Genomic DNA, 56688 nt, shown 5'->3' on the forward strand with positions numbered 1-56688 from the left:
GATGAACATCTGTAAACACACGGAAATCCACGATGCCGCGATGGCGAACGTCTTCAAGCAACGCTTTAACGCGGCTGAAATCCTCGATCCAGAGCGACACGGGAGAGTGTTCGAAAATGCCCTCGGCGTAAAGGCGATTTTCCTGTTCGGCACGCCGCGCGGTCTCGCGCGCGGTCACGTCCTCGGTGGTGATCAGTACACGCTCCAGCGTCTTCTCATAGCCCGGTAGAACCGAGCCGCGCAACTGGATATCGAGGCGTCGCCCCGAGAGCGCGTAGTTGACGGCGCTGCCGTCGAACTCAAGGTGTCCGTCCCAAAGGGCAGCGAGTTCGTTGACATGGCTTTCCAGCATCTCGTCCCGGAATATGGACGAAAGATTGGCGGTCAGGTGGTCCTGGCTTTCTGCCTCGAAGAGGTCCAGCGTCTTCTGGTTGACCCGCAATATCCGAATCCGCTGCGAGCAGGCCGCCGCGCGGCTCAAATCCTCTTTCAGAAAGCTCCTAATTTCGTTGACCCCTTCCTGCCGCCAGACATCAAACTGCGCCGCAACCCCGCTAAAATCCTCGATCCACATGGCGATCGGCGCCAGATCAAAAATGTCGAGGTCGGAAGCAATGCTTGTCATGGCGGCGGTCTTTCGATGCGATCAGCTTTCAAGCCATCGCACGCCGCGACAGCCCACTCATCCTTAAGGCACAATTCTAAAGCCGAGCTTGACGAGAATGGGGATAATGCAGACGTCGCGCACATTTTCACGTGGGGCTGCCGTCAACGCCACGCTCCGGCATATAAGCAAAAAGAACGGCAGTGCCCCGTTCTTTTCGTATTGGTTCGTTCTCTGGTCAGCCTCAGGCGGACCTAAAGAGCTTCCAACGGGTTGGCCGAAACGCAATGCCGCTGTGGTCAATGGCCCCTGCCGCTGCCGGCGGCAGTTCAAGCTCGATCGGCGGATGGCCCTGTCCGATGTCGATCTCGACGTGACGCGTTCCGGCAACGCGGCGGCTGCTGGTGACGACACCGGCGATGCCTTCGGCGCCATTGCGGATTTCGATATCGTGCGGACGGAAGTAGAGGCTCGCCTCACCGTCAGCCTCGCCCTCGGCGCGGATAACGAGCGAGCGCCCGTCGAACCAGATTTCGCCGTTGGAAATCTTGACCTTCAGACAGTTCGATTGGCCGACGAAGCCGAAGACGAAGGGCGAATTGGGGTGATCGTAGACGTCATCGGGCGTGCCGACCTGCTCGATCGCGCCCTGGCTCATCACCACCACCCGGTCGGCGAGTTCCATCGCCTCGTCCTGGTCGTGGGTGACGAAGATGGTCGTGTGGCCCGTCCGGTCGTGGATCTCGCGCAGCCACTTGCGCAGATCCTTGCGGACCTGTGCATCGAGTGCGCCAAACGGCTCGTCGAGCAGCAAAACGTTCGGTTCCACGGCCATGGCGCGCGCCAGCGCCACGCGCTGCCGCTGGCCGCCGGAGAGCTGCGCGGGATAGCGCTTTTCGAGGCCGGGGAGCTGGACGAGGTCGAGCAGTTCCAGCGCTCTGCGGCGTATTTCGTTCTTCGGAGGGCGGCGCGAGGAATGGCGGACCTTCAAGCCGAAGGCGACATTGTCGAGCACCGTCATGTGGCGGAACAGCGCATAGTGCTGAAACACGAAGCCGATATTGCGCTCCTGAACGCTCTTGCGAGACGCGTCTTCGTCGCCGAAATAGATCAGTCCCTCGGTCGGGCTTTCGAGCCCGGCGATCAGGCGCAAGAGCGTCGTCTTGCCGGAGCCGGACGGACCAAGCAGCGCGATCAGCTCGCCGGAGCGGATATCGAGCGAAACGTCATGCAGAGCCGGAAACCGATCGAATTCCTTGCGTAGGTTTTGAACACGAACTTCCATTCTAATTCCTCAGTGCCGCCGGCTCGCGGCGATTTCATCGCTGTATCGCATTTCCAGCAAGGTCTTCAAAACAAGGGTGACGAGCGCAAGCAGCGCCAGTAGCGTGGCAACGGCGAAAGCCCCGGTGAAATTATACTCGTTGTAGAGGATTTCGACCTGCAGCGGCATGGTGTTGGTCTGAGCGCGGATGTGGCCGGAAACGACCGAGACGGCGCCGAACTCGCCCATGGCACGGGCGTTGCAGAGAAGTACGCCGTAAAGCAGGCCCCATTTGATGTTCGGCAAGGTCACGTGCCAGAAGGTCTGCCAGCCGCTGGCGCCCAGCGAGATCGCAGCCTCTTCGTCACCGGTCCCTTGTTCCTGCATGAGCGGGATAAGCTCGCGGGCGACGAAGGGGAAGGTGACGAACATGGTTGCCAGGATCAATCCTGGAACCGCGAACAGGATCTTGATGCTGTGGGCGCTCAGCCATTGCCCGAGATAGGTGTTGGCGCCGAGCAGCAGCACGAAGACCAGACCTGATATGACCGGCGAGACCGAGAAGGGTAGGTCGATCAGCGTTGTCAGGAAGGCCTTGCCCTTGAACTCGAACTTGGCGATTGCCCAGGCGGCGGCCACGCCGAAGACGACGTTCAACGGCACGCTGATGCCCGCGACGATCAGGGTCAGCCGGATCGCGGAAAAGGTTTCCGCATCCTGCAAGGCCGTGAAGAAGGCGGTCGGCCCCTTCCGCAGTGCTTCGACGAACACGGCTGTCAGCGGCAGGATCAGGATCAGCGTCAGGAACACCAGCGAGGCGACGATCAGCGTCCACCGCGCCCATCGGTGCTCGGTGACGACGGAGCGCACTTTCCTGGCGGGCGAAGCGTGGGTCTCATGCGCCATTGCCATACCTCCGTCTGCTCCAGCTCTGGATGAGGTTGATCACGAGAAGCATGGCGAAGGACAGCACCAGCATGACGGCGGCGATGCCGGTGGCGGCCGCATAGTTATATTCTTCCAGCTTGATGACGATCAGCAGCGGGGCGATCTCCGATTTGAACGGCAGGTTGCCGGCGATGAAGATGACCGATCCGTACTCGCCGACGCCTCGTGCGAAAGCCAGCGCGAAGCCCGTCAGGACAGCCGGAGCGAGGCCGGGCAACAGAACGCGGGTGATCGTCTGCAGACGGTTCGCGCCGAGCGTGGCGGCGGCCTCCTCGACCTCCTTGTCGATCTCCTCCATGACTGGCTGGACCGTGCGCACAACAAAGGGCAGGCCGACGAAGACCAGCGCGACAACGATGCCGACTGGAGTGAAGGCGATTCTGATGCCGAGCGGCGTCAGGAACTGACCAAGCCAGCCGTTGGGCGCGTAGAGCGTCGCAAGCGCGATGCCGGCGACCGCGGTCGGCAGCGCGAAAGGCAGGTCGACCATGGCGTCGATGATGCGCTTGCCGGGAAAGCGGTAGCGCACCAGGACCCAGGCGAGCACGATGCCGAAGACGACGTTGACGCAGGCGGCCGCGAAGGCGGTGCCGAAGCTGATCCGCAGCGCGTTCATCGTACGGGCATCGATCGCGATCGACCAGAATTTCTCCCAGCCGAGCTCGCTCGAACGCCATGCGAGGCCCGAGAGGGGGATGAGGATAAGAAGGGTGAGCCAGATCAAGGTAAAGCCGAGTGCCATTCCAAATCCTGGAATGACACTCGGCCGCCTGAACCGCCACCGCGTGGGGCTATGTGCTCTCATGCGATGTATTATTGTGCCGGCTTGTAGATTTGGTCAAACACGCCGCCATCGCCGAAGAATTTCGGCTGCGCTTCCTTCCAGCCACCGAAATCGTCGATGGTTGCAAGCGTCAGCTTCGGGAAGCGGGCGATATCGGCAGGGTCGGCTGCTTCGGGCTTGATCGGGCGGTAATAGTGCTTGGCCGCGATCTTCTGGCCCTCGTCGGAATAGAGGTAGTTCAGATAGGCTTCGGCGACCTTGCGCGTGCCCTTCTTGTCGACATTGCCGTCGACCACGGCAACCGGCGGGTCGGCACGGATCGAGAAGCTCGGGGTTACGATCTCGAACTGGTCGGGGCCGAGTTCTTCGAGCGAGAGATAGGCTTCGTTTTCCCAGGCAAGGAGCACGTCACCAAGGCCGCGCTGAACGAAGGTGGTCGTTGCGCCGCGTGCGCCGGTGTCGAGAACGGGAACGTGCTGAAGAAGGCTCGTCACATAGGCCTGGGCCTTCGCCTCATCGCCGCCGTTTGCTTGCTTGGCCCAAGCCCAGGCAGCCAGGAAGTTCCAGCGTGCGCCGCCCGATGTCTTCGGGTTCGGCGTAATGACCTGAACGTCGTCCTTCACGAGATCGGCCCAGTCCTTGATGCCCTTGGGGTTGCCCTTGCGCACCAGGAACACGATGGTGGAGGTGTAAGGTGTCGAGTTGTTTGGAAGCTTGCTCTTCCAATCGGCGGGGATCTTGCCGGTTTTTGCAGCGATCGCGTCGATGTCGCCTTCGAGAGCGAGCGTTACGACATCGGCATCGAGACCGTCGATGACCGAGCGCGCCTGAGCGCCGGAGCCACCGTGCGAGGCCTGGATCGCCACCGTCTCGCCGGTGTCCTTCCGCCACTTCTGTGCGAAGGCGGCGTTGAAATCCTTGTAGAGTTCCCGTGTCGGATCGTAGGATACGTTGAGAAGCGTCTGATCGGCAAAAGCTGGTGCGACAGCGCCGATGGCGAAACTGCCGGCGAGAACCGCGGCCGCGAGAAGCCGGGTAATCCGTTGTGCGTGCATAGGGAACCTCCTTCGTTTGTGATCCAAACTCTACCAACTTGGTCGTATAATGAAACGAAGATTGTTCCTGTTACATGCGGCGGTTACGGAATGACGTGCCATTTCGTCCGCCGATTTGAAATGAATGTGCTGCCGCGGGTGGCCGCGATCTGACTCGTCCCGCCCAAGGATGAACAAGCTTTAAGGGCGACCAGTGAGCGGACGCGGGCATTCCATCGCTTCATGAGCAAAAGCTTTGGCGATGGAATTGAAATCCGTCTTGTTCGGCGATTATAGTCCGCCGACGCCGCGCTCGACTCGCGAGCGGGGAGGCAAGGGAAGGAATACGTAAATGACCAAAGTCCGCGCACTGGTGCTGGAGCGCCAGCATGAGCTCGCAATCCGTGAAATCGATCTGCCGATGGAAACCGGTCCGGGCGAGGTCAAGATCAAGATTCACACGGTCGGCGTCTGCGGCTCCGACGTTCACTACTACACGCACGGCAAGATCGGCCCCTTCGTCGTCAACGAGCCGATGGTTCTCGGGCACGAGGCGGCGGGTACCGTCGTCGAGGTCGGCGCCGGTGTCACGCATCTGAAGGTCGGCGATCGCGTCTGCATGGAGCCGGGCATTCCCGATCCGAATTCGAAGGCAAGCCGGCTCGGCATGTACAATGTCGATCCCGCCGTCTCCTTCTGGGCAACACCGCCAGTTCACGGCGTGCTCACGCCCGAAGTCGTTCACCCCGCCAACTACACCTTCAAGCTGCCTGATAATGTGAGCTTCGCCGAAGGCGCCATGGTCGAGCCCTTCGCCGTCGGCATGCAGGCCGCCACCAAGGCGAAGATCGCGCCCGGTGATACCGCCGTCGTGCTCGGCGCCGGTCCTATCGGCACGATGGTCGCCATCGCCGCACTTGCCGGCGGCTGCGCTCGCGCGATCGTGGCCGATCTCGCCCAGCCGAAGCTCGATATCGCCGCCCAGTATCAGGGCGTGATCCCGGTCAATATCCGCGAAATTAACCTCGTCGAGGAAGTATCGCGGCTGACGGACGGTTGGGGCGCCGATGTGATCTTCGAATGCTCCGGTTCGCCGAAGGCCTGGGAAACGATCATGGATCTGGCGCGCCCCGGCGGGGTCATCGTTGCCGTCGGTCTGCCGGTCAACCCGATCGGTTTCGACGTCTCGACTGCTTCGACCAAGGAAATCCGCATCGAAACGGTATTCCGCTACGCGCATCAGTATGAGCGCTCGATTGCGCTTCTCGGCTCCGGACGCGTTGATCTGAAGCCTCTGATTTCAGAGACTTTCGGCTTCGAGGACGCGATCAAGGCTTTCGACCGCGCGGTCGAAGCGCGGCCGAGCGATGTGAAGCTCCAGATCGTGATGGAATAGGCGCCTGTCGGTTAGCTCGCGCTAATCGACGTCTTTCTGAAAGCTCTTCTGAAGACAAGGGCCGCGACAGCCACGATGGCCGCGGCCCCGAGCCCCACAAAGAGGTGATGGTGCAGCGGCAGACGACCGAGGATCTGCTCGATCCCGTGTCCGAAGAGATAGCCGAGCGCCGTGAACAGCTGTCCCCATACAAGTGCCGCGACCGCATTCAGCATCATGAACTTTCCGGTCGAGATTCGCGTCGTGCCGATCACGATCGGGCTGATCGTCCGGAGGCCGACGAGAAAGCGAAACGCCAGGATGAAGCCTGTCGGGTAGCGCTCGAGGAGGGACGTGACCCGCGCCAGCGTCGGCGTCTCCATCAGCCGGCGGACGACGTGCCAGCGGGCCGCATAGCGGCCAGCGAAGAACCACATCTGGTCTCCGGCGAATGAACCCGCCGACGCCATCAGCGAGGCCGACCAATAGGTGAGCAGCCCGCGATGGGAGATGATGCCGCCTAAAAAGGCCGCGGTTTCTCCCTCGAACGCGGTGCCAAGGAAGATCGCGATAATCCCATAGTGTTCGATCAGATGTTCTATGGACACGATTGATCCCTCAGCGTTTCTGGCCTGCCGGGTTGAAGGCTACACGCTCTTGAGGTCGCCAAGCAATGTCGGGATCAATTCGGAGACCGTCGGGTGGATCGGCACGGCCCATTTCAGCTCGGGATAGGTTGTCCCGGCGTTCATCGCGTCGATGAAGCCGTGGATCGCCTCGTCGCCCTCTATGCCGAGAATGGCGGCACCCAGGATCTGCTTGGTTTGCGCGTCGGCGATCACCTTCATGAAGCCCTTCGTCTCGCCCCGCTCCTTGGCGCGGCCGACCTTGGTCATCGGCCGGGTCGAGATCATGATCTCGCGGCCCGATGCGCGCGCCTGTTTTTCCGACATGCCGACGCGGCCGAGCGGCGGGTCGATGTAGAGCGCGTAGGCGAGAATGCGGTCGCTGAGCTTGCGATCCTCGCCGTCGAGCAGGTTCGCGGCCGCGATCTCGAAGTCGTTGTAGGACGTATGCGTGAAGGCGCCGTGGCCATTGCAGTCGCCAAGCGCCCATATGCCCTCGACATTGGTCGCCAGCTTGTCGTCAACGGTGATGTAGCCACGCTTGTCGGTGGCGGCGCCGGCGCGATCGAGGCCGAGATCGTCGGTGTTGGGCACGCGGCCGGTTGCAATCAGCACATGGCTCGCCGTGATCTCGGCTATGCCGTCGGCGACCGTGACCTCTATCCCATTCGCGCCGTTCTTGAACGCGATGCGGTCCGCGCCGGTGTGGACGGCAATTCCCTCGGCGCGCAGAATATCGGCGATCGCGTCCGAGATATCGTCATCCTCGCGCGAGGCGAGCTTGGGGCCGCGCTCGACGACCGTAACCTCGGCGCCGAAGCGGCGATACATCTGCGCGAACTCGAGGCCGATATAGCTTCCGCCAATGATCACCAGATGCCGGGGCAAAGTGCCCAGCGCGATGATCGATGTGCTGGTCAGATAGTCGATTTCGCCGATCCCAGGCATATCGGGAATGGCGGGCCGCGCGCCGACGTTGATAAAGATGCGCGGCGCGGTGAGCAGCTCGCCGTTGACGCTGATTGTGCGCTCGTTTTCGAAACAGGCATGGCCGTAGATCACGGTCACGTTGTCCATGCCCGCGAACCAGGAGATCAGCCCATTGCGGGCCTCCATGGTTACCGTCTCGGCTCGGTTGCGCACGATCGCCATGTCGATGCGGATATCGCCCGGGATCGTCACGCCATAGCCGCCGGCATTACGTGCCACATAGGCCGCGCGGGCGCTGGCGACGAGGGTCTTGGTCGGCATGCAGCCGGTGTTGACGCATGTTCCGCCGAGATACTTGCGCTCGATCAGCGCGACCTTCATGCCCTTCTCCGCCATCCGGGCGGCGAGGAAGGGGCCGGATTGGCCGGCGCCGACAACGATGGCGTCGAAGCCGCGCATCAGACCGACGCCACGATCAGGATCGCGCCGACAATGGCGACCGCGTCCTCGAGAATGGCGGCCGGCGGATCTTTCTGAAACACGCTTGCCAATTTAGCGCGCGCCGCGGCACCGCCGAGTGTGCCCGCGGCCGCGCCGAGAATGCCGGCGATGAGCCCTGGTATCAGCGATCCGCCAGCGGCGCCGATGCTGGCGCCTGACAGCGCGCCCATGATCAGCCTCGCGCCGAACTGCATCGGCGCTTTTCTTGAAGGCGTGGACGGCAATTGATCCGTCACCAGTTCGACCAGCGCCAGCAGTGTGAAAATCCACGGTGCCCAGCGATAGCCCATGAAGGCGAGCGGTGTCTGAGATACGTCGAACCAGCCGAGCGCCGCGCCCCAGGCGACGGCCGCGGGCGCTGTCAGCGCGCGCAGCCCGGCGATGATGCCAATCAGAAATGCGAGAAACAGAAGCATGCGCAATCCCCCATCGCAGCGCAGGGTATCCCCGCGATGGGGGAAAGTTTGCATATTGCCGGGTCTGTTGCAATTTGGCGGCGAAGAATTCTCTCTCAGTTCGAGAAGGCCGCTATCCCCGTTATCGCGCGGCCGAGGATCAGCGCGTGAATGTCGTGCGTGCCCTCATAGGTGTTGACCACCTCGAGGTTGACGAGATGTCGCGCGACGCCGAACTCATCGGATATCCCGTTGCCTCCAAGCATGTCGCGCGCCATTCTGGCGATATCGAGCGCCTTGCCGCAGGAATTGCGCTTCAAAATCGAGGTGAGCTCGACCGGTGGGTGGCCGTCTTCCTTCATGCGCCCGAGGCGCAGGCAGCCCTGCAGCCCCAGCGTGATCTCGGTCGCCATGTCGGCGAGCTTCCGCTGGATCAACTGATTGGCGGCGAGCGGCCGGTCGAACTGCTTTCGGTCGAGGGTGTATTGACGCGCCCGCGCATAGCAATCCTCGGCGGCGCCAAGCGCACCCCATGCGATGCCGAACCGGGCGGAGTTGAGGCAGGTGAATGGGCCCTTTAGGCCGGAGACGTTTGGCAACAGGTTCTCTTCCGGCACGAAGACGCCGTCCATCACCACTTCGCCTGTTATCGAGGCGCGCAGGCCGATCTTGCCGTGAATCGCGGGCGCCGTGAGGCCCTTCCAGCCCTTTTCAAGGATGAAGCCACGGATCACGCCATCCTCGGTCTTCGCCCAGACCACGAAGACGTCGGCGATCGGTGCATTGGAGATCCACGTCTTGGCGCCGGAAAGGCTGTAGCCGCCATCGACCTTTCTTGCGCGCGTCGCCATCGACCCCGGATCGGAACCATGGTTCGGCTCGGTAAGGCCGAAGCAGCCGATCCATTCGCCGGTGGCTAGTTTCGGCAGATATTTCTGCTTTTGCGCTTCGGATCCGAACGCATCGATCGGCACCATCACCAGCGAGGACTGGACGCTCATCATGGAGCGATAGCCGCTATCGACCCGCTCGACCTCGCGGGCGATCAGCCCGTAGGCGACGTATCCGAGGCCCGCGCCACCATGTTCGGGTGATATCGTCGGGCCCAGCAGGCCGAGTTCGCCCATCTCGCGAAAGATGCTGGGATCGGTTTTCTCGTGGCGGAAGGCTTCGAGCACACGCGGCGCAAGCTCTTCCTGCGCATAGGAATGCGCGGTGTCGAGCACCATGCGCTCCTCGTCCGTCAATTGCTCGACGAGCCGGAACGGATCGGACCAGTCGAAACTCTCGCGGGTGTGCTGCATGGTTCATCCTCCTCGATCCATCGGCGTGTCGCGGACCCTATTGGGATACCGCCGGGGCGAGGGAGCGTCAACACGCGGCGGTCCCCGTCGCTCTCGACTGCGCGCGATCATGACATAGCTATCCTTCCATGGGAGCATCTGACGATGGGAGCAGGATATGGCAAAAATCGCGTTTATCGGCCTCGGCAATATGGGTGGGCCGATGGCGGCAAATCTGGTCAAGGCGGGGCACACGGTCACGGGCCTCGATTTGGTGCCGGCGTTGCTGCAGGCCGCGCAAGCGACCGGCGTTCAGCCGGCGAGCGATATCTCGGAGGCCGTGAGTGGTGCCGACGTTGTGGTGACCATGCTCCCGCAGGGTAGGCATGTCCTGACAGCGTGGACGGATATTCTTGGCGCCATTCCCTCGGGAACGCTTGTCATTGATTGCTCGACGATCGACGTCGATAGCGCGCGCAAGGCGCATGATATGGCAAAAGCGGCCGATTGCCCGTCGCTCGATGCACCAGTATCCGGCGGAACGAGCGGGGCAGCGGCCGGGACGCTAACCTTCATGGCGGGAGGAACGCCGGAGAGCTTTGACAGAGCCAAACCTGTACTCGAGGCAATGGGCCGAAAGATCGTGCATTGCGGAGAGGCCGGCGCTGGACAGGCGGCGAAGATCTGCAACAACATGATCCTCGGCATATCGATGATCGGCGTCTGCGAGGCGTTCGCGCTGGGCGAAAAGCTCGGCCTCTCGCACCAGGCGCTGTTCGATGTCGCCTCGACGTCATCGGGCCAATGCTGGTCGATCAATATCTACTGCCCGGTTCCCGGCCCGGTGCCGACATCGCCCGCCAACAACGATTACAAGCCGGGCTTCGCGGCCGCCTTGATGCTCAAGGATCTGCGCCTCTCACAGGAGGCGGCGCTCGCGACAGGCGCCTCGACGCCGCTTGGCGCCGAAGCCGCGCAGCTGTTCGCTCTCTTCGAAAAGCAGGGCAATGGCGGCCGCGACTTCTCGGCGATCATCGAGATGTTGCGCGGCTGACGTCCTGTTACGGCAGGCGCAGGTTCGTGCCGCCGACCCAGGCGGTCGCGATATTGGGTTTCGAGGCCGTGTTGATGATCTTCTGCAGGATCTGCTCGCCGCTATCGAACTCGTCAAACAAGCGCACCGATCCCTTCAGCGCCTTGGTGTCGATGACGATGGCATCGAAGAGATAGCCGGGCTTGAACAGGCCGATCGGCAGATCGAGCGCCACGCCACCGCCTGCCGTCGCGATGTAAAAGGCATCGCGAAAATCGATCTGCGCCGGCCCGTAGCTGGCGCGCGCCACAGCGTTGAGCTTAGGATCCACGCCGCTTTCGAGCGCCCGCGACATCAGGATCGCGCCGCGGCAGTTCTCAAGCATGGAAGCGCTTGGTCCGCCGGAGATATCCGTACCGAGACCGACATGCATACCCTTGTCGAGCGCGGCCTTGAGAGGGAAGACGGCGTTGGCGAAGTATACGTTGGAGAGCGGGCAGTGGGCGACGGCCGCTTCGCGCTCCCGCACCTTCTCCATGTCGCCATCCGTCAGGAAGTTGGCATGTGCCAGAACCGTGCGGCGGCCGAGCAGGCCGAAGCGATCGAGCGCCTCGGTATCGGTCACGCCATGGCGGGACAACACATAGCGATGCGCCCAGTCGCTCTCCGAACAGTGGGTCTGCACGTGGCAGCCGCACTCCATGGCGAGAGCACCCAATCCCTCAAGCGTCGCGTCGGTGCAGGATGGCACGAAGCGCGGCGTGATGACGGGAAGCACTTTCTTTTCAACATTATCAGGATGATTGTTGATGTATTCAATCAGTGCGCGCGTGCCTTCAATGGCTTCTTCGGAAGAGGCGTCACGATAATAGTCCGGACACTCGTCGGCATTGTCCATCGCTACTTTTCCGATCAGGGCGCGCTGGCCTTTCTCCAGACATATGTCCGCGAGCGATCGCGTCGCATCCTGGTGCACGGTCGCGAAATAGAGCGCGGTGGTCGTACCGTTTGCGAGGAGGTCGTCGACGAGCAGGCCATAGCTGCGCTTCGCGAAGGCAAGGTCTTCGTAGCGGGCTTCCAGCGGGAAGGTGTATTTCTGCAGCCACACTTCGAGCGGCACATCGAGCGCGCTGCCAAGCTGGGGATATTGCGGCGCATGGACGTGAAGATCGATGAAACCCGGAAGGAGATAAGAGCCTACGGGCAGCGTGACCAGTTCGCCGCCTTCCTCGCGGGCCTCGCGAATGGTCCGGTAGTTCGGATCGCTCGGGCGATGCATGGCTGCGATCGTGCCATCCGCGCCGATGTCGATCAGCACCTCGTCCAGGATATCGATCTTTCCGCGCTCCGGTGCGTGAAATCCGGAGGCGCAGAGCGTTTTATTCCGCAAGTCCAATGCTGTATTCCAATTCGATCAACGCGTCAGTATCGGCGCACGTATGCACGAATTTAAATCTATAGCGAATGGCGACGGGGTCCATCGCCGGAGCCCTGCGTTTTCGTGGTGGCTGCCGTGCAATGATGGGACGCTTCCAACGCGAGCGAGAATCGCCCGGTCTCAGGCCGCCATGGCCGTCGTGCCGTAGGTGACGCCCTTTTCCTTTAGCCAGCGGCGATAGGCGATTGAGCTCGCGTCGGCGCGGGTCGGGATTTCCGCACGCGGTTCCATGGGCAGAAGCAGCGGGCGCTGGTTTTCCAGAATGATGCGGTCCTGCAGGAAGATCAGCTGCTGGAAGTGAACGAGTTCCGTCGTCGTCGACACGTCGTCGATCAGGAACATCACGGGATGGGCGATACAGCGGTCGGGATCGAGCGGCTGAACGAAGAGGCAGATAACGTCCCAGCGATTGGCCGAATTCGGACAGGTCTTGTAAAGCAGCGTCGTGAACGGCGTCATCACCCGGTAAATATAGTCGGTCATGATTCCGTCGGTCGCCGATAGCGCCGCTTGGGGCTGGAAGAACTGGCAATTGGTGGCCCAGACCTCGTCGACATCCCGGCGGATTTCAGCGTTGTAGTGCATCACCTCGGTGTGTGGCTCGGCGCCCAGAATGTCCGTGTGGACGAACGGAAAGTGCGCCATGTCGAGAAAATTCTCGATGATCCGCAACCCCGATGACCGCACCATGACCGAACCGCAATTGACGACGCGGCGGTCCTCTTCGTCTGCTTCGGGAAGCGCGAAAAGCCCGCCGGCTGGCTCCCCAAGCGTGGTCCAGACTAGGCCGAAGCGGTTGATGATCGGAAGCGGTCGATCGCTGTCATCGGCCATGACCACAAGAGAGCCATCCACGGCGCGATCGATCGTCAACGCTGTTCCCAATAGGCGAGTGTTCGTGCGGCCGAGGGCTATCTCTTTTTTTGTGCCAAGCGGATACCATTGATCGAGGGCCGCTTTGTCGGAGCATCTCATGACGCGCTCTCCTTCATTGCTCGTGGATCTAATTCTTGCAGTTCGGTGGTCCTTCGGCAATGCCGCACGGTCGAGTAGCAGGCCATTGTCATCTGACGTCCCTATAGTAGGGCAGGCCGATTGCGGCAGGCGCCGCCATGATGCGGCGCATGCGCTGCCAGGCGAGAACGGGCACGATGATGAAGGCCATGGTGCCGAGATAGGGCAGCATTGACAGAAACGCCGGCGCGATTGGCCAGCCCCGCGCCTGACCGACGAAGCCGAGCGCCGTGATGAAGCCGAAGAGCAGGCCGGATAGAACCGCTGGAATGGGGCGGTATCCCGCAAAGATCACCAACGCCACGGCGATCCAGCCTCGCCCGGCGACCACACCATCGGACCAGGACGGCACGAAGGTGAGCGTCAGATAGGCTCCGGCGCCCGCGGCGAGCGCGGAGCCTGCCGTCACGTAGGCAAAGCGGATGAGATTAACGGGAATGCCGGCAGCGTCAGCCGCCGCCGGGTTCTCGCCAACCGCCCGCAAGTTCAAGCCATGGCGAGTGCGGAACATGAGATAGCTCAGACCGACCGGCAGGATGATGAAGATCAGATAAAGCAGGATATTCTGCGAGAAGAAGGCCGGGCCAATGAACGGAATCTTGCTCAACAGCGGCACCTCGATCGGCGTAAAGGTTGCGCGGGCCGGCATGCCGGAGTAGGCGCGGCCAATGGTGGATGCGATACCGCTGCCCATGAGGGTCAAAGCTAGACCGCAAAGCACCTGATTGGCGCGCAGGATGACGGTCGCAAACGCAAACAGGGCGCCGAACAAGGCGCCGACCGCGAGAGCGGAGACGAAGCCGATGGTGGGCGAGGGTATCGCTGCCACAGTTGCGATCGCGGCCAGAGCGCCCATCGCCATCAGGCCTTCGACGCCCAGATTGACAACGCCGACGCGCTCGGCGAGCACCTCGCCGAGAGCTGCAAGCGCCAGGACGCCGCCTGCCAGGAAGGCCGTTGTGAAGAGGCCGGTCAAAAGATCCATGTCGCTCTCCTCAAGCCTTGTCGCGCGCGATGCGGTAATGGGCGAGCTCGTCGCCAATTGCCGTCAGAAACAGAATGAGGCCAGTGATGGCCAAAACCGTCGACGTCGTCAGGCCCTGCGTCTGCAGGATGATGCCGGAGTTCAGGATGAAAGCCATCAATGCGGCCGAGAAGATGGCGCCGACGGCGGAGCTTCTGGCGAGGACAGCCACCATGATGCCGAGGTAGCCGTAATTGTTGGAGATGCCGCCCTGTAGACGGTGCACCGTGCCGGCGATCTCGAGCATGCCGGCGAGCCCGGCAATGGCGCCCGATAGAAGCATGACGGTGATCAGATGCCTGCGGACCGGCATTCCGGCATATTTCGCCGCCGCTGGATTGGAGCCGACGAGCCGCACCTCATAGCCCCAGCGGGAATAGGCAAGCAGACCGGCGACCAGAAGCGCGATGAGAATTGCGATCGGCAGCCCCCAATGGATCGAGCCCCAGAGCTCCGGAATTTCAGCGGAAAGCCGCCGCGTCGCCGAATTTGCCATCTTGTCACGCCAGGCATTGGTGGAGACATAGTAGACGAGCAGGATCGCCACGAAGTTCATCAACAGCGTGGTAATCAGTTCGTTGACGCTGGCATAGGCGCGCGCCAACGTCGGCACGAGGATCCAGACGGCACCGCCAACCAGGCCGGCAACGAACATCAGCACAAGAATGAGTGCTGGCGGCCCCGGCACGAAGAGGCCGACGACAGCAGCCGCGAAGGCCCCGGCATAGAACTGCCCCTCCGCGCCGATGTTCCAGGCACCGATCTGCTGCGCGACGGCGACCGACAGGCCGGTCAAAATCAGCGGAATGACGAGAACGCCCAGGTCTTCCATGCCGAAGCTGGAGCCGAAACTGGCGTCCACGACTTCAGAGGCAAGTTCGATCGGATTGGCACCTGTTATCGCCAGAATGATGCCGGCAAAGACGAGCGCGAGAATGATGGCGGCCGCTCGGGCAGCCAGCGCGATCCCGGGCGAGGCGGATGGCAGGCGCTGCAAACGGAAGGAACCTGCCATGCTATGCGACCTCGCGGACCAGGGGCCGGCCGCCCATCAGCATGCCGATTTCGTCGATGTCGGTCTTGTCATTGTCGACGATCCCCATGATCTTCCCTTCATAAAGCACGGCGATGCGGTCGGAGAGGTTGAGCAGCTCCTCGAGTTCCTCGGAAATCAGGATGATGCCTGCGCCGGCGTCGCGCAGCTCGACGATGTAACGCAGCATCGTGTTGATCGCGCCAACGTCGAGGCCACGGCTCGGATAGGCGGCAATCAGAACCTTGTCGGCAATGCGCATTTCGCGCCGGGCAACAAGGCGCTGCTGGTTGCCCCCGGACAAATTGCGGATCGGCATGGCGAAATCAGGAATAGCGACCTCGGCGGCCGAGGCGATCTCCTTGGCGAGCGCGGCTGCCGCGCCCGGCTTGTAGCTTCCGCCAGATGAGACGGGCTGCTTCTTGTATTCGCGCATCACGGCATTGACCGTGATACTTAGCGCCGGTGCGAGGCCGCTGTGCAGGCGATCTTCCGGGATATGACCGATGCCGCTTTCAGCAAAGGCCGCGGCATTGCTCCTGTCGACCGGTCTGCCGGCGATCAGGATTCGGCCGACGCTCACCGGGCGAATGCCGGTCAAGACCTGGCTGAGCTCGCGCTGGCCGTTGCCGGCGACACCCGCGACGCCGACAATCTCGCCGGCCCTGACATCGAGCGAGATGCCGTGCAGTGCTTCGTTGCCGGCGTCGCCGATCGCCGAGACGTTTTCGAGTGACAGCACAGGCTGCGTCGACATCGGGGCCGCGCCTGCCGGGCGCTGGCGCATGTCGGCCAGCACGATGTCGCGGCCAACCATAAGCTTGGCGAGCATGCGCGGATTGCAATCCGCTGTGTTTTCCGTGGCGACCTTGCGCCCGCCGCGAAGGATGCTGATGCGGTCGGAGATCTCTAGCACTTCGTCAAGCTTGTGGCTGATGAAGATGATGGCGTTGCCGGCGGCCACGAACTCGCGCAGCGCCTTGAAGAGTTCGCGCGCTTCGGCGGGCGTCAAGACGGCGGTCGGTTCGTCGAGGATCAGGATGCGGGCTTGCCGCGCCAGAACACGCAGGATCTCGACACGCTGCTGTTCGCCGGTGGATAGCTCGCTCACGCGCGCGCCGGGGCGGGTCTGCAGGTTGAATTTGGACGCCAGCGCGGCGGTACGCTGTTCGAGCACCTGGGCGGATGCGCGGGGCGGCGTCTCGGCCCACCCGAGGTGAATGTTCTCGGCGACAGTGAATGCCTGAACAAGCTTGAAATGCTGGTGCACCATGCCGATGCCTGATGCAATCGCCTGTGCCGGCGTACTAAATTCCTGACGGTTACCATCGATGATGATCTCGCCCGCATCCGGCTGGTAGATGCCGGTCAGAATGTTCATCAGCGTTGATTTGCCGGCCCCGTTTTCACCTAGGAGCGCGTGGATTTCGCCAGGCATCACTTCCAGGTCGACATTTTCGTTGGCGATCACGCCGGGAAAATACTTGGCGATACCCTTCAGCCGCACAAGAGGCGGCGTGCCCGCGGGCGGGGTATGGCGGGTGGCGTGTTCAGTCATCAATGTCACCGAGATGGATGGTTATTGGCCCGGCCTGCACTTGGCGGCCGGCCTCACTTTCTTGGGCATTCTTGGATCAGGCGGACAGGCCGGTGACCCCTTCAACGGACCAATCCCAGTTGTAGAGTTCGACCTCGGTCATCCTCTGGCCGGCGGCGACGCGCACCTTGCCGGTCGCATCCTTCAGCTCGCCGGTGAACGGCGACCAGCCGCTCATGATTTTGTCGCGTACCGCATCGGCTGCCGCGGCAACGTCCGCCGGGACCTTGTCGCCCCACTTGTCGCGATCGACGCCGGCGCCCATCGCAAACAGCTGCTCGCTCGGCGCCCAGGTGCCCGCAAGACGCTTGGCGACCTGATCGACGTAGAACTTGGTGAAGTCGATCAGGATCGACGAGACGTAGGAATTCGGGCCGTAGCGACGGATGTCGGTGTTCCACATGGCTGCCCATACGCCGCGCTTTTCCGCGACCTGCAGATAGCCCGCTTCGTCCATGATGCCGAACAGGAAGTCGCAGCCATTATCGATCAGGGCGGTGCCAGCCTGCGTTGCCGCCTGCGGGTCGAACCAGGAGTTGATAACGATCGTCTGCACCGTTGCGTTCGGGTTGACTGTGCGCGCGCCCATCAGGAAGGCGTTGGTCGAAGCGTAGACCGAGGCAACCGGGAACGAGGCCACGTAGCCAAGCTTGCCGGTCTTTGACAGATGGCCCGCGGCAACGCCGAGCACATAGGTCGGATACCAATGCGCAAGATAATACCAGCCGAGATTGTCCATCGTGACGTGGCCGTTGCATTCCATGAAGGCCACGTCGGTCGCGCGCTTGACGACCTCATGCAGGAAGTCACCGCTGGACGAGGTGTCGAAGATCATGTTCGCGCCTTCGGAGACGAACTGTCGATAGGTGCGCGTCGCGTCGGCCGAGTAGGGGACGTTCTCGACTTCCAGGACCTTCCTCAGCTTGGGATAGGCTTCCTTGACGGCCAGCAGCCCCTGATGGTGTGCCCAGGTCCAGCCCTCATCGGAGATCGGACCAACATGGCCGAAGCCAACGACCGCGTCCTCTTCCTTGATTGCGGGAAACGCCGAAGCGGCGAACGCCTGATGTGCGAAGCCTGATGGCAGCATGGTCGCGGCGGCGCCGGCGGCTGCCATGTTCAGAAATCCGCGGCGGGAGAGTGCGCGCAGGTCGATCATTTAGTCCCCTCACTTGTTTGGCGCGAATGATCGCGCTAGTTCTGCGATTGTCTTGGCCCGAACTCTCTCGACGCAACAATCATGCCAATCCGCCGCCCCGTTGATGTGTGCGCATCGCGCGGCCAACCGGCGATTTTCCGGCGTGCTTTTTCAATGGCGGCAAAGTTCGATACCAACGAACAGAGTTGAGCCGACTTGAATTTCGCGCGCGACAATGGCTAGAATGCACAAAATGAGGGCATGATACGTTATTGTGCATTTCGGTTAATTCTTAAACATGGGTTGCGGTTGTTGCGGGCGATAGGCAAGGAATGTCGGGGGTGATCGAATGCGCACGCTTCATATTTCGGGGGCGGCTCGTTCGCGAGAGCTTCATCGAATTCGCGCTTCACCGCGCCCGTCGCCTGGATCTCGCGATTAATGTCGATACTTGCGACGGAGCGTCCGCGACGCTCTTGGTGAAAGGCCAGGAGGATCTCGTGGATGCCTTCGAAATGGCCTGCAGTCTTGGCCCCTATGATTGCCTCATACTCGATATCGAGCGCGGCGGCGCCAACAGGAGTGGAACATGAAATTGAGTGAAGGATGGGTGCCGGTTGCGCTGTCATCGTCCATCGAGGCGGGCACGTCGGCGGGCGCGATTGTCCAAGGCAGCGAGATCGTCGTCTGGCGCGACAGCAGCGGGAAGGCCCATGTCTGGGAGGATCGCTGTCCGCATCGCGGCATGCGCATGAGCTTCGGATTCGTACGAGGCGATCATATCGCCTGCCTGTACCACGGGTGGCAATACGACGCCGCCGGTCAATGTCGCTATATTCCCGCACACCCGACGCTGGACGTGCCGCAGACGATCAAGGTCCCGACCTATCTCGCCCAGGAGAAATTCGGGATCGTCTGGGCGACGACCGATGAAGCGAGCATGATGCCATGTATGGACGCGTCGGAGGCCACACCCGTTCGCAGTCTCTACGTCGATCGCTCCGTTGAAGACGTCAGGGATGCTTTTGTGCGTGCGGGAATGACCGCGCTGACGGCGGAGACGGGCAGGCTCGTCCTGGGAGACGACGTCTTGCTGATCGGTCTCCAGGAGATACGTGACACCAAGACTGCTGCCCATATCATCATCCTCGGGGCTTCCGCGATCTATCGTGGCGCCAAGCAGAAGCATTATGCGCAATGGGCCGAACGCCTTCGCTACGCGCTCGAGCAATCGCGCAAGGCAGAGGTCGCCTGATGTCCGCGATCACGCTCTACAATTACGAACTGGACGAACAGAGTTACCGCGCGCGCCTGACGCTGTCCGTGTTGGGACTGGAGTGGTCGACGGTCCCGATCGACATGTTTCCGGGCGGGGAGCACCGGAAGCCGCCGATGCTGGCGCTCAATCCGCGGGGCGCGCTACCGGTGATGCGCGATGGGGAGTTCGTCCTCTCCGGTACGACCGCGATCATGCTCTATCTCGCGAAGGCCTACGATCCGGCAAAGCGCTGGCTGCCCGATGATGCCGCCACTTTCGGCGCGCTCAGCCACTGGCTCAGCTTCTTTGAGACGTCGCTGGCAGCCGCCGTCGAGGCGCGGTTACAGGCGCTGTTCGACCTGCCGGGAGACACGGATGCGCTTCACCAATCGGCGCGCGCCGCCTTCCGCATCATGGATGATCACATGACGATCCGCCATTTTGACGGGAAGGAATGGTTCGTGGGCGAGGACGCGACCCTTGCCGATCTTGCCCTGTTCCCGTCTTTCGCGCTCAGCCGTGACTACGGGATCGATCATGACGAGTATCCGGTGCTGCGCCGCTGGATCCGGCGTGTCCGCACGGTGAAGGGCTTCCTGACGATGCCAGGTATCCCCGACTATCACTGAACCGGCCAAGACATGCCGGCCTGTTCACGAGAGGCGGGAGCCTTTCAGGCCGGCATGATGAAGCAACCACGCCCTGACCTTGGCAACGGATTGGACTTGCCTCGGCTTTCGGAGCGAGACGACGTAAAAGTCCGAGTGCGCATGCGTAGTTTCCCTGAAAGCCGGCACCAGACGGCCGGCGGCGATATCCTCGTTGACGAAGACCGCGCTTGCCAGTGCGATGCCCTGGCCGGCAAGCGCGGCCTCGATGGCGTGGGATGTCTGGTTGAATCGAACGCTTTTCGATGTGGCGACAGGGCTTGCGCCCGCGATCGTGGCGATGAATTCCGGCCACTGATTTTGGGTGTCGTGGAGCAACACGAAACGCGCGAGATCGGCGGGGTCGAGGCGACCGGTAGGCGGCATCAGCGCCGGACTGCAAACCGGGACAAGTTCTTGCTCGAGAAGCAGATCGGCCTCCAGCGAGGCCGGAAAGGGCGGTCGCGCCAGCCGGACGGCGATATCAACGTCATCTGACTGGAAGTTGGCGACGCGTTCGCTGGCGAGAATGCGCATATCGAGGTCCGGGTGGGCGGCCAGGAAATCGGGCAGCCTCGGGATCAGCCACTTCGACGCGAAAGTCGGCGTGACGCTGATCGTCAGCCGCAACGGCTCCGGCCGCAAAGTCGCGGTCGCATCGGAGATCAGTTCAAAGGCGCGCCGGATGCTTTCGGCATAGCCCCGTCCGGCCTCGGTCAAGGCAAGCTTGCGGGGGAGGCGCTCGAATAGGGCAAGGTTCAGTTCCTTCTCCAATCCGCGAACCTGCTGCGCCACGGCAGCCTGCGTGACGCCCAGTTCCTCGGCCGCGGCGCGAAAGTTGAGATGGCGGGCGGCGACCTCGAAAGCGCGGAGACCATTCAGCGGCGGAAAGCGAAAAAGCGGATCGTTCATGCGATAGATTTTCTACTGATTGATGCCAATCGAATTGGCTCGAAGCGATGCCTTACCAATGGTATCATGCGGCATCAAAGCTGAAAATATGCGCGATGCGCAAGACAAACGACGAAAGGGTGGATGTCATGACAGTAGAAAAAGTGGCACTGGTGACAGCGGGCGGCAGCGGCATGGGCGCGGATGCCGCCAAGCGTCTGGCGGCCGATGGCTTCAAGCTCGCCATCCTCTCTTCCTCGGGCAAAGGCGAGGCTCTGGCCGAGGAACTCGGTGGCGTCGGCGTCACGGGCTCGAACCAGTCGAATGACGATATCAAACGCCTTGTGGATCTCGCCATGCAGGCCTGGAGCCGCATCGACGTGCTCGTCAACAGCGCCGGCCACGGCCCGCGCGCGCCGATCCTCGATATCACCGACGAGGATTGGCACAAGGGCATGGATGTCTACCTGATGAACGTCATCCGCCCGACCCGGATCGTCACGCCGATCATGCAGGCGCAGAAGTCTGGCGCGATCGTCAATATCTCCACAGCCTGGGCCTTCGAGCCGTCGGCGATGTTCCCGACGTCGGCGGTCTTCCGCGCCGGTCTCGCCTCCTTCACCAAGATCTTCGCCGACACCTATGCGGCAGATAACGTCCGCATGAACAACGTCCTGCCGGGCTGGATCGACAGCCTGCCGGCAACCGAGGAACGCCGCGAGTCGGTGCCGATGAAGCGCTATGGCACGAGCGAAGAGATCGCGGCGACCGTCGCGTTTCTGGCATCGGAAGGTGCCGGATATATCACTGGGCAAAATATCAAGGTGGATGGCGGGCTCGGCCGATCGGTGTGATCGAAACGGTTGACGTCGCGGAATCAAGCGGCTTTTTGACGGCCGCTTGATAAACGTCACGTCGCAGGCCTGCGATAGAGGTTATCTATCGAAATATTTTTCTTTATCTATTTCATTTATCGCCGGCCCCTGTTTATGTTGCGCTGCGAAAGCGGTTTTTCGCTTCGCAGCAATTTTACAGGAGCCTTCATGTCCCTTATCAACACATCCATTAAGCCCTTCAAGGCGCAGGCCTTCAAGCAGGGCAAATTCATTGAAGTGACCGATGCCGACACCAAGGGCAAGTGGGCGGTATTCTTCTTCTATCCTGCTGACTTTACCTTTGTTTGCCCGACGGAACTCGGCGATGTCGCCGATCACTATGCCGAGCTGCAGCGCCTCGATGTCGAGGTCTATTCCGTCTCGACCGACACGCACTTCACCCACAAGGCGTGGCACGACAGCTCCGAGACGATCGGCAAGATCCAGTACACGATGATCGGCGACCCGACCGGAACGATCAGCCGCAACTTCGAGGTCATGCGCGAAGCCGAAGGCCTTGCCGATCGCGGCACCTTCGTCGTCGATCCCGATGGCGTCATCCAGGCGATGGAAGTCACCGCCGAAGGCATTGGCCGCAACGCCGTCGACCTGCTGCGTCGCATCAAGGCTGCTCAGTATGTCCGCGCGCATCCGGGTGAAGTTTGCCCGGCCAAGTGGGAAGAGGGCGAAAAGACGCTCGCTCCGTCGCTGCACCTCGTCGGCAAGATCTGACGTTCAAATGACAAGCCGCCTTCCGGTCCATGCGGAAGGCGGCACCCAATACCATATTCAGCGCCTTAAACGCGGCGCGGCCATCCATTTTTAGCGGAGTGTCCCATGCTCGACGACAATCTGAAATCCCAGTTGAAGGGCTATCTGGAACGGGTCGTTCGCCCGATCGCGATCACCGCTTCGGTCAATGACAGCGCCAAGTCGAAAGAGATGTCGGAGCTTCTGGCCGAACTGGTCGCGCTTTCCGACAAGATCTCGGTCGTGGAAACCCGCGATGACGGCGAGCGCGCACCCTCCTTCGCGCTGACCAGCCCGGGCCACGACATCAACCTGCGTTTCGCCGGCATTCCGATGGGTCACGAGTTTACCTCGCTGGTGCTCGCTCTGCTGCAGGTCGGCGGTCACCCGCCGCGCACGGAGCAGGCAATCATCGATCAGATCAAGGATCTCGACGGCGATTTCCTCTTCGAAACCTATTTCTCGCTCACCTGCCAGAATTGCCCCGACGTCGTGCAGGCGCTAAACCTGATGGCCGTCTTGAACCCGCGCGTGAAGCATGTGGCGATCGATGGCGGCGTGTTCCCCGCAGAAGTTCAAAGCCGCCAGGTTATGTCGGTGCCGACGGTCTATCTCAACGGCCAGCTGTTCGGTCAGGGCCGAATGGAAGTCGAGGAGATCGTCTCCAAGCTCGACACCAACTCGGCTGCGCGCGCTGCGGAAAAGTTGAATGGCCGCGACGCCTATGACGTGCTCGTCATCGGCGGCGGTCCGGCCGGCGCTGCGGCGGCCATTTACGCCGCTCGCAAGGGCATCCGCACCGGCGTTGCCGCCGAGCGCTTCGGCGGTCAGGTTCTTGACACGATGGCGATCGAAAACTTCATCTCCGTGCAGCACACCGAGGGCCCACAGTTCGCGGCCTCGCTGGAAGCGCATGTGAAGCAATACGACGTCGATATCATGAACTTGCAGCGCGCTGAGAAGCTCGTTCCCGGCAAGGACATGATCGCGGTCGAACTCGCCAATGGCGCGACGCTGCGCTCGAAGACGGTTATCCTGTCCACCGGCGCGCGCTGGCGGCAGGTGGGTGTTCCCGGCGAAGACCAGTATCGCAACAAGGGCGTTGCCTATTGCCCGCATTGCGACGGTCCACTGTTCAAGGGCAAGCGCGTTGCCGTCATCGGCGGCGGCAATTCCGGCGTTGAAGCGGCGATTGATCTTGCCAACATCGTCAGCCATGTGACGCTGATCGAGTTCGACAACAAGCTGCGTGCCGACGACGTCTTGCAGCGCAAGCTGCGCAGCCTTCCCAACGTCGATATCCTGCTTTCCGCCAAGACGACGGAAGTCCTGGGCGACGGCCAGAAGGTGACCGGGCTCGTCTACGAAAACCGCGTTGCGGGTCAGCGGCACAGGCTTGATCTCGAAGGTATTTTCGTCCAGATCGGCCTGCTTCCGAACACCGAATGGCTGAAGGGCGCCATCGAACTGTCGCCGCGCGGCGAGATCATCGTCGATCATCACGGCCAGACGTCGGTCCCCGGCGTCTTCGCCGCGGGGGATTGCACCACGGTGCCTTACAAGCAGATCGTGATTGCGCTCGGCGAGGGCGCCAAGGCATCGCTTGCGGCCTTTGATCATCTGATCCGCACGTCTAGCCCGGACGAGGATGCGGTGAAGGCGGCTTGAGGCTGATCGACACGGTCCTGAAATGACGCTTCGCGAGCTGGAGTACCTGATTGCCTTGGCGGACCACCGGCATTTTGGCCGGGCCGCCGAGGCGTGCCTGGTCAGCCAGCCGACGCTGTCGACGCAGATCCGGAAGCTTGAAGAGACGCTAGGCGCTCCCTTGATCGAGCGAACGCCTCGCACGGTCATGCTGACACCGTTCGGCGAGGATACCGTCAAGCGGGCAAGGCGCATCATGCAAGAGGTCGCCGAGATCAAATCATCGGCCTTGCGTAGCCTCAATCCGGAGGTTGGCACCCTGCGTCTCGGCATCTTCCCGACGCTTGCACCCTATTTCCTGCCGCATGCGGTGCCGCGCATCTATAGGCAGTTCCCGCGGCTGGAGACGCTGCTGATCGAAGAAAAGAGCGATGCGCTCCTGGCGCGTCTCAGAAGCGGCAATCTCGATGCAGCCATCCTCGCTCTCCCCGTCAACGACGATCACCTGAAGTCAGAGTTTCTCTTCGAGGAGGACTTCCTGCTCGCCGTTCCCGGCACGCATCCGCTGGCAAAGCGGCGGTCGCTGACGCTCGCGGACCTCGATCGTTACGACCTCATGCTGCTCGAAGAGGGGCACTGCCTGCGCGACCAGGCGCTCGATGTGTGCCGCTTGTCGGGTGCGAGCGAGCGCACCTCGTTTCGCGCCACCAGCCTGGAGACGCTGCGCCAGATGGTCGGCGCCAATGTCGGGATCACGCTTCTGCCGGAGCTCGCCGCGCTGCATCCGGCGTCCGGCGATATCAGGCTGCTGCGTTTCGAGGGCATATCGCCGAACAGGCGGATCGGCATCTGCTGGCGCACGGGTTCAGCGATGGGCGCTTTTCTGGAAACTGTCGCTGGTCTCCTGCGCGACGTTGCCCAGGAACTGCTCGCCGATATCAGGCGCTCACCGGCCGCCTAAGGCGACTTCACTTCCATTCCCACAAGACCGTGGAGGAAAACGGTCGTGTTCCGATCAGGAGCTCGGGCTGCGTGAGCTTGGCCTCGAAGGTCGCGGCATCCGCGTCACCATTCAGTCCGACAAACAGCATCTTCATCGAAGCACCGCGCGGCCGGCCCTTCTTCCGGTAGGCGAACTGGACCGCGCAGGTGGGATATTCCCATCCCGCCGTCAGTGTCTCCGCGAACGCTTCCTCGCCGAGGCCGTTGGCCCGGCCCGTCGACGCCAGGAACTGGCCCAGTCCGAAGAAGCCGGAGAATACCCGGTACGCTGTCTCCTGCGACATTTGCGTACCCTGTCCGCTTGCCGTGTCGCGACGGTAGAACAGGCTGTCCACCTGGCTCTGCTTGCGGCTCATCGCGTAGCTGATCAGATTTTTCTGGGCGAGCAGCTCCATTGTCAGATCGTAAGTCTGATAGGCGCTGGGGTCGGTATGCAGATCGTCGATACGTGCCTTTAGATCGACAACATAGGCACGATAAAATGCGGCGCTCATCGGCGTTTCCTCATGTTTTCCGGCGCGTGGTAGCAGAAAACGCGGAAATTCCAAGGGGCCGGCGATCTGCGCCGCAACGGCCATGTGGCGCAGATCCGCGACAGAAGCTGCGCGTCCCGCGCATAGCGCATAGCTGTTCTGCAGAATTGTGCCTATGATTTGAGCGCGCTTGCTGTATAAACAAATCATCGAAGCGATGCATCTCCTCCCGCAGAGCTTCGAGTTGCAGGTGGCCTTATCCTCCTCCCAAGGGCGCCTGTGGGAATGACAGCACTCCTCCTCCCAGCTGTCATTCGGTTATTTTCGAAAAGCCTGTCGCACCTCCTCCCGCGGCAGGCTTTTTCTATTCTGGCCCACGCGTTCTTCAGCTTTCAGTTTTCCGGATCAAACGGTAGCGCCAGCGCGCAAACCATTCGGCTTGCGCGCCTTTCGTGGTCTTGCGTCAGCTGATGCCGCCGAGGCAGACATATTTGATCTCGGTGAACTCCTCGATGCCGTATCGCGAGCCTTCGCGGCCGAGGCCTGAGAGCTTCACGCCACCGAACGGCGCTTCCGCCGTCGAGATCAGGCCCGTATTCACACCGACCATCCCGTATTCCAGCGCCTCGGCCACGCGGAACACGCGCGCGAGGTCCTTGGCGTAGAAATAGGAAGCGAGGCCGAATTCGGTGTCGTTTGCCTGTTCGATCACATCAGCTTCGTCCTTGAAGCGGAAGAGGGGAGCAAGCGGGCCGAACGTTTCCTCGCGCGCGACCGCCATATCCTTCGTGACGTTTGCGAGAACGGTGGCCTCGTAGAAGGTGCCGCCCAGCGCGTGCGGCTTGCCGCCCTGGATGATGTTGGCGCCTTTCGCGAGCGCATCGGCCACATGCTCCTCGACTTTCTCAAGCGCAGGCTCGTCGATCAGCGGCCCGAGGATCACGCCCTCATCGAAGCCATTGCCGATCTTCAACTTGCCGACGGCTTCGGCGAGCTTCTTGGAGAATGCGTCATAGACGCCATCCTGCACGTAAAGCCTGTTGGCGCAGACGCAGGTCTGGCCGTTGTTGCGGAACTTGGCGATCAGGGCTCCCTCCACGGCGGCGTCGAGATCGGCATCGTCGAAGACGATGAACGGCGCATTGCCGCCGAGCTCGAGCCCGAGCTTCTTGATTGTCGGCGCGCTCTGCTTGTAGAGCTCGGCGCCGATTTCGGTCGATCCGGTGAAGGTGAGTTTGCGCACCGTGGGGTTCGACGTCATCTCCGCGCCGATGGCGGCGGCGGAGCCTGTCAGCACCGAGAAAAGTCCCGCCGGCAGGCCGGCGCGCTCGGCAAGCACCGCGATCGCGATCGCCGAAAACGGCGTCTGCGATGCCGGCTTCAACACCATGGCGCAACCAGCCGCCAGCGCCGGACCGGCCTTGCGGGTGATCATCGCGTTCGGGAAATTCCAGGGCGTGATTGCCGCGACCACACCGATCGGCTGCTTCATCACCATGATGCGCTTGTCTGGCTGGTGGCCCGGTATCAGGTCGCCATAGATGCGCCGTGCCTCTTCCGCGAACCATTCGATGAAGCTCGCGCCGTAGATGATCTCGCCGGTGGCTTCAGCGAGCGGCTTGCCTTGCTCGAGCGTCAGGATGCGCCCAAGGTCGTCCTTGTTCTCGATCATCAGATCGAACCACTTGCGCAGGATGCCGGCACGCTCCTTGGCGGTACGCGCGGCCCAGCCCTTCTGCGCGACGCGCGCGGCCTCGATCGCTGTCTTCGTCTCAGCACCGCCGAGCTTGGGCACGCGGCCGATGATCTCGCCGGTGGCCGGATTATTCACCTCGATCGCATTGGCGGGATCGGCATCGATCCATTCTCCGCCAACAAGAGCGGCCTGGCGAAAAAGGGAGGGGTCTTTCAGCTGCATCGCATTCATCCTGTTTGACACGTTGCCGGCATGGCTGCCGGAACTGATCGGGCCAGCGTCTTTCTTGTGCGGAGGATAAACTGGTGTCCCGTCCGGCAACGTCAAATTGGCCGAATTGCTGTGGACTTGCAACGGGAGCCGGCGACGCCTTTCTCAAAGCCGAAAACGGCGCGACCATGGGCCGCGCCGGTGTTCAGCCAACGGATCGGCAGGTGTCAGACCTTTTTCGCGGGGCGTCCATGCAGCGGCTCGGCGCGGTGCCAGTTTTCCAGGATGCGGCCGTCGGTGTGGTTCTGCTTTGCCCAGCGAATTCCGTTCGAGATGACCTTGTGAATGGTCTTGTCGTGATAGATCGGGTAGCTCTCGTGACCGGGGCTGAAGAAGAAGATGCGTCCCCGGCCGCGCTGGAAGGTGCAGCCGCTGCGAAACACCTCGCCACCCGAATACCAGGAAATGAATACCAGCTCGTCGGGCTGCGGGATGTCGAAGGGCTCGCCGTACATCTCCGATGCATTCACCTCGAAATAGGGCGGCAGTCCCTCGGCGATCGGGTGAGACGGATTAACCACCCAAACGCGCTCGAGGTCGCCCTCCGGCGTTTCGCGCCAGGAGAGGTTGGCATTGGTGCCCATCAGGCGACGGAAGAGCTTGGAGTGGTGCCCGGAATGCAGGACGAGCAACCCCATCCCCTTGAGCACGCGCTGCTGGACGCGGTCGATCAGCCCGTCGCTGACGTCCTCATGGGCCATATGGCCCCACCAGAGCAGGACGTCGGTATCGTTGAGCACTGAATCGGGCAGGCCTTCGTCGGGATCATCGAGCGTGCCTCGGCGAATCTCGAAATCCGGATGTGCGATGCCTGCCGCAATCGCACCGTCGATGCGGTCAGGATAGATCTCCTGAACCTCCTTGTGCAGCTGCTCGTGGCGTCCCTCGTTCCAGATGGTGACCTTGATCGTCATGATGTCCTCGATGTTATCAACGTGATTAGGATGCTTGAGCCGAGCGGATGAGCCGCCCGGTGGTGTCGAACAGATGGCAAGCGGCGCTATCGGCTGTGAGCGAGACGCGGTCTCCCGGCCGCACCGCGATATCGCCTTCGGCGCGCACGACGATCGGCTGCTCCTCGGAGCCGACGGTCATGTAAGTCTCGACGCCAAGGCGCTCGACAACGACGACGTCGGCCGTGAAATTGCCCTGGCCCTCGGGTGCGATCTTGAAGTGTTCGGGGCGGATACCGAGCGTGGCGGCCCCCTCGGGCACCGTTCCAGCGCCATCCGGCAGGTCGAGCGTCAAGCCAATCGGGCTCTGCACGCGCAGCCCGCCGGCCCGTGGCTTGCTGATCGTCACGGGAACGGTGTTCATGCGTGGAGAGCCGATGAAGGTGGCGACGAATTCGTTGTCGGGCTTGTGATAGAGATCCATCGGCGCGCCCTGCTGGGCGACAAGCCCCTTGTTCAAGACGACGATGCGGTCCGCCATGGTCATGGCATCGACCTGGTCGTGGGTGACGTAAACGACGGTCGCCTTCAATTCGCGGTGCAAGCGCTGCAACTCGGCGCGCATCTGTACACGCAGCGCGGAATCGAGGTTGGACAACGGCTCGTCGAACAGGATCAGCGACGGCTTCTTGATGATGGCGCGACCGATCGCGACGCGCTGTCGTTGGCCGCCGGATAGTGCGGCGGGCCGGCGGTCGAGATAGTCAGTTAGCTGCAGGATTTCGGCGACGCCTTCGACCTGCTTGCGGATTTCCGCTTCCGGCACTTTCTTCAGGCTGAGCGAGAAGCCGATGTTCTGCGCAACCGTCATATGCGGATAGAGAGCGTAGGACTGAAACACCATGGCGATGCCGCGCTTGTCCGGCGGCACATCGTTGATGCGCTTGCCGTTCAGGATGAGGTCGCCGTCGTCGATGCCTTCCAGCCCGGCGATCATCCGCAGAAGGGTCGACTTGCCGCAACCGGACGGGCCGACGAACACGGCGAACTCGCCGTCCTCGACGGTGATGTCGACGCCCTTGATGACCTCCAGGGCGCCATAGAACTTGCGAACGTTCTTGAGATTGATCATCTGTGAAACTCTTTCTGGATATCAGCCTTTGACGCCGCCCGCGAAGGTCTGGACGAGGAAGCGCCGGGCGAAGCCGAAGGCGATCACGGCCGGCAGGAGGTAGATAAAGGCGAGGGCGGCGAGCAGGCCGTAATCGATCTCGTTGATGCGCAGGAAAGCGCGAAAGAGGCCGAGGGGAAGCGTTTGCAGCTCCGGTGACGAGAGGAAGATCAACGGCAACAGGAAATCACCCCATGCCGACATGAAAGCGAACAAGCCGGCCGCGGCCAGCCCCGGCAGCGCCAGCGGGATCAATACGCGACGGATGCGCTGCGTCATCGTTGCGCCGTCCATCAGGGCTGCTTCCTCATAATCGCGGGGAAGGCCGTCGAAGAAGGTTTTCATGATCCACAGCGCAAGCGGCAGCTGCATGGTCGCAAGCACCAGGATCAGGCCGAGGTAACCGTCGATGAAGCCAGTCCAGCGCATGATCGGTCGGGCATATTCGCCGAAGATCGGTCGAAGTATCGCGCCCTCGGCATTGTTGAGCGTCAGCAGGAACTTGTAGAGCGGCACCACAAGTGCTGTCGGCGGCAACACGCGGATCAGAAGGATCGCGTAGAGAAACGGCAGTTTCCACCACGCCCGCGTGCGCGACAATGCGTAACCGCCGAGGCCGGCCAGCACCATGACCAGCACCGTCGCCGAGCCGACGACGAAGAGCGAATTGAAGAGCCACTTCGCCCCGTCCTCCTTGGTGAAGACACGCAGATAATTGTCGAGCGTCCATTGCTCCGGCCAGCGGAGGAAGAGCTGGGCATTGCCATCGAGCGAGGCGAGCAGAACCCAGAGGAACGGGATGGCGCAGAAGATCGAGATCAGCGACAGCGTGGCGTAGGCGAGCAGATCGGATCGGGTCTTGTTTGCGTTTTCTGTCGGGGAAAGCACTGCCATGTCAGACCTCCACTTTCATTGCCCGCACGTATGCGATGCCGAGGATCAGCGAGATCACCAGAGTGACGACCGCGACCGCGGCGCCGTAACCGAGCTGGAAGGCAGTGAAGGACTGGTTGTAGATGTAGATGCTGATGACTTCGGTCGCACCACCAGGGCCGCCGCGCGTCAGCGCATAGACGAGACCGAAGACCGCGATCGTCGAGACGGCGGAGATCAGCATGTAGAGAAGGATCGTCGGCATCATCAGGGGAAGCGTGATGCGGCGGAACATCTGTGATGGCGTGGCGCCGTCCATGCGGGCAGCCTCATAGATTTCGCTCGGAATGGTGCTGAGCCCCGCGGTCAAGAGAATCATCGCGGTGGCGATACCGCGCCAGGTGTTGACGACGATGATCATCGTCAGCGGGAAGACCTGAAGCCAATCGGTGGGTGTCACGCCGAAGAAACTCACGATGCGGCTGAGCGTGGCGTTCTCGCCGCCGGCCAGCATCGAAATCCACATGAAACCGGCAACGACCTCGGGTGCCGCGTTGGGCAGCAGGATCATGGAGGAGAAAATCTGGCGGAACATGATTTTCCGACGCAGGGCAATGGCCGAAATCAGCCCTAGAACGAACTGGCCGATCACCGCGGAGCCGACCACGAAGAAGAACGTCACGATGAGCGCGTTCCAGAATTTGGCGTCGTTGAGAAGCCGCATATAGTTGCGAATGCCCACGAAGCGCGGACGAAGGGCCGCGGCGCCGGTGAGGGCTTCGTTGGTGAAGCTCAGATAGACGGAATAAAGTGCGGGATAGATCACGAAAGCCAGAAGCAGGACCAGCGACGGCAGCAGGATCACGAGGAGCTGTCGCTCGACGCGTCGTTCGTGGGAATTGAGGACCATGAAGCTCGCAACCTTGTCTGATGATCGCAGACGCGGCCATTGGGCCGCGCCTGCGGTCTTGGGCGGAAGTCGAAGGGCTTGAGGCTTATTTCACCACGTCGTCGCCGAGCGTTTCCTTGACGTAATCGACAAGGATCTTCTGGGCGCCGGCGGCGTCCGTCTCCTTGCGCAGTAGCGCTTCGGTTGCCCGTGCCACGCCTTCGGCGATGGTGCCGAAGCCGGACGCCTGTTTCAGGAAGACGCCGTTGCCGGCCGCGGCGTGGATCGGAACGAGTTCCGTCAGCTTCTGGAACTCGGCGCTCTTGGCCGCATCCTTGCTTGCCGGAATATTGCCGATGCGCGCGGCGTAGGAGACCTGCGTGTCGACCGAGCCGATCTCAAGCAGCGCCTTCGTCGCCAGTTCCACGTTCGCGGACTTCGCATTGACGGCCCACGGAGCAGCAAGGTTCGCGAGCACGTACTGACCGCCCGTCTGGCCGGGGACCGTCCAGGTGCCGACGATCTTTGTCACCTCCGGGATCGGGTTCTTGCTCTCTCTGCCCCAATCGAAGATGTAGCACCAGGAACCACAAGTGGTCGCGGCAAGCTTGCCCTCAGGGAACATCTGGTACTTGGGAATGACCCACGGCTCTGGACCAAGCAGCGGCTGGGTCGGCATCAGATCCTTGTCGATCAGCTCCTTGTAGACGCCAAAGACATCCTTGATGCCTTCGCCGCTGAGATCGAGCTTTCCGTCGGCATCGACCAGCTGCGGCGTCTTGGAGCCAACGAGGAGATGCTGGAAGCCTTCATCGAAGGCACCGCTGCCCCAGGACACACCGGCCGGGAAGAGCAGGCCATAAGCGCCGGTCTTCGCCTCTACCTCGGCGGCGCGATCCAGCAGTTCCCGCCAGGTCTTCGGCTGTTCGGTCGAAATGCCGGCTTTCTCCAGCACATCCTTGCGGAAGTAGATTTCCTGAATGCCGAGCATGAACGGCATGACGTAGGTCTCCCCATCGGGGCTCACGGCCAGCTGCTTTGCGACGTCATAGAAGTTGGCGTAGCCGTCCCAGGCGGTGATCTCCTTGGTTACAGGGGCGAGGTATCCGGCTTCGACCATATCGGCCACGGCCGCCGTCGACGGGATCGAGAAGAGATCGGGCGCATTGCCGGCGCCAAGCTCGGTGAGCAGCTTCGTCAGGTAGTCCTTGTCGGGCGCCGGGTATTCGACGACCTCGACGGTCACTCCGTATTTCTTTTCGATCGCCTCGACCGTCGACTTCATGGCGTCGATGCCGGCCTGGCCGTGATTTGCAATTCGGATTGTTTCGGCATGTGCCAGCGTCGAGACCGCGCTCAGCAAAATGGCGCACAGGCCACCAATGACCGTCTTCTTCAACGGAAGTCCTCCCTTTTTGATTGGCGGCGCCCTCCAGCACCGTGTGAAAAATGTACACGCATTCCTCAATGAGGCAAGGCGGATCTCTCAAAGAATTTACAGCGACATATAATATATTGATTTTACGTAATAAAATAGAACTTGCGCCAAGTTTTCCGTTTGTGTAATCGTGTACACAATCATCTGGGAGGAGTTTCATGACACGGAAATTGCGGCTTGGCGTTATCGGCGCCGGCCTGAAGGCTGCCGAGTATGCGGCGAGCTGGGCAGCGATGCCGGAGATCGAGTTCGTAGCGCTTGCCGATACGACCGCTTCGTCGCGCCAGCGTCTGATCGACGTCTGCACCGCAACCGGCGCAGCGGCACCGAAGAGCTTCGAGGACTACCGCGAGATGCTCACGAAATGCCGGGATGAGCTAGACATCGTCTACATCTCCACGCCGCACACCTTTCATGGCGAGCAGGCGGCGGCCGTCGTCGAGGCCGGCATCGATCTCTTTCTGGAAAAGCCGATGGTCACGACCGTTGCCGAGGCTGAGACGCTGATCGCGGAACAGAAGAAGAGCGGCGTCACTGTTGTTACTGCTTTCCAGGGCGGCCTCTCGCCGCTGGTGATCGATACGCGCAAACGCGCGCTTGCAGGCGAGTTCGGCGAGCTTATCGCGATATCGGGCATGATCTGGGAAAGCTGGGCCGACAATTATGCCGGTCACTGGAAGCAGGAGCCGGAAATCTCGGGCGGCGGCTTCATGTTCGACACCGGCGCGCACATGATGAATACCGTCTGCTTGCTGGCCAATTCCGACTTCGCCAGCGTATCGGCCTATATGAACAGGCACGGCCGCAAGGTCGATATCGCCACCGCCGTTTCCGCCCGCCTGAAGAACGGCGCCATGGCGACATTGACAGCTGCAGGCGAGGGGCCTCCCGGCTGCGCCTCCTACATCACCTTCTTCTACTCGAAGGCGATCGTTCGGATCGATGCCTGGGGCGGCTGGCGCGAAATCAGCGTCGGGCGGGTCAACGAGCCGCGCGAGGAGGCGGAGATCCTCGGAAACCCGATGAAGAACTTCCTTGCCATTCGCGCCGGTGAGATGGAAAACACCGGCTCCGTTGAAATGGGTCTGCGTTTCGCTAGGCTGTGGGACGCAATCAAGGAATCGGCGGCAGCCGACGGCATGCCCGTCCGGCCCGCCGAATAGTCGTATCGGACAACAGACATGAACAAGCGGCGGATCACCTCGAAGGAACTGGCAAAGCTCGCCGGGGTATCCTCCGCCACCATTTCCCGCGCATTCTCGCCCGATTCCAGGATCGGCAGCGCCACGCGCGATCGAATTCTTTCGGTCGCGCGCGAACACGGCTATCAGCCGAACGCGATTGCCCGCTCGCTGAACAATCAACGCTCAAGGCTGGTCGCCCTCGTCGTCAATGCAATCGGAAACCCTTGCGAGGCCGAGGAGCAGCAATTGCTGGTCCACAGACTGCAGGCGCGCCAGTTGCTTCCAATCATCCTGTGTTGCGCCGATCACGACGACCGGCTGCAACTGATGCGGCTGGCATCCACCTATCAGGTGGATCATGTCGTGGTTTTCTCGGACATGGTGTCGATGCAGGACGCGGTCGATATCTTCCATACGACCAAGCCGATCATCGTCTCGTTCGAACCGCTCGAGAATGAGAACGTCTCCAATATCCGCATCGATGGCTCGGCGGCAGCCGACGAGATCATCGAGAAGATCGTCAATGACGGCAAGAAGCGCTTCGCCTATCTCTCCGGCACCAAATCGAGCTGGATCGACAAGCTTCGACGCAAATGGTTCGCCGATGCGCTCGCCAAGCGCGGATTGACCATCGAGGCCGAGGCCTTTGGCGACTACACCTATGATTCCGGCTTCAAGGAAGCGGTACTTCTGATGCATCGCTCGAAGGTTGATGCCATCATTTGCGGTAACGACGTGATGGCGATCGGCGCGCGAGACGCCGCGCGGCGCATGCTCGGCAAGAACACGCCTGATGACATCGCCATCGTCGGCCAGGATGGCATCGCCATGGCCGCATGGGATTGCAACGATCTTACGACGCTCAGCCTCGATCATGTCGCCTTCATAGACGCGGTTGTCGATCTCATCGAACGCCACGATGCCGATCTGCCGGGGCCGCACAGCATAACACTGACCTGTAATGCTCGCTGGGGATCCACCGCGTGACGCGGTCCACATCGCGCGAACAGACCGCTGTTTTAGCGGTGACTTGACTACGGGCTCCAAACCAAATGGTATGCACGCCTGACATCATCCAATGGCGGCGCCGCCAGCGTGGCGCCGAGAGCAAATGATCGCGATCAGGCGGCGCAGCATCGGTCTATTCGTGTCGTGGGGTTTCCGCCTCTCCCTTTGCATGACGCTGATTGGTTCCGCCAGCGCCGCCGAGCCCACCGAGACCCAGCCGGAGGCAGCCTGCCTCTACACACGCCCGATGACCGGCTCGGCAAAGACACTCTGCATACGCAAGGACAGTTTCAACCGCGATCTCTGCGGCGCGATCGAAAGGACCGCGGCCGAGCACGACCTGCCTCCGGATTTTTTCGCCCGGCTGATCTGGCGCGAGAGCCGGTTCAGGCCGGACGCGCTGAGCTATAAGGGTGCGCAGGGTATCGCGCAGTTCATGCCGGGTACCGCCAAGCTGCGCGGGCTGCAGGATAGTTATGATGTACTGGAGGCCTTGCAGAAGTCGGCCGAATATCTCGACGAATTGCGCGACCGCTTCGGTAACCTCGGCCTCGCGGCCGCGGCCTACAATGCCGGCGAAAACGGGCTGTCCAACTTCCTCAATGGCGGCGGCCTGCCGACGGAGACGCGCAGTTACGTGATGGCGATTACCGCCCATAGCGTCGAGGAGTGGAAATCCTCGGCACCCGACAAGGCTGCTGGCCCGTTGGCCGAAGATCAGCCGTTCATCGAGAGCTGCGTGGCCCTTGCCGATCGCCGCAAGATGACCGAGCCGGTCTGGCGGCCAGAGGGGAATTGGGCGCCGTGGGGCGTGCAGATCGCGGCGAGCGCCAATCCCGATGTCGCCCGTCGCCTCTTCTTCGAGGCTGTCGCGCAGTTTCCGGCGCCGCTTGATCAGGAGCAGCCGCTGATCCTGCGGCAGCGCGACCGCAGCTTCGGCTTCCGGCCGCGCTATGTGACCCGCATCGCGCGGCAGACGAGGGGGGAGGCCAATGATGTCTGCAAACAGATCCGCAAGACCAACCAGATCTGCTTGGTTTTCAAGAACTGAGGCGTCGCGCTGGGTGGCATCCGCGATCTTCCGCGACGCCCCCGGCCCATTCGGCGAATTAAATTGCACGGCTGTGCAAAAAATGAATTCCGGCCCTATCTTGTCATGTCACTGTTACGCGTCGGCGATAGCAAAACCACAGTCCTAAGGGCAGTGCCCCAAAACCGAATGGAGACGGTCATGAACAGACGCGAGTTTCTTGTCACATCATCGGCGGCAGCCGGTCTGCTGGCCCTGCCACGCTTTGCGATGGCTGCAGATGGCACGATCAACCTCTATAGTGGCTCCGACGCCAACATCATCGATTTCTGGAACAACACCGTGCTTCCGGCCTTCAAAAAGGCCCACCCTGAAGCTGCCGTGAAGGTCACCGATGCAGGTGACAACGCCGGCTTGCGTGCGATTGCAGATCGTGCGCTTGCAGCGCTCAAGTCGAAGACGGATCCGCAGTCGGATATCTTCGAACACTTCGATCCACGTTTGCCTGCTGGCGCTATCGATGCCGGCCTCTGGGTCAAGTTCTCGGCCGAAAACATCGACGGCTTCGCGAACGTCAATCCGCTGAGCTTCGACAGCGAATATTCGCTTCCCTATCGCGGTTCGCAGGTGCTGCTCGCCTACGACAAGACCAAGCTCGATCCCAAGGATGCGCCGAAGACCTGGGAACAGCTGACGGCATGGATCAAGGCCAATCCTGGTCAGTTCATCTACAACCGCCCGGACAAGGGCGGCTCCGGCGGCAACTTCGTGCGCCGCGCGATCCATGAGGCCAACGGCCGTGATCCGAAGAAGTTCACCACCGACAACTATACCGCCGAGCTTGGCAACCAGATGCTGACGCCGGCTTGGGCGATCCTCAACGATCTCGCGCCGTCGCTTTACGAAAAGGGCGCCTACACGGCCGGCAACACACAGTCGATCCAGCTGCTCGCCCAAGGCGTTGTCACGATGACGCCGGTTTGGTCCGACCAGGTGCTGCAGGCTCTGTCGCAGGGTGTCCTGCCTGAGACGACCGGCCTTGTTCAGCTGAGCGATCTGGCGCTCTGCGGCGGCTTCTCGCGCATGACGGTGTTCTCCAACGGTGCCAACAAGGACGCCGCGCTGAAGCTCGCGGCCTTCATGCTGAGCAAGGAAATCCAGGAAGCGATCATCACCGAGATCGGTGGCTTCCCCGGCGTTTCCTGGGATCACATCTCCGACGAACTCCGTCAGAAATACGCCGACGTCATCCCGACGACGATCCCGACCTTCCCGGCCGGCGATTGGGAAAGCAACATCAACGACGGTTGGTACCGTAACGTTGCTCCGGGCATCAGCCGCACCTGATGCGTAGAGGCATGACATTGTCGCTGCCGGCGCGGGCAACCGCGCCGGGCAAAGCGCAAAATCCGGTGGGGCTTCTGCTGGTCGCCCTGCCGGTATTCCTGCTCGGGTGGCTGATCGTTTACCCGATCTTTTCGGCCGTGATCACCACCGTGTTCATTCCGCAGGCGGATGGCACGAGGGCGGTATCGCTCGCCTCCTATGCATTTTTCTTCAGCGATTCCTACAGCCTCGCCAATCTATGGGTGACGTTGTGGACGACTGTTGTCTGTGGCGTTCTGCTGCTGGTGATCGGCTTGCCGATCGCGCTTTATCTGCGCTTTTCGCAGGGACGTCTTCCCGCCTATGTGCAGGGTATGGCGATTTTCCCGATGTTCGTGCCATCGATCATCCTGTCCTACGCGCTGATCCGGACGATCGGGCCCAACGGCACCGTCGATCTGCTGTTGAACGCTGTCGGGCTACCGAAAATTCCGTCTCCCTATCTGACCCCATGGGGCCCTGTTATCGGGCTGGTTTGGGACAATCTTCCTTTGACGGTGCTGATGCTGACGGCGGGGCTTGGCAATATTCCAAAGAGCTCGGTCGAGGCTGCCCGTGATGTCGGTGCTTCGCCGATGCGCGTTTTCGTCTCGATCATCCTGCCGCGCATGGGCAATTCGCTCCTGGTCACGGCATCCTTCGCCATCCTTGGCATCTTCTCATCCTTCACCTTGCCCTATGTGCTCGGCCCGGCATCGCCGGAAATGATGGGGCCGTTCATGCAGCGCACCTTCTCCGATGTGAACGATCCGCTGAATGCGCTGACGCAGGCCGTGATCTCCTTCGGCTTCTGCCTGGTCTTCGGCATCTTTTATGTGCGCTCGATCGCCAAAAACCGGGAGGCGTCGCGATGAAGATCGCAAGCAAGGTCAACGGCTCCGAGATCGATTGGGCGGGCATTCTGTTTGCCGTGCTGCTCACGCTCTTCATCGCCGTGCCGCTGATCGTGGTCGGCACCTGGGCATTCACCGAGGTCTGGCGCTACCCATCGGTCATTCCGCAGCAGTTCGGCTTCCGCTTCTGGTCGCAGACGCTGTCGCGCGCGGATGTGTGGGACGCGCTCTTCCTGAGCTTGCGGCTGACAACGACGGTCACGCTTCTCTCCGCCATCATCTGTCTGCCGGCGGCATACGCCTTCGCGCGCATGTCGTTTCCCGGAAAGAACGTGCTCTTCCTGTCGTTCCTGGCATCGCACGCCTTTCCGAAGTTCGGCCTGTTGGTGGCTATCGCCGGTATCTTCCTCAAGCTCGGGTTGATCAGCACCTTCTGGGGCGTCGTCCTGATCCAGTTGGTCGGGACGCTGATGCTGATGATCTGGATCCCGGTGGCGGCTTTCCAGAATATCGATCGTCGGATGGAGGAAGCCGCTCGCGATGCGGGCGCCGGGCCGTTGCGTGTGTTCTGGTCGATCACGCTGCCGCAGGCAGCACCAACGATCTTTGCCGCTTTGCTGCTGACCTTCGTCGGCACATTTTATGAAACCGAAGGCGCATGGCTGATCGGCGCTCCTGAAATCCGCACCATGCCGGTGTTGATGATCACCTTCATCAACAATCAGATCGTGGTGCAGTATGGCGCCGTTCTCTCGGTGATGCTTTGGGTGCCGTCGTTCATCGCGCTGATGTTTGCCCGCCGTGTCGTCGGAACGGGTGCGTTTGCTCGCGGCTTCGGCGCGTGACGTTAGGATCGGGCTTCGCCCGAGGAAAGGCTTGATATGGCACGCTTGACGATCAAGAATGTCTCGAAGACGTTCGGCACTTCGTTCGCGGTCCGTGATTTCTCGCTCGATGTGGAAGACGGCGAGCTCGTCTGCCTGCTTGGTCCGTCCGGATCCGGCAAGTCGACGCTGCTTCGCATGATTGGCGGCTTCGAGCAGCCGAGCGGCGGCTCGATCCTTATCGATGCCAGGGACGTGACGACGCTTCCGCCGGAAAAGCGCCCCACGGGCATGGTCTTCCAGAGCCACGCGCTCTGGACCCATATGGACGTCTTCAACAACATCGCTTTTGGCCTCAAGCTTCGTCGCCTGCCGAAAATCGAGATCCGCGAGCGTGTCGAAAACGCCCTGGCGCTGGTCGGTCTCGCCGACTACGGCCGGCGCATGACGACGCAGTTGTCGGGTGGCCAGCAGCAGCGCGTGGCGTTGGCCCGTTCGCTGGTGCTGGAGCCGAAGATCCTGCTGCTCGACGAGCCATTCGCCAGCCTCGACCAGCATCTGCGCGAACGGCTGCGTGAGGAAGTGCGCGACATCCAGCAGCGCGTGGGCATCACCACGCTCTTCGTCACCCACGGCCAGGATGAGGCATTGGCGCTCGCCGACCGCATCGTCGTCATGCGCGACGGCAGTACCGAGCAGATCGCGCCACCCGATATCGTCTACCGCGAGCCGCAGACGGAATTCGTGGCGGGCTTCATCGGCTCGATGAATTTCGTGAAGACCAGCATCCGTGGCGGCGTCAGCCAGCATCCGGCCTTTCCCGTTGCCGTGCCGATCGAAGATGGCGACGTCGTTCTAGCGTTTCGCCCCGAGGCGTTGTCGCTGCAGCCATCGAAGACGCTCTCGACCGCCATCGTTCATCGCAGCATCGATTTCGGCACGCACAAGATCGTGGATATCGACCTTGCTGATGGGACGCGCTTGAAGGCGATGACGGCACCGGATAGCAACTGGGTCAAGGGTGTAGGCATCGAGCCGACAGCTTCAGCATTCCGTGCCTTCCGTGACAACCAGCTGGTTTACCAATCGGCAACCTCAGGCGAGCGACATCATGATCGAATCCTCGGAAACGCTTGATCGCAGCGGCATCGCGATCGATCAGGCCGGCCACAAGACCTGGCTGAAATGGCATCGCGGCCACCGCTATGCCGGCGACATCTCGTTTACGGGACAGCGCATCGCCGAGGCGATGGCGCTGGGCGCCAGCATCGAGATCGATCTGGTGCGCTTCAATGGCGCCGGCTTCGCCGTTTTGCACGACGAGACGCTGAACAAGGCGACAACGGGCGAGGGGCGCGTAATCGATGCGACGGAGAGTGACTTGCGCGCTTTGCATCTGCGCGACCCCTTCGGCGAGCCGACGGCCCACAAGGTGATGTTGATCGATGATCTCGGCCAACTACTAAAGCGTGTAGGCAGCGACGGCCGTGCTGTTCTCCAGCTCGATCTCAAGGAAGATTCCCCCGATATCCGCGAAGAGGATATCGCCGCTTTCGCCGCCGCGATCTCGCCGGTCGCAAAGTCGGTCATCCTCTCTGCCGGCGATCCCGAGGCTGTCGAACGCTTGTCCCAAGCCGTGCCCGACATGCCGATCGGCTACGACCCGTGCCACCACGGCGCGATCGAGCGGCTGAAGCAAAGCCGTGACTTCGACGGTTTCGTCGCTGATGCCGTGGCTGCCTCGCCCCGCGCGGGGATGATCTACCTGCATCATCAGCTGGTTCTGTTTGCCGACGATGCCGGATACGACCTCGTTGCCTCCTTCCATCGCGCCGGGCGCGGCGTCGACGCCTACACCATCAATTCGGCAATTCCGGCGGCATTGCCTGTCGTGCGCCGTCTTCTGGCGCTGAGGGTCGACCAGATCACCACCGATGACCCGGTCGGCTTGGAAGGGTTGCTTCTCGGCTAGGGCTGCTAGCCTTCGAAGCCTTCCACGAGCCAGGGGTGCAGCGCGGTGTTGGCGGCGAGGATGTCGCCATTCGCCGTCACGGGGCCGCCCTTGAAGGCCGAGACCGTGCCGCCGGCTTCTGTGACCAAGAGTGCCGCCGCGCCATAATCATGCGGCGACAGGCCATCTTCAAAGAAGCCGTCCAGGCGGCCGCTTGCGACATAGGCAATCGACAATGCCGCCGAGCCCAGCCGCCGCACGCCGGCGGTATTGCCCATCAATCGCTTCAAAGCCTCGAGATAGACGTCCGTTGCAACAGCCTTCACCTGACCGGGAACCGGCAAACCGGCGCCGACCACGACATTCTCGATGTCGGCATTGTCGACGCACGAGATGCGCTCGCCGTTGAGATAGGCGCCGCCGCCGAGTTCGGCGCTGAACAGCTCGTCGAGCATGGGGTCATAGACCACGCCAGCAACGATCTTGCCGCCTTCGGCGATCGCGATCGTCATGCCGAAATGCGGGATGCCCCAGGCGAAATTGGTCGTCCCATCGATTGGATCGATGTAGATAATAGGCGCATCCGCGCCCACCACCCTGTTGCCGACATCCTCCTCGCCCTTGATGGAGTAGGAGGGGAAGGCCGCGATCATATCGGTCACGATGATCCGCTCGACAGCAACGTCGATCTCGGTCTGGTAATCGCGCGGCCCCTTCGACACGACATCGCTGATGCGCCGACGCTGCAACGACCGGCGAGCCGTTTCGCCGGCCTTCACGACCGTCGTCGCGAGGTTGATCAGGCGCGGGGAGGCGGTCGGCGAAAGACGAGAGGAGATGAGGGAGGATGTCATTGGGAACCCGGGTAATGAAACTGCAATACGGCCAGCACGCATGGCAGAGCCGCGTGACGATTTCGTGACGTACGCGGCGCTTTCCAAACATGATGTTTAGGCCAGCCTTGGCCACGCCTCCAATCGGCCTGCGTCCGGATAGCTCGAGAAACGTCGGTCGTTCGCTTTGCCCGCGCCGAACTTTCCCACCCTGGGCGCCCGTCGACTGAGCTTTGCCGACCAGCTACCCGATCGCGCGCTCCGCTTCGCCATCTCGCGCGCCAACCAGCAGATCTCGAACATTTGCGAGCGTCGCTGCGATCGAGCGCGGCTGTATCGAGTAGAACACGGATTGCGACGCGCGCCGCGTCGAGACGAATTCGCAGGCCCGCAGGATGGCGAGGTGTTGCGAGAGCGCCGATTGGCCGAGGCCGAGTTTCTTGGCAAGCACGTTGACCTGGATCTCGCCCTCGGCGAGGTTGGTCAGGATCGCGAGGCGGTTTGCGTTTCCGAGAACCGCGAGCTGCTCCGCCAGAGCAGCAATGCTCCGCGGGTTCTGATTGTCTTCCTGCATATGATTTTCCCAATGAAATAGGCGGGAAGCGTCGTCCACGATATTGCGCGGTCCGTCGTCCCCGGAGCTTAAGCACGAAATTGAACGACTAGCCCGATACGGCGGGCAGTCCCGCGAGGGGCGACGGATGAATGTATTGGAAGCCAATGTGGAAGCCGTGGCGGCAACAGCGCATTTTCCGCCATATGGGGCGGCTGGCCATGCTGTGATGGAATAGTGGACATCATGTTCACCCGGTTGAAGTTACTCTGCCACAATCGTTCACACTGTTGAAAAGATGGTTAACGACTGCGCTTCAAACCCATGAAAAATTGGATTTATGGATGCCGGACGCACGCTCATCTGCGGACGATATCATGGCCAAGCACCGTCCGGCGCGCCAGCGCGATTGCAGCCGAAAATCGTCAGTGGCCGATCTAAAGTAATTTTTTTTTTGTTGAATTGCGGTATCTGCACGGATGGCCTTGGTTGTCGCGCGTGAACGCTATAAAGACCTCGGTTGATGAACACTGCCGTTCGGTGGCGCCGCGCGTCAGCGCCCCACACACCATGACGTTGGGATTGCGATGAACCTGTACTTGGAATACCTGGCCGAAATCAAAAGCAGAGAAACTCAAGGGCTCGCCCCCAAGCCGATCGATGACGGCGCGCTGACCGGCGAAATCATTGCCCTGATCGAGGATACCGGCAGCGAACACCGCGCCGATGCTTTGAAATTCTTCATTTACAACACGCTCCCGGGCACGACGAGCGCCGCCGGCGTCAAGGCCGCCTTCCTCAAGAAGATCATCCTCGGCGAGGCCATCGTCCCCGAGATCACGCCGAAATTCGCCCTTGAGCTGCTGTCGCACATGAAGGGTGGTCCGTCAGTCGAAGTGCTGCTCGACGTCGCACTCGGCAAGGACGCCGAAATTGCCTGTCAGGCCGGCGACGTGCTGAAGACCCAGGTTTTCCTCTACGACGCCGACATGTTCCGCTTGCGCGATGCCTACAAGGCCGGCAATGCCGTCGCCAAGGACGTTCTCGAGAGCTACGCCAAGGCCGAATTCTTCACCAAGCTTCCCGATGTCGAGGACGAGATCAAGGTCGTGACCTTCATCGCCGCCGAAGGCGATATCTCGACCGACCTCTTGTCTCCCGGCAATCAGGCGCACTCGCGCTCCGACCGCCAGCTGCACGGCCAGTGCATGATCACGCCTGAGGCACAGGCCGAGATCGTCGCCCTGCAGCAGCAGCACCCGGACAAGCGGGTGATGATGATCGCCGAAAAGGGCACGATGGGCGTCGGCTCCTCGCGCATGTCCGGTGTCAACAACGTGGCGCTGTGGACCGGCAAGCAGGCGAGCCCCTACGTTCCCTTCGTCAACTTCGCCCCAGTCGTCGCGGGTACCAACGGCATCTCGCCGATCTTCGCGACCACCGTCGACGTTACCGGCGGCATCGGCCTCAACCTGAAGAACTGGGTCAAGAAGCTCGACGACAGCGGCAAGCCGATCCTCAACAATGACGGCAACCCGATCCTTGAGCAGAAGTTCTCGGTCGAAACCGGCACCGTTCTGAAGATCGACACGAAGAACAAGAAGCTGCGCGACGAGGCCGGCAACGAGCTCGTCGATGTGGCGTCTTCCTTCACGCCGCAGAAGATGGAGTTCATGAAGGCCGGCTCGTCCTACGCCATCGTCTTCGGCAAGAAGCTCCAGACCTTCGCCGCCCAGACGCTCGGCGTCGAAGCGACACCGGTCTTCGCACCGAACAAGGAAATCGCCATCGAGAGCCAGGGCCTGACGGCGGTCGAGAAGATCTTCAACCGCAACGCAGTCGGCGTGACGCCTGGCAAGGTGCTGCATGCCGGCTCCGACGTCCGCGTCAAGGTGAACATCGTTGGCTCCCAGGACACGACCGGCCTGATGACCGCGCAGGAACTGGAAGCGATGGCGGCCACCGTCATCTCGCCGTTGGTCGATGGCGCCTACCAGTCTGGCTGCCACACGGCATCCGTCTGGGACAAGAAGGCCCAGGCCAACATTCCGAAGCTCATGTCCTTCATGAACAACTTCGGCGTCATCACCGCCCGCGACCCGAAGGGAAGTTACCATGCGATGACCGACGTCATCCACAAGGTGCTGAACGACATCACTGTCGATGATTGGGACATCATCATCGGCGGCGACAGCCACACCCGTATGTCGAAGGGCGTGGCCTTCGGCGCCGACTCGGGCACTGTCGCGCTGGCGCTTGCCACCGGCGAAGCCACGATGCCGATCCCGCAGTCGGTCAAGGTCACCTTCAAGGGCACGATGCAGCCCTACATGGACTTCCGCGACGTCGTTCACGCCACCCAGGCGCAGATGCTTAAGCAGCATGGCGACAACGTCTTCCAGGGCCGCGTCATCGAAGTCCATATCGGTACGCTGCTCGCCGACCAGGCCTTCACCTTCACCGACTGGACGGCCGAGATGAAGGCCAAGGCATCCATCTGCATCTCCGAAGACGAGACGCTGATCGAGTCGCTGGAAATCGCCAAGTCGCGCATGCAGATCATGATCGACAAGGGCATGGACAATGAGGCGCGGACCCTGAAGGGCCTGATCGCCAAGGCCGATCGCCGCATCGCCGAGATCCGTTCGGGCGAAAAGCCGGCGCTAACGCCGGACGATAACGCGAAGTATTTCGCCGAAGTCGTCGTCGATCTCGACCTCATCGACGAGCCGATGATCGCCGACCCCGACGTCAACAATGCCGACGTCTCGCGCCGCTATACCCACGACACGATCCGCCCGGTCTCCTACTATGGCGGCACCAAGAAGGTGGACCTCGGCTTCGTCGGCTCCTGCATGGTGCACAAGGGCGACATGAAAATCGTCGCCCAGATGTTGAAGAACATCGAGAAGAACGAGGGCAAGGTCGAGTTCAAGGCACCGCTCGTCGTCGCCGCACCGACCTACAATATCATCGACGAGCTGAAGGCCGAAGGCGACTGGGAGATCCTGCAGAAGTATTCGGGCTTCGAGTTCGATGACGTGAAGCCAAAGACCGCGAACCGCACCGAGTACGAGAACATCCTCTATCTCGAGCGTCCGGGCTGCAACCTGTGCATGGGCAACCAGGAAAAGGCCGAAAAGGGCGATACCGTTCTCGCCACCTCGACCCGCCTCTTCCAGGGCCGGGTGGTTGAAGATACGGCGGAAAAGAAGGGCGAGTCGCTGCTTGCCTCGACGCCGCTGGTCGTTCTCTCCGCGATCCTTGGCCGTACGCCGAGCATCGAGGAATATCGCGTCGCCGTCGAAGGTATCAACCTGACGAAGTTCACTCCGCCGAAGACGACGCCAATCGATAGCCGGTCGGTTCACTACTAAGGCTCTGATCTGACAGAAATGCCCCTCAATGCGATCCATTGAGGGGCGTTTTCGTTTCAGGACAATGAACTATCGGCGGTTGTCGCGATCAATCATTCACCAAGCAGCCCGCTTCACTGCACTTCGTTGACGTAGCGATGATTGGCGGTCGTGGCGCGATGCGAGGATATGAGAACCGGAACCGCGAGCTGGTCGTAGGCAATCTCGTCAATCGTCAGCACGGCGAAAGGCTGCGGCAGATCAAGCCAACGTGCATCCTGTTCCGTGGCCAAGTCCGCGCCGATCTGTTCGCGTATGGCTGAAATGCGGATGTTGTAGTTGTCCAGCAGGTGGAGATAGAAAAGCGGCGGGATATCCTCCGGCCTATTGGGGAAGTCAGGCACGCGTGCCAGCGGTAGCGTCAGCGTTTCATGCATGATCGGCCGTTCGTCGACGCTGCGCACGCGGTGGAATGTCACGACCTCAGCACCCTCATCTATCTGTAGCTTTCGCGCGTCCTGCGCCGAAGCCGTCCCGCGCGCGATCTCGGTGACCCGAGTAATAGATTGTCGCAGCGAGCCGTCGAGACCATGCAGCCGGAAGTACTGGAAAAACAAGCGCAGGCTGTGTTGCGGCTGTCGGCCGGTGACGATCGTGCCGGTCTTGCGACGCCGGCTGAGCAGTCCGTCATTGGTGAGATCCATCAATGCGCGTCGGATAGTCCCAACGGCGACCCCATAGGTTTGCGACAGCGCCACTTCGCTCGGCAGGACAGAGCCCGGAGCGAGTTTTCCAAGCATGATCGCTTCCGTGATCTGGCGCTTGACGACCTCATAGAGCGGGACGGATAACTCGCTCAATCGCGGCGCATCTGCTGAAATAATGGGCGATTCCGGCAATTATTTTGCCTCTTCTTTGGAGTTGACTCATGGAATGGATGTAAGCAGTATTACTATATAGTTTATATGAAAGCGCAAGCTCACAAGCCGGCGCATGCATGCCAAGGACCGTACCATGTCTGAGCCGAATTCCGTCCCGCATCAAGACGCTTTCACGTCGGCCATGGCAGTGATCGAGCGCGATGTCGAGACGGCGGTGCGGGATTTGGCGCGGATGGTGGCTGTCGATACGTCCTTTCCACCCGGCCTTGGCTATGACGCCTTTGCGGACCTGATGACCGAACTGGCGGCGCCGCTTGGGTTCCATTTCGAGCGGGTGACCGTTCCTCGCGATCTCTGGTATGTCGCTGGCGGCCCGGCCTCTGGTGAACGCACCAATCTCATCGCCAGCCGCGAGACCAGCCGTCCGGTGTGTGGTCTCTACTACCATGTCGATACCGTTCCGGTGGCTCCGGGCTGGTCACGCGATCCGCTGGCGCTGACGGTCGAGGGCGATGACCTCTACGGCCTTGGCGCCGCCGACATGAAGGGCACGATCGCCGCGACGCTTCTGGCCCTGCGCGCAGCCAAGGAAGCCGGAACCTCGCTTGCCTACGACCCGATGATGCTTCTGTGCACCGACGAAGAGGGGGGGCTTTATCCCGGCATTCGCTATCTGGCGGAGCAGGGCATGCTCAAGGGCCATATTCTCAACTTCAACGGGTCCGCCGCGCCTCGCCTGTGGGCCGGGTGCTTCGGCATCTTCAATCTGCAGGTGACGATCACCGGTCACGCCGTGCATGCGGGCGAGGGCAACCGCACCGGCTCCGGCGTCAACGCGATCGAAGGCGCGCTGCCGGTTCTAAACGCACTGGCGGCCCTGAAACCCATCGTGGCCGCCCGCGCGTCGAAGCTGGCGCCTCCGCCACATGCCAGCGGGCCGCTGCGGCCACAGCTGACGATATCCGCGGTCAATGGCGGAACGGCCGGTGGTCAGGTTCCCGCCGAGATCAAGATCCTCGTCAGCCGCCGCTATGCGCCGGAAGAGAGCTATGAGCAGGCGAGGGCGGAGGTCGAGGCTGCGATCCGAGACTGCGTCGCGGGAACCCAACTCGGGCTCGCCATCGACCTCGTGGGCCACCTTATCCCGACCGATGATCCCGATGGTCCGCATTGGCCCCGTTGGCAACGGGCACTGTCGCTCGGCTTTGGCTACCAGCCCGAGGATTTTCACAAGTGGGGCGCCGCGAGCTGCTCGGACTTTGGCTACGTCCAGAAGGCGGGTTTCGGCCCCGAAGTGCTCCTCGGCGGGCTGGGTCGTCCGGAAAGCTGCATCCATGGCCCGGAAGAACACACGACGCGACAGGACATCGTCGCGCTTGCCAAGAGTATTCTCGCCTATCTCGCGGCGGACTTCGCCGCCGACGCCATTCCAGAACACCGCATTTAGTTATATCAAAAGAGGGAACTGACACATGTTGGAAATGAAACGCCGCTTCTTCCTGGCGGGGACCGCCGCCATTTTCGCCGCGCCGGCGTTAGGCCTGGCGCAATCGGCAACGCCTTCCAGAGGCGGCACGCTGCGTATTTCCATCGATCAGGCGGCGAGCGTCATCCATCCGCTGCTGACGCGCGTCAACCCAGAATACATGGTCACCGAGTTGCTCTACAGCAACCTGACGCGCCTCAAGGTCGACATGTCGATCGAGCCGGATCTCGCCGAGAGCTGGAGCCCCAACGATGCCCTGACAGAATGGACCTTCAAGCTGCGCAAGGGCGTTACCTTCCACGACGGCTCCGCCTTCACGGCAAATGATGTTGTCGCCACCTTCAAGGCCATCCTCGATCCGGCAACGGCTTCTCCCGGCCGCAACAATGTCGGCCCGATCGCCGATATCGTCGCCGTCGACGATGCGACCGTGCTGTTCAAGCTCTCTGGCGCCTATGCCGACTTGCCTGTCGCCATGGCCTATACCAATGCGCGCATCATCCCGGCCTCGATCGCCACCGGCGACCTGAAGAGCCTGTCCACCAAGGCCGTCGGCACCGGTCCGTTCAAGCTCGTGTCCTACGAGCCGGACCGCCTGATCGTCGTCGAACGCAACGAGAAGTACCACGATCCGGCTCGTCCCTATGTCGATCGTGTCGAAGTTCAGGTCTTCCCCGACAATTCGGCCGAAACCTCGGCCCTGATCGCCGGCGATATCGATGTCATCTCGACGATCCAGCCGACCGAGTTCCTGCGCATCGACGGGACCGATGGTCTTGTCGGCCTGCGTACGCCGTCCGGCCAGTTCTGCAACATCAACTTCGGCTGCGACACGGCGCCGTTCAACGACGCCCGCGTTCGCCGCGCGATCGCGCTGACGGTCGATCGCGAAGCGATGGTCGGTTTCGTGACCGAAGGCTTCGGCACCGAAGGCAACGACACGCCGCTTAATGCTTCCTACCGCTTCTTCAAGGACGTGGCGAAGCGCGAGAAGAACATCGAGGAAGCCAAGAAGCTGCTTGCTGAAGCGGGTTTCCCGAACGGCCTCGAAGCAACCCTCATCGCGTCGGATCGCCCGGCGGTTCGCACGCAGCTCGCCGTTGCGCTGAAGGAAATGGCGAAGGACGCTGGCGTCACCATCAACGTGCAGACCATGCCGCACGCGACCTACCTCGAACAGGTCTGGAAGAAGGGCAGCTTCTACGTCGGCTTCTACAACATGCAGCCCACGCCCGACGGCATCTTCAAGCTTCTCTATACGTCGGACGCCTCGTGGAACGAGACGCGCTGGAACAACAAAGCATTCGACGCGCTAATCTCCGAGGCGCGCGGCACGATCGACGAGGCCAAGCGCACCGAACTCTATACCAAGGCGCAGGAAATCATGAACGAGGATGTTCCCTCGATCATCCCGTCCTTCTTCGACGTTCTGGCCGCAAAGCGCAGCTGGGTCGAAGGGTTCGAAGCGCATCCCCGCGCATCGGTTTTCCGCCTCGACTACGCTTCGCTCACCGAAAAGGCGCCGAAGCGCGGCTGATGACGTCAACTTCGCCGGACGCCTGAATCGGGCGTCCGGCCCTTTTGACCAAGGAACACGCACCTGTCTCCGAACTACATAGCCAAGCGGCTGGTGATGATCGTCTACACGCTTCTCGTCGTGTCGCTCATCGTCTTCGCCATCACCCAGATCCTGCCCGCCGACGCCGCCGTCATGATGCTGGGCGAAAACGCCACCAAGGATGCGCTTGATGCGCTGCGCCAGAGCATGGGTCTCGACCAGCCGATCTGGCAGCAATATGCGACGTGGCTCGGCCATGTGCTGCAAGGTGATCTTGGCACATCGCTGCGTACCGGCCAGCCCGTCGGCCCGGTCATGTTCGAGGCCCTCGGGCGCTCGCTGCTGCTCGCCTTCCTGTCTATCGGTCTGATGCTGATCCTCGCCATTCCGCTCGGCATCATTGCCGCCATCCGGCGCGGCAAGGTCGCCGACATGGTCGTCAGCCTGATCTCCTATGCAGGCGTGGCATTGCCTGAATTCGTCACCGCAACGCTGGCAGTCCTAATCTTCGCCGACTGGATGAAGTGGCTTCCGCCGACGGGCTATGTCCCGCTGACGGATGATTTTGTCGATGGCATCTCGCATCTCGTCCTGCCGGTCTGCGTCATCTCGATCATCCTAATTGCCCACGTTTCGCGCATGGTGCGCTCCGAACTCGTCGATGTGCTGCACACGGATTATATCCGCGCGGCAAGGCTGAAAGGCATGTCGCGCGGCCATGTGCTTCGCCGTCACGCACTGCGCAATGCGCTTCTGCCGACGATCACCATCGTCGCGCTTGATGTCGGTTATCTTCTCGGCGGCGTCATCGTCGTCGAGGAAATCTTTGCCATTCCCGGCATCGGCCGCCAGCTGATCGTCGCCATCCAGGCGCGCGACCTGCCCGCCATCCAGGCCGGCGTGCTGATCATGGCCGCCACCTATTCGATCGTCAATTTCATCGCCGACATCCTCTATGCATGGCTCGACAAGAGGATCCAGTATGACTGAGTTCATGAAACGCCTGCTAAGGACGCCACAGGGCGCCATCGGCACCTTCCTCGTCGTGTTGGTCCTCGCCATCGTCGTGTTCGGCCCAATGATCGCACCCTACGACCCGGAAAAGCTGTCGCCGCTTGCCCGCTACAAGGGACCGAGCGCCGCCTACTGGCTCGGCACCGACCAGTATGGTCGCGACATCTTCAGCCGTCTGCTGATCGGCGCGCGTGCCACCGTCGTCATGGCTGTTTTCGCCACCATCGTGGGCACCTTGATCGGCGCCCTAATTGGCACCGCCTCCGCCTTCCTCGGCGGCCGAGCCGACGAATTCATCATGCGCACCATCGATGCCGTCATGTCGATCCCAAGCCTGCTTTTCGCGCTCCTCGTGGTCAATCTTCTCGGCTCTAGCACGGTCAATGCGCTTGTCGCAGTCGCCATCGCATTTGCCCCAGGCATGGCCCGCATCACCCGAAGCGTGGCGCTGTCGGTGCGCAAGCAGGACTATGTGAATGCGGCAATCGCCCGTGGCGAAAGCTCCGCCTACATCATCCGCCGCGAAATGCTGCCGAACGTCATTGCCCCGATCATCGTCGAGATGACCATCCGCGTGTCGTTTGCCGTGATGCTGTTCGCCACCTTGAGCTTCCTCGGTCTCGGTGCCCAGCCGCCGGCCGCCGAATGGGGCCTGATGGTCTCGGAAGCCCGTCGCTACATGCATCTTTCCGCCGGCATCCTGATCTGGCCGAGCGTGGCGATCGCGATCGTCGCCGTCGGCTTCAACCTTCTGGGCGACGGTCTCCGCGATGCCCTCAATCCGCGGACCTGAGGTGACACCCATGACCAATACCGCAAACAAGCCGGTCCTCGCGATCGAGAACTACTCGCTGGATTACGAGACCGCCAACGGCCCTTATCACGCGCTGAAAAACATCGATCTCGCCATCAACCGCGGCGAGATCCTCGGCCTCGTCGGTGAAAGCGGCTCGGGCAAAACCTCGCTTGCCTGGTCGATCATGCGCTACCTGCCGAAGAACGCCCGCGAACCTGGCGAGAAAATCTTGCTTGGCGGCGACAATCTTGTCGACAAGTCGGAGCGCGAGATGGAAGCCATTCGGGGCCGGCGCATCAGCATGGTGTTCCAGGACCCGAGCACCTCGCTCAACCCGACCTTGTCGCTCGGCACCCAGCTGGCGGAAGTTCTCGTCCGTCATCGGGGCCTGACCCGGAGCCAGGCGTGGAAAGAAGGCGAGGAACGGCTCGCCCATGTGGGGCTGAAGACGCCGGCGCGGATGATGCACCGCATGCCGCATGAAGTTTCCGGCGGCGAAAAGCAGCGCGTCGTTATAGCGTCGGCCTTTGCCTGCAACCCGGAATGCATCATTTTCGACGAGCCGACCACGGCGCTCGACGTGATCACCTCGCGCCAGATCCTCGATCTCTTCGTCGAACTGCAGGCCGAAACCGGCGTTGCCTCGCTCTATATCTCGCACGACCTGGCGCTGGTCGCCCGTACCGCAAGCCGTGTCGCCGTCATCAGGCGCGGCGATATCGTCGAACAGGGCAATGTCCGCGACATCTTCACCAACCCGCAGCAGGATTATACCCGCGAACTGATCGCGGCCGTTCCCAATCCCGCCCATCGGCTGGTCAAGGGAGACGTGGTCGTGGCCGACACGCCGCTGGTCAAGGTCGAGAATGTCAGCGTGCATTTCGGCCGCAAGCCTTTCCTCGCCGCACTGACCGGCAAGAAAATGGAACGGGTGACCGGCAACAATGCGATCAGCCTCAGCGTCAATCCGGGCGAAATCCTCGGCATCGTTGGCGAGAGCGGCTCGGGCAAGTCGACGCTTGCCAAGGCGATGACCGGTCTCAACCGGTTCGAGGGGAAGATCTGGTTCGACGGCCGCGAGATCAAAGGCCTCGGCGACATGGACAATGCCTATCGCAAGGACGTGCAGATCATCTTCCAGCATCCGGATGCCTCGCTCAATCCGCGCCAGAAGATTTCCGAAATCCTCTCGCGCCCGCTGAAACTGTTTGGCGACGGCACCGATCTGGACAAGCGGATCGGCGACATGCTGGAACAGGTGCGCCTGCCGCGCACCCATGCCAACCGTTATCCGCACCAGCTGTCCGGCGGCGAAAAGCAGCGCGTGGCGATCGCGCGCGCCTTCGCATCGAAGCCGAAGCTCGTCATCTGCGACGAGATCACTTCGGCACTCGACGTGTCGGTCCAAGCCTCCGTCGTCGAGCTTCTGCTCGATCTGCAGAAGGCTAGCGGCACGGCCTATCTGTTCATCACCCACGATCTCAACCTGATCCGCCAGATCGCCCACCGGATCGCCGTGATGTATCGCGGTGACCTGATCGAGGTAGTGAGGGCCGACGAGATCGATAGCCCAAACCGGACGGACTACACGCGCCGCCTGATCGAGGCGGTGCCGCGCGCCGCCGCACAATACCAGTGATACCGCATCAAGGAGCATGACAATGGACCCGAAGTCCCTGTTGGACCGGATCGACGAAAAGGCCTGCCTCGATTTCCTGTCGAAGATGGTCCAGCACAAGAGCCACTCGGAAACCGAAGGCGAGAAGGATCTCGCCCGCTGGATGGCGAAAGAGCTTGAGAAGATCGGTTTCCACGCCGAACTCCAGCCGTTCGACGAAGGCCGCCGCTTCAACACGATCGGCCGATTGAAGGGAACTGGCGGGGGCAAGAGCCTGCTGTTCAACGGCCATCTCGATACGAACCCGGTGACCGAAGGCTGGACGGTAGATCCCTATGCCGGCCTTGTAGACGAAAAGTTCATCTACGGCATCGGCGTCTCCAACATGAAGGCCGGCGACGCCGCCTATTTCTGCGCGGTGAGGACGCTGCTCGATGCCGGCGTGAAGCTGAAGGGCGACGTGACGCTCACCTTCGTGGTCGGCGAGTTGCAGGGCGGCGTCGGCACGCTAGCGGCGATCCACAGCGGCGTGAAGGCCGATTACTTCATCAACAGCGAGCCAAGCGACCTTGTTGCCGTCACCATGCACGCGGCAGCGCTCAGCTACGTCATCGAACTGACCGGCGACACGCGCCATCTGTCCAAGCGCGAAGAATCCGTCGATGCTATCGCAGCCGCTTGCGACATCATCCCGCGCATCAATGCCATGATTTTCAGCGGCGCAAAAAGCGACGTGCATCGTTCGATCAATCGTGGCCATGTCGGCGTCGTCCATGGCGCGCTCGGCCGCGATCTGGAAGAGTGGCGTCCGCCACAGGTGGCCGATTTCGTCCGCCTCAAGGGCTCCTGCCGCTATGCTCCCGGCCAGACGCAGGAAGGCGTGCTTGCCGACCTCGAGCGCGAACTGCGCGCGCTCGAAGAGCGCTTCCCGGGCCTCAAAGCCAAGCTGGTCCCCGAGATGATCGAAGGCCGTCCGCTGATGCCGCCCTTCGAGGTTTCTCCGGACAGCCGTATCGTGAAGTCGATCAACGCCGCCTATGAAGCCGTCCGAGGCGAAAAGCAGCCTACCGGCGCGATTACGCCAACCCGCTTCTATGGCACCGATGCCGGTCATCTCCATCACGAGCTCGGAATGGAAGGCATCGTCTGCGGTCCCGGCGGCCGCTACAACACCATGCCCGACGAGCGCGTCGACATCATCGACTTCCTCGACATGATCCGCGTCTACATGCTGACCATCGTCGATATCTGCGAGGTGGCATAACATGTTCTCCCGGGCGGAATATGATCGCCGTATCGCTCTCGCCCGAGATGCCATGGCGTCTTCGAGCGCTGATCTCTTGCTTGTCGATAGCGGCGAGCTTCTCGCTTGGCTGACGGGCTATACCGTCTCCGAGACCATGTATCGCGCGGCCTTTCTGCCGCGCGAGGGCGATGCGTGGTTTTGCTTGCGCGCGCTGGACGAAGCCCCGTGCCGGCAAACGAGCTGGATCACCGACGTCACCGGCTTTGACGATACGGAGGAAGCGCAGGCGGCGGTTGCCATGAGCATTCGCGCCCACGGTTTCGGCAAGGCGAGGATCGGCCTCGACACCAATTCCTACAGCCTCAGCGCCGCGACCTTCATGCGCCTCTCCCAGTTGCTGCCCGAGGCAACCTTCGTGCCGATGCCGGGCCTGAGCGACAGCCTGCGCTGGGTGAAATCGGCGGAAGAGATCGCGGTTCTCGCGCAAGCATCCAAGATTGCCGACAAGGCCATGGTCGCAATTGCAAGCCAGGCCAAACCCGGCATGACCACCCGTGACGCGGCAGCGATCGCCTCCGGCGTATTCTTGCGAGAGGGCGCCGATACCGGCGAGGTCGGGCCGGTGGTGAAAGCCTCCGGCAGCCATGAATTCCTGCACGGAGTGTTCAAGACCGAGGCGATAGAGGAGGGCGAAGTGCTGCATGTCGAACTGATCCCCCCCGTCGGAAACTATGGCGCGCGGATGATGCGGCCGATCGTGGTCGGCACGCCGTCAGCCGAACTCACGGCTGCTGCCGAAAAGCTGGTCGAATTGCAGGATCGCCAGATTGCCGCGATGAAGCGGGGCGCGATCGCCAGCGATGTCGATGCGATCATGCGCCAGGGCGCGCTCGATGCCGGCCTGCGACCAGTCTATGAAAATGTCACCGCCTACACGCTCGGGCTCTATACCCGCACGCCGCGCACCAGCGATTTTTCCGGTGTCTTCCTGCCGACCTCCAACTGGCCGCTTGAGGAAGGCATGGTCTTCCATCTTTACGCCACGGCGCGGGGTCTCGGATTTAGCGAAACAGTAGTCGTCGGCAAGGACGGCGGAGTTCGGCTGACTAGAGGCCAGCGCCATATTCTATAACGAGGGGGGCGAGAAGCTTCCCTCGCGTCGGATGTTGCCTCGCATGACATCGACCTTCCTTGGTAAATGGCGAATCATAGCGACGGTCACACGGCCGTCGGGAACAGCGCAGTCGTGGTAATCCCCAGCGCCTTCGCGATTCGCGTCACGAGCCGCCTGTCGCCTTCATAACCCGCTTCGACCTTGGCAATTTCCATCTCTGTCAGACCGCAGGTCACGGCAAGCTGCTCAATGCTGTATCCAGCCACGTTCCTTGCCGAGCGCACGGCGTCGCCAAGGTCAATGGTCAATGGCGTTGGAACGTTTGAATCCTCGATATTGCTGTAGGATCGCGACATGTAGCTTCTCCGAATGCGTCAACTTTCCGACACAATTTAGGTGGTGCGCTAACAATTGCAATGCCACCGAATTCACTAATCGTTAAACCGAACAGTTAGCCCGGCAGCGAAGCCCAAAGCCTGTCAGGCTACAGGCTTCCGCGAATTCCGGCGCGGGCGCCGTCGGCTCGCTGAAGAACGAGGCACCCCTCGCCAAAAATGTCGCGCCGTCTTTGGTGGCAAACCTTATGGGCGTGCTCCTGATTGGCCCAATCGCATTCTGAAATGCCGATCGCTCGGTTGATAAGCGAGGTGTGGCAAATTGCAGGGGAGCAGGCCTAAGCAAAAAGCACCGTTTATCGATCCTGACCATTCGGCCCAAGTCGAAAGCGGACGCCTACACCGCCGCAAACCATCTCGCCTTCGTTTTCGAAGATGACATCTGCAGCTTCAAAAGTCAGCTTCAGAAGTCGGAGGTTGCTCTGTCGCATTTCGCCGCCCTTTTCGAACGCGCGGATCGACACAGCGCTGATTGATGTTCGCTTGGCGAGTTCACTCTGGGTCCAATCCAGCAGCGCTCTAGCGGCACGACACTGAGAAGGTTTGATCATAAACTTTTGTTTTTCGAAACTTTGAAGTTGAAAGAATAAGTATTCGATGTTATCAAGCTTCAGTTTATCGTTTGCGAAGCATTGTGACAACTACGGTCATGTGCGGCGAGGGAAGTCTATGGAACTGCGCCAACTATCCCTTTTCCGAGCCGTCGCCGAGGAACTCCACTTCGGTCGTGCCGCGATCAAGATGAACATCGCCCAGCCAGCGCTCAGCAATCATGTCATGGCGCTGGAGCGGGAGCTCGGTTGTCCCTTGTTCATTCGCTCCACGCGT

The 56688-nt window shown here is 61.6% G+C and carries 54 protein-coding genes (2 of these 54 only partly in view); 26 read left to right on the top strand and 28 right to left on the bottom strand.

What is annotated here, in order from left to right:
* The 5 genes from ACVTFQ_RS21395 to ACVTFQ_RS21415 form a co-directional block, all read right to left on the bottom strand.
* Positions 1–625 carry the 5' portion of a sensor domain-containing diguanylate cyclase gene (locus tag ACVTFQ_RS21395; RefSeq protein ID WP_111560551.1) on the bottom strand. Its footprint begins 830 nt before the window's first position, so 625 of the gene's 1455 nt are visible here — the first part of the coding sequence; the start codon lies at positions 623–625; its stop codon lies beyond the left edge, outside the window.
* 223 nt (positions 626–848) lie between these two features.
* Positions 849–1889 (bottom strand): sulfate/molybdate ABC transporter ATP-binding protein, encoded by a 1041-nt coding sequence (locus ACVTFQ_RS21400; RefSeq protein ID WP_112949384.1) that lies wholly within the window; start codon positions 1887–1889, stop codon positions 849–851.
* Between the two features lie 9 nt (positions 1890–1898).
* On the bottom strand, positions 1899–2774 hold the full coding sequence (gene cysW / locus ACVTFQ_RS21405; RefSeq protein WP_112949383.1) for a sulfate ABC transporter permease subunit CysW: 876 nt from the start codon (positions 2772–2774) through the stop codon (positions 1899–1901).
* Complete coding sequence (cysT, locus tag ACVTFQ_RS21410; protein ID WP_112949382.1) at positions 2764–3621, bottom strand: sulfate ABC transporter permease subunit CysT; 858 nt, start codon at positions 3619–3621, stop codon at positions 2764–2766. Before cysT ends, cysW begins: the two co-directional genes overlap by 11 nt.
* Before the next feature lie 8 nt (positions 3622–3629).
* On the bottom strand, positions 3630–4655 hold the full coding sequence (locus ACVTFQ_RS21415; protein ID WP_112949381.1) for a sulfate ABC transporter substrate-binding protein: 1026 nt from the start codon (positions 4653–4655) through the stop codon (positions 3630–3632).
* Positions 4656–4986: 331 nt separating this feature from the next.
* Between ACVTFQ_RS21415 and ACVTFQ_RS21420 the strand changes: the two genes are divergently transcribed.
* Entirely contained in the window at positions 4987–6030 is a 1044-nt protein-coding gene (locus tag ACVTFQ_RS21420) for an NAD(P)-dependent alcohol dehydrogenase (RefSeq protein WP_112949380.1), read from the top strand.
* 11 nt (positions 6031–6041) lie between these two features.
* Here the strand turns inward: ACVTFQ_RS21420 and ACVTFQ_RS21425 are convergent, their stop codons facing one another.
* The 4 genes from ACVTFQ_RS21425 to ACVTFQ_RS21440 form a co-directional block, all read right to left on the bottom strand.
* A complete protein-coding gene (locus tag ACVTFQ_RS21425) occupies positions 6042–6617 on the bottom strand; it encodes a DedA family protein (protein ID WP_111560545.1) in 576 nt (191 codons plus the stop codon).
* A gap of 39 nt (positions 6618–6656) precedes the next feature.
* Positions 6657–8024, bottom strand: coding sequence for an FAD-containing oxidoreductase (locus tag ACVTFQ_RS21430; RefSeq protein ID WP_470423999.1), 1368 nt, complete (start codon positions 8022–8024; stop codon positions 6657–6659).
* Entirely contained in the window at positions 8024–8482 is a 459-nt protein-coding gene (locus ACVTFQ_RS21435; RefSeq protein ID WP_111560543.1) for a DUF4126 family protein, read from the bottom strand. The genes ACVTFQ_RS21430 and ACVTFQ_RS21435 overlap by 1 nt, the downstream gene beginning before the upstream one ends.
* Positions 8483–8577: 95 nt before the next feature.
* Positions 8578–9765, bottom strand: coding sequence for an acyl-CoA dehydrogenase (locus ACVTFQ_RS21440; RefSeq protein WP_111560542.1), 1188 nt, complete (start codon positions 9763–9765; stop codon positions 8578–8580).
* Positions 9766–9922: 157 nt separating this feature from the next.
* On the opposite strand from ACVTFQ_RS21440, the gene mmsB reads away from it, so the two are divergent.
* Positions 9923–10798: a 3-hydroxyisobutyrate dehydrogenase gene (gene mmsB, locus ACVTFQ_RS21445; RefSeq protein WP_111560541.1), complete on the top strand. Its 876-nt coding sequence runs from the start codon at positions 9923–9925 to the stop codon at positions 10796–10798.
* A 7-nt stretch (positions 10799–10805) separates the two neighbouring features.
* Here mmsB and guaD read toward each other — a convergent pair whose 3' ends face one another.
* The 6 genes from guaD to ACVTFQ_RS21475 form a co-directional block, all read right to left on the bottom strand.
* Positions 10806–12173 carry a guanine deaminase gene (gene guaD, locus ACVTFQ_RS21450; protein ID WP_111560540.1) on the bottom strand — a complete coding sequence of 456 codons (1368 nt, stop codon included), beginning with the start codon at positions 12171–12173 and terminating at the stop codon, positions 10806–10808.
* Between the two features lie 162 nt (positions 12174–12335).
* Positions 12336–13190 carry an aromatic ring-hydroxylating oxygenase subunit alpha gene (locus ACVTFQ_RS21455; RefSeq protein ID WP_111560539.1) on the bottom strand — a complete coding sequence of 285 codons (855 nt, stop codon included), beginning with the start codon at positions 13188–13190 and terminating at the stop codon, positions 12336–12338.
* An 88-nt stretch (positions 13191–13278) separates the two neighbouring features.
* Positions 13279–14214 (bottom strand): ABC transporter permease, encoded by a 936-nt coding sequence (locus tag ACVTFQ_RS21460; protein ID WP_111560538.1) that lies wholly within the window; start codon positions 14212–14214, stop codon positions 13279–13281.
* Positions 14215–14224: 10 nt separating this feature from the next.
* Entirely contained in the window at positions 14225–15268 is a 1044-nt protein-coding gene (locus tag ACVTFQ_RS21465) for an ABC transporter permease (RefSeq protein ID WP_111560537.1), read from the bottom strand.
* A 1-nt stretch (position 15269) separates the two neighbouring features.
* Positions 15270–16844, bottom strand: a complete 1575-nt coding sequence (locus ACVTFQ_RS21470) for an ABC transporter ATP-binding protein (protein WP_111560536.1) — start codon at positions 16842–16844, stop codon at positions 15270–15272.
* Between the two features lie 76 nt (positions 16845–16920).
* Complete coding sequence (locus tag ACVTFQ_RS21475; protein ID WP_111560535.1) at positions 16921–18042, bottom strand: BMP family ABC transporter substrate-binding protein; 1122 nt, start codon at positions 18040–18042, stop codon at positions 16921–16923.
* A gap of 311 nt (positions 18043–18353) precedes the next feature.
* On the opposite strand from ACVTFQ_RS21475, the gene ACVTFQ_RS21480 reads away from it, so the two are divergent.
* Genes ACVTFQ_RS21480 through ACVTFQ_RS21490 form a run of 3 tightly spaced genes read left to right on the top strand, consistent with a single transcriptional unit; the run spans position 18354 to position 19908 of the window.
* A complete protein-coding gene (locus tag ACVTFQ_RS21480; protein WP_112949717.1) occupies positions 18354–18614 on the top strand; it encodes a hypothetical protein in 261 nt (86 codons plus the stop codon).
* A complete protein-coding gene (locus tag ACVTFQ_RS21485; RefSeq protein WP_112949718.1) occupies positions 18611–19276 on the top strand; it encodes a Rieske 2Fe-2S domain-containing protein in 666 nt (221 codons plus the stop codon). Before ACVTFQ_RS21480 ends, ACVTFQ_RS21485 begins: the two co-directional genes overlap by 4 nt.
* Complete coding sequence (locus ACVTFQ_RS21490; RefSeq protein ID WP_112949719.1) at positions 19276–19908, top strand: glutathione S-transferase family protein; 633 nt, start codon at positions 19276–19278, stop codon at positions 19906–19908. The genes ACVTFQ_RS21485 and ACVTFQ_RS21490 overlap by 1 nt, the downstream gene beginning before the upstream one ends.
* Before the next feature lie 24 nt (positions 19909–19932).
* Here ACVTFQ_RS21490 and gcvA read toward each other — a convergent pair whose 3' ends face one another.
* Positions 19933–20838 carry a transcriptional regulator GcvA gene (gcvA, locus tag ACVTFQ_RS21495; RefSeq protein ID WP_112949720.1) on the bottom strand — a complete coding sequence of 302 codons (906 nt, stop codon included), beginning with the start codon at positions 20836–20838 and terminating at the stop codon, positions 19933–19935.
* A 128-nt stretch (positions 20839–20966) separates the two neighbouring features.
* Between gcvA and ACVTFQ_RS21500 the strand changes: the two genes are divergently transcribed.
* The 4 genes from ACVTFQ_RS21500 (at position 20967) to ACVTFQ_RS21515 (ending at position 25050) form a co-directional block, all read left to right on the top strand.
* Entirely contained in the window at positions 20967–21671 is a 705-nt protein-coding gene (locus ACVTFQ_RS21500) for an SDR family oxidoreductase (protein WP_111560947.1), read from the top strand.
* A 189-nt stretch (positions 21672–21860) separates the two neighbouring features.
* The gene (gene ahpC, locus ACVTFQ_RS21505; protein WP_111560530.1) at positions 21861–22424 is read left to right on the top strand and encodes an alkyl hydroperoxide reductase subunit C; all 564 of its coding nucleotides are present in this window, start codon (positions 21861–21863) and stop codon (positions 22422–22424) included.
* A 105-nt stretch (positions 22425–22529) separates the two neighbouring features.
* Positions 22530–24110: an alkyl hydroperoxide reductase subunit F gene (ahpF, locus tag ACVTFQ_RS21510; protein ID WP_112988761.1), complete on the top strand. Its 1581-nt coding sequence runs from the start codon at positions 22530–22532 to the stop codon at positions 24108–24110.
* A gap of 22 nt (positions 24111–24132) precedes the next feature.
* On the top strand, positions 24133–25050 hold the full coding sequence (locus ACVTFQ_RS21515; RefSeq protein ID WP_112949721.1) for a LysR substrate-binding domain-containing protein: 918 nt from the start codon (positions 24133–24135) through the stop codon (positions 25048–25050).
* Positions 25051–25057: 7 nt separating this feature from the next.
* Here ACVTFQ_RS21515 and ACVTFQ_RS21520 read toward each other — a convergent pair whose 3' ends face one another.
* From ACVTFQ_RS21520 to ACVTFQ_RS21550, 7 genes are all read right to left on the bottom strand, one after another.
* Positions 25058–25585, bottom strand: a complete 528-nt coding sequence (locus ACVTFQ_RS21520) for a hypothetical protein (RefSeq protein ID WP_112436686.1) — start codon at positions 25583–25585, stop codon at positions 25058–25060.
* A gap of 442 nt (positions 25586–26027) precedes the next feature.
* Positions 26028–27482: an NADP-dependent succinate-semialdehyde dehydrogenase gene (gene gabD / locus ACVTFQ_RS21525; RefSeq protein WP_112949741.1), complete on the bottom strand. Its 1455-nt coding sequence runs from the start codon at positions 27480–27482 to the stop codon at positions 26028–26030.
* Positions 27483–27697: 215 nt separating this feature from the next.
* Entirely contained in the window at positions 27698–28444 is a 747-nt protein-coding gene (locus tag ACVTFQ_RS21530) for a ThuA domain-containing protein (RefSeq protein WP_112949722.1), read from the bottom strand.
* A gap of 25 nt (positions 28445–28469) precedes the next feature.
* The gene (locus ACVTFQ_RS21535; RefSeq protein WP_470424000.1) at positions 28470–29555 is read right to left on the bottom strand and encodes an ABC transporter ATP-binding protein; all 1086 of its coding nucleotides are present in this window, start codon (positions 29553–29555) and stop codon (positions 28470–28472) included.
* A gap of 21 nt (positions 29556–29576) precedes the next feature.
* Positions 29577–30488, bottom strand: a complete 912-nt coding sequence (locus ACVTFQ_RS21540) for a carbohydrate ABC transporter permease (protein ID WP_111560524.1) — start codon at positions 30486–30488, stop codon at positions 29577–29579.
* Position 30489: 1 nt separating this feature from the next.
* Entirely contained in the window at positions 30490–31377 is an 888-nt protein-coding gene (locus tag ACVTFQ_RS21545; protein WP_111560523.1) for a carbohydrate ABC transporter permease, read from the bottom strand.
* Positions 31378–31462: 85 nt separating this feature from the next.
* On the bottom strand, positions 31463–32755 hold the full coding sequence (locus ACVTFQ_RS21550; RefSeq protein ID WP_470424001.1) for an ABC transporter substrate-binding protein: 1293 nt from the start codon (positions 32753–32755) through the stop codon (positions 31463–31465).
* Between the two features lie 197 nt (positions 32756–32952).
* Here ACVTFQ_RS21550 and ACVTFQ_RS21555 point away from each other — a divergent pair, with 197 nt between their 5' ends.
* From ACVTFQ_RS21555 to ACVTFQ_RS21590, 8 genes are all read left to right on the top strand, one after another.
* Entirely contained in the window at positions 32953–33957 is a 1005-nt protein-coding gene (locus tag ACVTFQ_RS21555; RefSeq protein WP_112436668.1) for a Gfo/Idh/MocA family protein, read from the top strand.
* Positions 33958–33975: 18 nt separating this feature from the next.
* Positions 33976–34965: a LacI family DNA-binding transcriptional regulator gene (locus ACVTFQ_RS21560; protein WP_111560520.1), complete on the top strand. Its 990-nt coding sequence runs from the start codon at positions 33976–33978 to the stop codon at positions 34963–34965.
* Between the two features lie 124 nt (positions 34966–35089).
* On the top strand, positions 35090–36037 hold the full coding sequence (locus tag ACVTFQ_RS21565; RefSeq protein ID WP_112436669.1) for a lytic transglycosylase domain-containing protein: 948 nt from the start codon (positions 35090–35092) through the stop codon (positions 36035–36037).
* 180 nt (positions 36038–36217) lie between these two features.
* Positions 36218–37363, top strand: coding sequence for an extracellular solute-binding protein (locus ACVTFQ_RS21570; protein ID WP_112949724.1), 1146 nt, complete (start codon positions 36218–36220; stop codon positions 37361–37363).
* 11 nt (positions 37364–37374) lie between these two features.
* Positions 37375–38256, top strand: a complete 882-nt coding sequence (locus tag ACVTFQ_RS21575; RefSeq protein ID WP_413391084.1) for an ABC transporter permease — start codon at positions 37375–37377, stop codon at positions 38254–38256.
* The gene (locus ACVTFQ_RS21580; protein ID WP_047504024.1) at positions 38253–39080 is read left to right on the top strand and encodes an ABC transporter permease; all 828 of its coding nucleotides are present in this window, start codon (positions 38253–38255) and stop codon (positions 39078–39080) included. The genes ACVTFQ_RS21575 and ACVTFQ_RS21580 overlap by 4 nt, the downstream gene beginning before the upstream one ends.
* 36 nt (positions 39081–39116) lie before the next feature.
* Positions 39117–40196, top strand: a complete 1080-nt coding sequence (locus ACVTFQ_RS21585; protein WP_112949726.1) for an ABC transporter ATP-binding protein — start codon at positions 39117–39119, stop codon at positions 40194–40196.
* A complete protein-coding gene (locus tag ACVTFQ_RS21590; protein WP_112949727.1) occupies positions 40171–41031 on the top strand; it encodes a glycerophosphodiester phosphodiesterase in 861 nt (286 codons plus the stop codon). The genes ACVTFQ_RS21585 and ACVTFQ_RS21590 overlap by 26 nt, the downstream gene beginning before the upstream one ends.
* A 5-nt stretch (positions 41032–41036) precedes the next feature.
* Here ACVTFQ_RS21590 and ACVTFQ_RS21595 read toward each other — a convergent pair whose 3' ends face one another.
* A complete protein-coding gene (locus ACVTFQ_RS21595; protein WP_111560514.1) occupies positions 41037–41864 on the bottom strand; it encodes an inositol monophosphatase family protein in 828 nt (275 codons plus the stop codon).
* A 223-nt stretch (positions 41865–42087) separates the two neighbouring features.
* Positions 42088–42417, bottom strand: coding sequence for an ArsR/SmtB family transcription factor (locus ACVTFQ_RS21600; RefSeq protein WP_111560513.1), 330 nt, complete (start codon positions 42415–42417; stop codon positions 42088–42090).
* Between the two features lie 566 nt (positions 42418–42983).
* Between ACVTFQ_RS21600 and ACVTFQ_RS21605 the strand changes: the two genes are divergently transcribed.
* Entirely contained in the window at positions 42984–45773 is a 2790-nt protein-coding gene (locus ACVTFQ_RS21605) for a bifunctional aconitate hydratase 2/2-methylisocitrate dehydratase (RefSeq protein ID WP_112949728.1), read from the top strand.
* Between the two features lie 113 nt (positions 45774–45886).
* Here the strand turns inward: ACVTFQ_RS21605 and ACVTFQ_RS21610 are convergent, their stop codons facing one another.
* Positions 45887–46612, bottom strand: coding sequence for a GntR family transcriptional regulator (locus ACVTFQ_RS21610; RefSeq protein ID WP_413391080.1), 726 nt, complete (start codon positions 46610–46612; stop codon positions 45887–45889).
* A gap of 154 nt (positions 46613–46766) precedes the next feature.
* Here ACVTFQ_RS21610 and ACVTFQ_RS21615 point away from each other — a divergent pair, with 154 nt between their 5' ends.
* The 7 genes from ACVTFQ_RS21615 to ACVTFQ_RS21645 all read left to right on the top strand — a co-directional run bounded on the left by ACVTFQ_RS21615 (position 46767) and on the right by ACVTFQ_RS21645 (position 55483).
* On the top strand, positions 46767–48080 hold the full coding sequence (locus ACVTFQ_RS21615) for a M20 family metallopeptidase (protein ID WP_112949742.1): 1314 nt from the start codon (positions 46767–46769) through the stop codon (positions 48078–48080).
* Between the two features lie 25 nt (positions 48081–48105).
* A complete protein-coding gene (locus ACVTFQ_RS21620) occupies positions 48106–49656 on the top strand; it encodes an ABC transporter substrate-binding protein (RefSeq protein WP_112949729.1) in 1551 nt (516 codons plus the stop codon).
* Between the two features lie 63 nt (positions 49657–49719).
* Entirely contained in the window at positions 49720–50667 is a 948-nt protein-coding gene (locus tag ACVTFQ_RS21625; protein ID WP_111560509.1) for an ABC transporter permease, read from the top strand.
* Entirely contained in the window at positions 50660–51484 is an 825-nt protein-coding gene (locus ACVTFQ_RS21630; protein ID WP_112949730.1) for an ABC transporter permease, read from the top strand. Before ACVTFQ_RS21625 ends, ACVTFQ_RS21630 begins: the two co-directional genes overlap by 8 nt.
* A gap of 10 nt (positions 51485–51494) precedes the next feature.
* Positions 51495–53126 (top strand): nickel ABC transporter ATP-binding protein NikE, encoded by a 1632-nt coding sequence (nikE, locus tag ACVTFQ_RS21635; protein ID WP_112949731.1) that lies wholly within the window; start codon positions 51495–51497, stop codon positions 53124–53126.
* 22 nt (positions 53127–53148) lie between these two features.
* On the top strand, positions 53149–54369 hold the full coding sequence (locus ACVTFQ_RS21640; RefSeq protein ID WP_112949732.1) for a M20 family metallopeptidase: 1221 nt from the start codon (positions 53149–53151) through the stop codon (positions 54367–54369).
* Position 54370: 1 nt separating this feature from the next.
* Positions 54371–55483 carry a M24 family metallopeptidase gene (locus tag ACVTFQ_RS21645; protein ID WP_112949733.1) on the top strand — a complete coding sequence of 371 codons (1113 nt, stop codon included), beginning with the start codon at positions 54371–54373 and terminating at the stop codon, positions 55481–55483.
* Between the two features lie 86 nt (positions 55484–55569).
* Here ACVTFQ_RS21645 and ACVTFQ_RS21650 read toward each other — a convergent pair whose 3' ends face one another.
* Complete coding sequence (locus tag ACVTFQ_RS21650; protein ID WP_112949734.1) at positions 55570–55821, bottom strand: helix-turn-helix domain-containing protein; 252 nt, start codon at positions 55819–55821, stop codon at positions 55570–55572.
* A 335-nt stretch (positions 55822–56156) separates the two neighbouring features.
* Entirely contained in the window at positions 56157–56411 is a 255-nt protein-coding gene (locus ACVTFQ_RS21655; protein ID WP_111560503.1) for a helix-turn-helix domain-containing protein, read from the bottom strand.
* A 118-nt stretch (positions 56412–56529) separates the two neighbouring features.
* Here ACVTFQ_RS21655 and ACVTFQ_RS21660 point away from each other — a divergent pair, with 118 nt between their 5' ends.
* Positions 56530–56688: the start of a LysR family transcriptional regulator gene (locus ACVTFQ_RS21660; RefSeq protein ID WP_112949735.1), read on the top strand. Its footprint extends 729 nt past the window's final position; 159 of the gene's 888 nt are visible here — the first part of the coding sequence; it begins with the start codon at positions 56530–56532; its stop codon lies off the right edge, out of view.

It is taken from the genome of Rhizobium sp. O111 (assembly GCF_055616315.1).

Bases quoted from the DNA above. Each gene is read 5' to 3' on its own strand.
- ACVTFQ_RS21470 (WP_111560536.1), bottom strand. From the start codon at position 16,844: ATGACTGAACACGCCACCCGCCATACCCCGCCCGCGGGCACGCCGCCT.
- ACVTFQ_RS21560 (WP_111560520.1), top strand. From the start codon at position 33,976: ATGAACAAGCGGCGGATCACCTCGAAGGAACTGGCAAAGCTCGCCGGG.
- ACVTFQ_RS21570 (WP_112949724.1), top strand. From the start codon at position 36,218: ATGAACAGACGCGAGTTTCTTGTCACATCATCGGCGGCAGCCGGTCTG.
- ACVTFQ_RS21605 (WP_112949728.1), top strand. From the start codon at position 42,984: ATGAACCTGTACTTGGAATACCTGGCCGAAATCAAAAGCAGAGAAACT.
- ACVTFQ_RS21465 (WP_111560537.1), bottom strand. From the start codon at position 15,268: ATGGCAGGTTCCTTCCGTTTGCAGCGCCTGCCATCCGCCTCGCCCGGG.
- ACVTFQ_RS21595 (WP_111560514.1), bottom strand. From the start codon at position 41,864: ATGACATCCTCCCTCATCTCCTCTCGTCTTTCGCCGACCGCCTCCCCG.
- ACVTFQ_RS21480 (WP_112949717.1), top strand. From the start codon at position 18,354: ATGTCGGGGGTGATCGAATGCGCACGCTTCATATTTCGGGGGCGGCTC.
- cysT (WP_112949382.1), bottom strand. From the start codon at position 3,621: ATGAGAGCACATAGCCCCACGCGGTGGCGGTTCAGGCGGCCGAGTGTC.
- ACVTFQ_RS21400 (WP_112949384.1), bottom strand. From the start codon at position 1,889: ATGGAAGTTCGTGTTCAAAACCTACGCAAGGAATTCGATCGGTTTCCG.
- ACVTFQ_RS21650 (WP_112949734.1), bottom strand. From the start codon at position 55,821: ATGTCGCGATCCTACAGCAATATCGAGGATTCAAACGTTCCAACGCCA.
- ACVTFQ_RS21580 (WP_047504024.1), top strand. From the start codon at position 38,253: ATGAAGATCGCAAGCAAGGTCAACGGCTCCGAGATCGATTGGGCGGGC.
- ACVTFQ_RS21585 (WP_112949726.1), top strand. From the start codon at position 39,117: ATGGCACGCTTGACGATCAAGAATGTCTCGAAGACGTTCGGCACTTCG.
- ACVTFQ_RS21500 (WP_111560947.1), top strand. From the start codon at position 20,967: ATGACAGTAGAAAAAGTGGCACTGGTGACAGCGGGCGGCAGCGGCATG.
- ACVTFQ_RS21645 (WP_112949733.1), top strand. From the start codon at position 54,371: ATGTTCTCCCGGGCGGAATATGATCGCCGTATCGCTCTCGCCCGAGAT.
- ACVTFQ_RS21575 (WP_413391084.1), top strand. From the start codon at position 37,375: ATGACATTGTCGCTGCCGGCGCGGGCAACCGCGCCGGGCAAAGCGCAA.
- nikE (WP_112949731.1), top strand. From the start codon at position 51,495: ATGACCAATACCGCAAACAAGCCGGTCCTCGCGATCGAGAACTACTCG.
- cysW (WP_112949383.1), bottom strand. From the start codon at position 2,774: ATGGCGCATGAGACCCACGCTTCGCCCGCCAGGAAAGTGCGCTCCGTC.
- ACVTFQ_RS21540 (WP_111560524.1), bottom strand. From the start codon at position 30,488: ATGGCAGTGCTTTCCCCGACAGAAAACGCAAACAAGACCCGATCCGAT.
- ACVTFQ_RS21490 (WP_112949719.1), top strand. From the start codon at position 19,276: ATGTCCGCGATCACGCTCTACAATTACGAACTGGACGAACAGAGTTAC.
- ACVTFQ_RS21430 (WP_470423999.1), bottom strand. From the start codon at position 8,024: ATGCGCGGCTTCGACGCCATCGTTGTCGGCGCCGGCCAATCCGGCCCC.
- ACVTFQ_RS21545 (WP_111560523.1), bottom strand. From the start codon at position 31,377: ATGGTCCTCAATTCCCACGAACGACGCGTCGAGCGACAGCTCCTCGTG.
- ACVTFQ_RS21620 (WP_112949729.1), top strand. From the start codon at position 48,106: ATGTTGGAAATGAAACGCCGCTTCTTCCTGGCGGGGACCGCCGCCATT.
- ACVTFQ_RS21555 (WP_112436668.1), top strand. From the start codon at position 32,953: ATGACACGGAAATTGCGGCTTGGCGTTATCGGCGCCGGCCTGAAGGCT.
- ACVTFQ_RS21530 (WP_112949722.1), bottom strand. From the start codon at position 28,444: ATGACGATCAAGGTCACCATCTGGAACGAGGGACGCCACGAGCAGCTG.
- ACVTFQ_RS21565 (WP_112436669.1), top strand. From the start codon at position 35,090: ATGATCGCGATCAGGCGGCGCAGCATCGGTCTATTCGTGTCGTGGGGT.
- ACVTFQ_RS21535 (WP_470424000.1), bottom strand. From the start codon at position 29,555: ATGATCAATCTCAAGAACGTTCGCAAGTTCTATGGCGCCCTGGAGGTC.
- gcvA (WP_112949720.1), bottom strand. From the start codon at position 20,838: ATGAACGATCCGCTTTTTCGCTTTCCGCCGCTGAATGGTCTCCGCGCT.
- ahpF (WP_112988761.1), top strand. From the start codon at position 22,530: ATGCTCGACGACAATCTGAAATCCCAGTTGAAGGGCTATCTGGAACGG.
- ACVTFQ_RS21515 (WP_112949721.1), top strand. From the start codon at position 24,133: ATGACGCTTCGCGAGCTGGAGTACCTGATTGCCTTGGCGGACCACCGG.
- ACVTFQ_RS21630 (WP_112949730.1), top strand. From the start codon at position 50,660: ATGACTGAGTTCATGAAACGCCTGCTAAGGACGCCACAGGGCGCCATC.
- ACVTFQ_RS21460 (WP_111560538.1), bottom strand. From the start codon at position 14,214: ATGGATCTTTTGACCGGCCTCTTCACAACGGCCTTCCTGGCAGGCGGC.
- ahpC (WP_111560530.1), top strand. From the start codon at position 21,861: ATGTCCCTTATCAACACATCCATTAAGCCCTTCAAGGCGCAGGCCTTC.
- ACVTFQ_RS21520 (WP_112436686.1), bottom strand. From the start codon at position 25,585: ATGAGCGCCGCATTTTATCGTGCCTATGTTGTCGATCTAAAGGCACGT.
- ACVTFQ_RS21590 (WP_112949727.1), top strand. From the start codon at position 40,171: ATGATCGAATCCTCGGAAACGCTTGATCGCAGCGGCATCGCGATCGAT.
- ACVTFQ_RS21415 (WP_112949381.1), bottom strand. From the start codon at position 4,655: ATGCACGCACAACGGATTACCCGGCTTCTCGCGGCCGCGGTTCTCGCC.
- ACVTFQ_RS21485 (WP_112949718.1), top strand. From the start codon at position 18,611: ATGAAATTGAGTGAAGGATGGGTGCCGGTTGCGCTGTCATCGTCCATC.
- ACVTFQ_RS21435 (WP_111560543.1), bottom strand. From the start codon at position 8,482: ATGCTTCTGTTTCTCGCATTTCTGATTGGCATCATCGCCGGGCTGCGC.
- gabD (WP_112949741.1), bottom strand. From the start codon at position 27,482: ATGCAGCTGAAAGACCCCTCCCTTTTTCGCCAGGCCGCTCTTGTTGGC.
- ACVTFQ_RS21640 (WP_112949732.1), top strand. From the start codon at position 53,149: ATGGACCCGAAGTCCCTGTTGGACCGGATCGACGAAAAGGCCTGCCTC.
- ACVTFQ_RS21455 (WP_111560539.1), bottom strand. From the start codon at position 13,190: ATGAGATGCTCCGACAAAGCGGCCCTCGATCAATGGTATCCGCTTGGC.
- ACVTFQ_RS21655 (WP_111560503.1), bottom strand. From the start codon at position 56,411: ATGATCAAACCTTCTCAGTGTCGTGCCGCTAGAGCGCTGCTGGATTGG.
- ACVTFQ_RS21440 (WP_111560542.1), bottom strand. From the start codon at position 9,765: ATGCAGCACACCCGCGAGAGTTTCGACTGGTCCGATCCGTTCCGGCTC.
- mmsB (WP_111560541.1), top strand. From the start codon at position 9,923: ATGGCAAAAATCGCGTTTATCGGCCTCGGCAATATGGGTGGGCCGATG.
- ACVTFQ_RS21475 (WP_111560535.1), bottom strand. From the start codon at position 18,042: ATGATCGACCTGCGCGCACTCTCCCGCCGCGGATTTCTGAACATGGCA.
- ACVTFQ_RS21420 (WP_112949380.1), top strand. From the start codon at position 4,987: ATGACCAAAGTCCGCGCACTGGTGCTGGAGCGCCAGCATGAGCTCGCA.
- ACVTFQ_RS21615 (WP_112949742.1), top strand. From the start codon at position 46,767: ATGTCTGAGCCGAATTCCGTCCCGCATCAAGACGCTTTCACGTCGGCC.
- ACVTFQ_RS21600 (WP_111560513.1), bottom strand. From the start codon at position 42,417: ATGCAGGAAGACAATCAGAACCCGCGGAGCATTGCTGCTCTGGCGGAG.